Raw genomic sequence first — 57,671 nt, 5'->3', positions numbered from 1 at the left:
AGGCAGGATGCAGGATACTCTGTATTCAGTTTACAAACAGTGATGCCTTTGCTGCAGGCGCTGTTCTGGACGGAACCGGTCAGGAGATCGCAGTGAAGTTCTGGAAAGGCGGAAATGAATACAGCCATCATTGCAGAAAGCTTCTGGAAAAGATCCAGAAGTCCCAGGAAGCAACCGGAGGCAGACAGACAGGCAGAGTTGATCAGAAATACTGGATGCATCTGAAACATCTTTCTGAACACTATGGACACCAGGTCACAAGCCAGATCTTATGTTTTGCCGTAGAGCAGGACGTTTCTGTGATCGTACTTCCACGTTATAACCAGGAATATTCCAAAAACGTCATGAAAGGCTCAGGAAACTGGGGCCCGCTCCACTTAAGCACCAGGATCCGCCAGTACCTGGACTACAAAGCATGGAAAAACGGAATCATCGTTATCGAAGTCCACGCCACCGGAATCAGCACAAACTGTGCCAGATGCGGTGCAGAAATCATTCGGACTGACACCAGAACAGAACTATGCTGCTGCGCCAATGGACATCAGATGAACCGATATTTGAATGCTGTGAGAAATCTCGGGGAAAAGTGCCTGACACAGTTTGGACGCAGAGCATGAAGGGAAGAACAAAGGAAACAGAATATCAGTATGAAAAGCGAGCAGGTGGATTGACCTTATGGCATGTCAGAAAACAGATGTCATAAGGTCAGTGCATCGGCTTTGCCGTGCTGACAAAAAGAAAGCGAAAGCAAAACACGGTGTATATCAGTGATAAACACCGTCGGGTTGAATACCGCCTGTCGTGTGTGTACCTGAAGAAGGGATGGGCACGGCGAAGAATGTGCCGGCTTTTGAGTTGGGGAGTGTATTCGAAGTTATGAAAAATAAAAACTTGCATATGGAGGATGAATAGAAAAAAAGAGAGAAAGCATGTAAGGAAATATTGAAATGACGAAGAATACGCCTACAGTAAAAATTATAGTAGCAACACATAAAAAATATGAAATGCCTCAAGATGCAATGTATCTTCCACTGCATGTTGGCGCAGAGGGAAAAACAGATCAGAATGGAAATCCGCTGGATTTAGGATACCAAAAAGATAATACAGGAGAAAACATTTCAAACAAAAACGCTGCGTATTGTGAGCTTACAGGCTTATATTGGGCGTGGAAAAATCTTGACACGGATTATACAGGATTGGCACATTACAGACGCCATTTTGGAAAGAAAACCAAGGCACCATTTGAAGGTGTTCTTACGTATAATGAGTTGCGCCCAATGTTGGAAAAATATAAAATTTTTGTACCTAAAAAAAGAAAGTATTATATAGAAACCTTATATTCCCATTATGAACATACACATTATGCATCTCAATTAGATATCACCAGAGAGATAATCGCTGAAAAATATCCCGACTATCTGAAAAGTTATGATGAAGTTGTAAAACACACTTACGGATATATGTTCAATATGATGATCATGCAAAAAAGATATCTGAATGATTATTGTGAATGGTTATTTGATATTCTCTTCGAGTTAGAAAAACGCATCGATCCACAGGAATTATCAGCATTTCAGGGGCGATTTTATGGAAGAGTAAGCGAGATAATATTTAATGTGTGGCTTGATGGTGAGATTAAACTAGGAAAAATTAAGAAAAATGAGATTAAAGAGTTGCCTTACCAGCATATGGAAAAGATTAATTGGTGGAAAAAGAGTACAGCGTTTTTAAAAGCTAAGTTTGTTGGAAAAAGATATGAAGGGAGCTTTTAAATAAGAGGATTATGAATGAAAAAATATTAATTTCATATATTATTCCAGCATATAATGCGGCTGATACATTAGAAAGAGCTGTGGAAAGTATTACACATACTTGTAACATGGAGAAATGTGAAATATTGATTGTTGAAAATGGATCAACTGATTACACCAATAGTGTTGCATTAAAATTAATTCAAAAATATGGAGAAAATGTTAAACTAATTCATTCGGAAAAAGGAGTGTCAAGAGCTAGAAATGAAGGATTGAAAAACGCCAGAGGAGAATGGATTGTCTTTGTCGATGCAGATGATTATATAGTATCTAAAAGCAAAAAATATATTTACGAAGATATATTAAATGCTAAAGCGGATTTGTATGTATATAGTTACGAGATTGGTAATAGAGCAAATTATATAAACAATAAAGAAGAGAAAACATATTATTTTAATGACTCTGCAGAAAAAATGAAGTTGGAAATGATCGCAAATCCAACAAAATTCATGCAGGTTTGGGGAAAGATTTTTAGGAAAAGCATTATTTATGAAAATAGAATTGGCTTTAATACAAAAATGCAGCTTTCAGAGGATAGTGATTTTACATTACATTATTTAATGCATTGTTCCAGAATTAGCATAAGTGATACGATATTTTACCATTATTCTATAGACAATGAGTCTACGATGAGGAGTAACGCAGATAAAAAAGTACTTCAATATATTGAAGCTATGAATATAACGAGTAAGTATATTGAAAAACAACATGAAAATGTACAATTGGCATTTAATGATTATATTTTAATGCATTTAAATATAGCCTGTGTTAGAGGTATATTTTGCGTTAATAATAAAGAAAATTATGTAAAAAAAATAGAGCATATAAAAAAAATTATAAATACACCTGTATTCAAAGATGCGATAAAAAAGTTCCATATAAAGAATAATTTTTCAGCGAGAACATTGCCTGTTTTTTTTATGAAATATAAATTGGTTCATATTGCAAGTATCATATATATTGTGCGGGCATATCAAAATTATATTTACGAAAAAAGTAGAAATTAAAATAGTCAAACATTAAATTGTGAGGAAACCTATGTATAAAATATTAGTTTTTGGTATGACAGAAAATCCAGGTGGGGTAGAGAGTGTTATTATGAATTACTATCATTACATGGATAAGAATACCTTTCATTTTGATTTTTTATGTAATTCATATAATAAAATCGCTTTCGAAGAAGAAATTATTTCCAATGGTTCACAAACCTTTCATTTTCCTGCGAGAAGTAAAAATTATAAAAAATACAAAAAAGAATTAAAAAATTTTTTTGAAAATAATGCCTCTAAGTATGATGCAATATGGGTGAATGTGTGTAGTCTTGCCAATATTGATTATCTGAAAATGGCAAAAAAATATGGGATAAAAAGAAGAATTATACATAGCCATAATTCTCAAAATATGGATAGCAGGTTAAGAGGAATTTTACATAAATATAATAAAAAAAGAATTGCTTATTATGTAACGGATTTTTGGAGCTGCTCAAAAGAAGCTTCGGAATGGTTTTATGATTCTTCAATAATAAAAAAATCTATTATTATCAGTAATGCGATAGACGTAGAAAAATATTGTTTTGATGATGTGAAGCGAAAAAAATTGCGGCGAGATTTGAAGTGGGAAGAAAATTATATCATAGGAAATATAGGAAGGTTGCATTTCCAAAAAAATCAAATGTTTATTTTAGACATATTTGAAAAACTTATAAAAAAAGAACCAAAAGTAAGATTGATTTTAATAGGTGATGGAGAAGACAGGACAAAGCTTGAAAAAGAGATTGATAAAAAGAAACTAAATAAGTATGTACATATGGCCGGAATTCAGAAAGACATATGTGGATGGTTGAGTACATTCGATCTGTTTTTGTTTCCATCTAAATTTGAAGGCCTCAGCATGGCTGCGATGGAAGCTCAGGCAAATGGAGTACCTATGTTAGCATCTGACAGTGTAATTCCTAAAGAAGTTAAAATTAATCCATCATTTATATTTTGGAATTTGGAAAATTCAGCGGAGTCTTGGGCAGAAGAAATTTTAAATATCAAAGAAAATATAAACCGAGTGTCCCAAAAGGAGATAGTGGATAATTTTACAATGCGAGGATACGAAATTCATACTGAAGCAAAAAAATTAGAAAAATTATTGTTGAATGGTGTGGTGAACAAATAAGTTTAAAAATAAAAGAAACGGTAGTGGAATAATGGACTGATAAAGAGAAAATAAAAAAAACAATCAGACAATCAGACAATAAGGCTATTTCTATGAGACGTTTAATAGGGAAGAAAGATAGGAGCGCGTTTTATGGATATATATCGCACAATAACTATTTAACCTTTATATATTAAAGAAAGGACAGTGAGATAAGAGATTTGTGTTTTATCTCTGTAAAGTATGAGAAAGTTAGATAATACGGAAGTTAAAAAGTATATTTTGAATATATTATGTGAGTTTGCGGCATTCTGTGATCAGAATGGGCTGAGATATTATTTATCGGGAGGAACTTTGTTAGGAGCAGTACGCCATAAAGGGTTTATTCCATGGGATGATGATGTTGATTTATTAATGCCACGTCCAGATTTTGATAAATTACATGATTTATTAAGAAAAGGAAATATTCGACCATATTATAAATTAATCAGTCTACAGATGGGAAATAGTTTTTGGCCATTTGCCAAAATTATTGATACAAGAACCTATGTAAAAAATGAATATTCAAATGTTGATCAACATTTGTGGATTGATATTTTTCCGATGGATGGTCTTCCGGATGATAAGGAAGAAAGTGATATATTGTTGAGTAAAGCGGAACCATTAAAAAAATGGATTAATCGATGCAGTGCAACTATAGGAAAAGGAAAAGGTTTTGTACGAAGTATAGTTAAAATACCGATGATTCTTTTTTTGCGAATGTATACACCAGAAAGATTTGGGAGAAAATTAGATAAACTGGCTCATCAGTATGATTTTGACAAACAGGAGTATATTGGTGGAGTTGCTTGGAGTTTGGGTCCTAATGAAAGAATGAAAAAGAAAGAATACTTACCATATAATGATGTGGAATTTTGTGGGAAAAAATTTCATGCGCCAGCATGTTGGAAGTTTTATTTGACACAAATATATGGAGACTATATGCAACTTCCGCCAGAAAGTAAGCGGATAAATCATGAGTTTGATGCTTATATTGAGGGATGATTGAGGGAAAGGCGGATATAATAAATGAATTATTATGTTGTGGAAACCGATAAACATAAGTTGATACAAAAAACAGCTGGAGTTAAAGCCAGACAAGATGTAGAAACTATTTTTAAGTGGAATAATTTAAAAAAAATTGAGATTCCATGCCTGATAGAAGGACGTGAAAACAAAACAAGATTAGGAAAAATAAAAGCACATTATGATGTTTATATGTTATGGAAGAATGCATTAAAAAAAATAAAAAAAAATGATTGGATATATATTCAGTTTCCATTGTTAGAACATACAATGCTGTTTTCATTACTTATAAAAAATTTGGAAAAAAGAGGAATACATACTTCAATAATCATACATGACGTTGAGGCAATTCGTTTTACATTAAGAAATGATGTTCCATTATCTCGAAAAATTAGAATGAGATTTGAAGAAATTAGTTCATTTAAGAATTGCAGTAAAATCATTGTGCATAATGAAAAAATGAAGTCATTTATGCATGAAAAATGGAAAATACATAAAGATAAAATGGATATATTAGGAATATTTGATTATTTAGTTGAGAATTATAATGAAGAATTATTAGAAAAGAGAAACTTAAGCAGAAAAGGTCCAGTTATCATAGCGGGAGCATTGAGTAAACATAAGGCTGGATATATATATAATTTACCGGAAAATTGTAACTTTAATTTATATGGAATTAATTTTGAACGAGAAAAAGCTTCTTCAAATACAAATTATGTTGGGGCATTTAATCCAGAAGAATTAATTTATAATCTACAAGGTAGTTTTGGCTTGGTCTGGGATGGGGACAGCAGTGCTACTTGTACTGGAGTTTATGGAGATTATCTTAAAATTAATAATCCGCATAAGACATCAATGTATTTGGCAGCTGGAATTCCTGTAATTATATGGGAAGAAGCTGCATTAGCAAATTTTATTAAGAAAAATCATTGTGGAATAACAATAAAGTCAACAGATGAAATTAGAAACATAATAGACAATATGCTCGATGAAGAATATGAAACATTAAAAGCTAATGCGTGCAAAATTGGTGGGAAATTAAGAAGAGGATATTTCTTAAAAAGTGCAATGAAACAAAGTATATAATATTTGTGAAGTTATATTGAACTTCTAATATATGAGGAACAGGTGAAAATGTTTAATCTTATAGTACTTATTTTAGTAACAATTGTATTTTTAATGTTTGGGTATTTAATTACTCATGCAGATATTTTTTCTCCATTTTGCGTTTTTTGTGAAATGTTTTTAATTGCAGAATTTTTGTGCCTTTTTTTTGTAAGGATGTACAAGGTAGAAATTCATTTGAAGACTATTTTAGTAATTGCTTTAGGAACGATTTCATTTGGAATTGTTAGTGCTTTTTTTAACATGAAAAGAGTTGATGTTCGAAATTATGGAGAACAACATTCTAGAAATTATATTTCTATAAATTATTTGATTCAACTAGTATTTCTTATTTTGGAAGTTCTAGTAGTGTTTTATCATGCTAAATATATAAAAGATGTTGTAGCTGCGTTTGGGTATAGTACTTCATCAATTTTTGATATAGCCGGCAAGTACCATGTCATTGCACTGTTCAATTATAATAATTTTATTGAAAAGGCAGTCTCTGCATCTTTTATATATAGACATGGTATTGTTTGGATAACTGCATATGCATATGTATTGCTTTATATTTTAATTAATAATTTAGCCGTAAAGAAAAAAATAGAAATTATACAGATAATATATTTGGGAATTTATGCATTTGATCAGATGTTATCAGGTGGTAGAACTGCATTATTTAGGATGATAACTGCAATTTTGATAATAACGGTAATATGTTTTGGACTTAATAAACGTCGAAATTTTACAAAGTTATTATTTAAAATTGTAGGTATTATTTTTGGAATAATTTTATTACTTATCGGAATCAATATGCTTTTGAATCGTACGGGTGAGAATAGCACTTTAAATCTAATTCTGGAATCAATTTATGTATATATTGGAGCTCCAATACAAAATTTGGATACGTATTTACAAGGAACTCGTCATACACCTGAATTGTGGGGAAGTCAAGTGTTTCGTAATATCTATACGTACTTGGGAGGAAAATATGGAATAAGTCAATATTTATATCAATTAGATCTTCCATTTTTAAAACATAATGGATTAAATACTGGTAATGTATATACAACTTTTTATCAGTTTTATTATGATTTTGGTTATGATGGTATTGTACCGCTTATGGCAATAATTGCTTTATATTTTAGTTGTGCTTATAGAAAAATATATAACAATAAACCTTTTACAATAATAATATATGCATATTTATTTAATGATTTAATTATGTTGATTTTTTCAGACAGATTTTACGAAACGGTAGCATCAATAGGTTTTGTGAAGCACTTGTTAGTCACATTTATATTATATAAGGTGTTGATTGATAAAGGAGTTGCATTGGAGTATAGACATGGGATTAAACTTAAATTCAAAAGGCAAAAGAAAACAGTAATACCAATGGGAACAAATTAGAACAAAAAAAATGGACAAATAATCAAGAGATAATTGAATTTGATTAACACGAGCTAGAGACTAGGAGGTTCAAGGGATGAATATTGCAGTGATTTTTGCTGGAGGTGTTGGAAGCCGTATGCATAGTAAAGATCGACCGAAACAGTTTCTTGAAATGTATAATAAACCAATAATAATACATACATTGGAATATTTTGAAAACCATTCTATGATAGATGCGATTGTGGTTGTGTGTATAAAAGATTGGATTCCATATTTAAATAAACTTCTTTATAAATTTCGTATTGAAAAAGTAAAATCTGTAGTTCCTGGAGGGGAAACAGGTCAATTATCCATATACAATGGTCTTAAATCTGCAAAACAGATTGCAAAAGATGAAAAAAGCATTGTTTTAATTCATGATGGCGTTAGACCATTGATTAATGAGAAAGTAATTAGTGATAATATTCAATCGGTGATTAAATATGGTTCTGCAATCACAACAGCTAAAGTAAAAGAGACAATACTTGTTGTTAATGAGGGAACAGCAACAATTGATTATGTCCCAAGTCGGAACAATTCAAGAGTTGCCAAAGCTCCACAAAGTTTTTGGCTAGATGATATTTTGAAAGCTCATGAAAAAGCACTTTCAGAAGGTGAAAAGAATTGTATTGATTCTTGCACAATGATGCAAAGATATGGATATGATCTTTATCTGATTGATGGACCAGGAGAAAATATTAAAATTACAACACCAGAAGATTTTTATACTATGCGAGCTATTCTTGAAGCAAAAGAAAATGAGCAAATATATGGGCTTGAATAAGGATAATAAAAAGCTTATAAAGAAAAATAAATTAAAGGAGGAGATGCTGGATGAGAAAAGGACCGCTAGAGGATGATTTGCAATATATCGCAAAATATCCGTTACAGTATGAGCAGCTGAAGGAAACCACTGTTCTGGTAACTGGGGCAACTGGGCTTATCGGAGCTTCAATAGTAAGAGCGCTTATAGCAGTAGAAGGTATTCATATTATTGCATTAGTGAGAAATATTGAAAAAGCAAATAAATTATATAGTAGACATGAGTTGGACAATATTGAGCTTATTGTTGGTGATATCACATTTCCTATTAATGTTAATAAAAAAGTTGACTGGATCTTTCATTGTGCTGCTGTAACAACATCTAAATTAATGATTGAAAAACCAGTAGAGACATTATCTACAGCAATAGAGGGTACAAAAAATATTTTAGAACTTGCTCGTAAAAATAAATGTAAATCAATGGTATATATTTCATCAATGGAAATGTATGGAACATTTAATAATTCTGATACAGAGATAACAGAAGATAAGATTGGTTACATTAATCCATTGAAAGTACGTAGTAATTATCCTGAAAGTAAGCGGTTATGCGAAAATATGTGTGTTGCATATATGAGAGAATACGGAGTTAAAGTCAAGATTGCTAGGTTAGCACAAACGTTTGGCGCAGGAATTTTGCCAGGGGAGAATCGTGTATTTGCTCAATTTGCTAAAAGCGTAATTTCAGGAAGAGATATAGTATTGCATACGAGAGGATTATCGGAAGGAAATTATTGTTATACTCGAGATTGTGTTTTAGGATTATTTATAATTTTACTTTGCGGAGAAAATGGTGAAGCATATAATGTGGCAAATCCAAAATCACATACTACAATTGCAGAAATGGCGCATATGGTTGCGGATAAAATTTCAAATGGGAAAATTAAAGTAATATACGATATTCCTAAAGATAATGTATTTGGTTATGCAGAAGATACGAAAATGAAGTTAAATTCTGATAAATTACAAGCTTTAGGGTGGACACCAGAAATAGGCTTAGAGGATGCATATAAGAGAATGATTGAACAGATGAAGATTGAGGAAATATAGAGTAAGTACGAAAATCTTATAAGTAAGAGAGTAGAAAAAATAAATGAAAAAGAAATCAATAAAACTAAATTTTGTTATGAATATAATTCTGACAATGTCTTCTTTCATTTTTCCATTGATAACTTTTCCGTATGTATCAAGAGTTTTATTGCCAGTTGGAACAGGAAAAGTGTCGATGGCAACATCTGTTATTACATATTTTTCTATGTTTGCTCAATTAGGTATTCCTACATATGGAATTCGGGCGTGTGCAAAAGTTAGGGATAATCGTGAGAAACTTTCCAAGGTGGCACAGGAACTTTTGATCATTAATATAATCATGAGTATGATTTCTTATATGGTATTGATTATATTGTTGTTTTATGTACCTAAATTTAGATGTGAAAAAGAATTGTATGTAATGTTGAGTTTTAACATTATTTTGACATCTATCGGCATGGAATGGTTATATAAAGCCTTGGAACAGTATACTTATATCACAGTACGATCAGTTATTTTCAAATTTATCGCGCTGATTTTTATGTTCTTTCTCGTACATAAACAGACGGATTATGTTATTTATGGTGGAATAACAATTTTTGCAGCTTCTGCATCGAATATTTTAAATTTGATTAATGCACATAAATTTATAAATCTGAAGCCTGTTGGAAATTACAATTTTAGACGACACCTAAAACCAGTATTGATATTCTTTGCTATGTCATGTGCAACAACAATATATACAAATCTTGATACGGTAATGTTGGGATTTATGACAACAGATACAGATGTGGGATATTATAATGCAGCAGTAAAAATTAAAGTAATCCTTGTGAGTGTTGTAACATCATTAGGGACAGTATTGTTGCCTAGAGCATCTTATTATATACAAAGAGGAGAATTGAAAGAGTTTCATAGAATTACAAGAAAGGCATTGAATTTTGTCTTTTTAATGGCAACACCTTTGTTTGTATATTTTATTTATTTTGCAAAAGAAGGGATTTTCTTTTTGTCAGGTAATAATTATGTTGGCTCTATTATACCCATGCAGGTGATTATGCCAACTCTTTTATTAATTGGTATTACAAATATACTTGGAATTCAGATACTTGTACCAACAGGACGAGAGAAAATTGTATTATATTCTGAGATTGTTGGTGCTGTCGTGGATGTCATTATCAATGCACTATTGATCCCGGTTTATGCGTCAACGGGAGCTGCAATAGGTACATTGGTTGCTGAGTTTGCAGTTTTTGTTGTCCAGTTTTATGCGTTAAAAGATGAAATTTTGAATACTTTTCGACAGATACATTATATAAAAATATTAATTGCATTGTCTGTCGGTAGTATTGTATCTTTGTGGGTGAAAATATTAAATTTAGAATGTTTTTTTTCATTAGTAATATCATCACTTCTTTTTTTTGGTGCATATGGATTTGTATTACTGATTTTGAAAGAAGAACTGTTTCTTGAAATTTTTAATACAATAAAAAATAAAATAATATAATATCTGTTGCATTAAATGATGAAAGGGAGAGATTAAATAAAAAGAATGGAAAATGTAAACAAAAACAACATATATCGGCAAGAAGATAAGGATATATTAAGAATTATATTGGTAGCTTTGGTAGTTATAGGTCACGGGACATATTATAATATAACTACAAAATTTGGAGGCATTAATTACGGAACTATGATGTCAGATGCGTCTATATCTGATACAATGTTTCATAAAATTACAAGCATTTTAACAAATTTTATTTATACATTTCATATGCCAGCATTTATAGCGCTATCTGGAAGTCTTTTTTCATTGAAAAAGAATATTAATACCAGGGGAACTATTATAAAAAAGACAAAAAGGTTACTGGTTCCATTTATTGCTGTATGGATTTTCTGGAATTTACCTGTTAAATATTTTTCGGGTTATTACCATGGTGTTAGTATAAAGGGAATGCTATTGCAGTTGATTTTTCCTTCATGTGTATATTTATGGTATTTAGAATGTTTGTTTTTGGTGTTTGTCATTGCAAGTTTTGTTTGTAAATTAGAAACAAAAAAGCAAATAGTTATAGTTAGCTTTTGTTGGTGCATAGGAGTAATCTTATATAAAGGATTGGATCAATATCACGTTTTGGGAGATCCTTTATATTATCTTTTATGGTTTTATCTGGGATATAGATTGGAAAATATGATTGAGTGGTTGAAAAAACATAATATTTGGAAAGATTCATCGATATTATGTTTGTTTGGGCTGGTATGTTTATCTTTTATTGTCGATAAAATAGTAAAGATTCATTTTTTCCATTTTTTGAGTTCGTATATTGTATGTCCATTTTTTATGTTGATAGTTTTAAACTATATAGTAAGGCATATAAAAATAAATGGTAGAGCAATAAAGTCATTGAGTGACTATGGAATGGGAATATATTTGTATGCAGAACCATTAAATTATTTATTTTTATTTTGGTTTTATCGTTTTTGTGGAATTGAATTTTTTGGTTCAGAGTTCGGGGCAGCAATAATATATTTTTCAAGAATTGTTATAACACCAATAATAGCAATAGGTATTACATGGATATTAAAAAAATTTAATTTGAAATATTTATATTAATAAGGCAGATAGAAAGTTAAAGATGTAACTAAAGAAATTGATAACAGGGAGAAATTAAAATGATGTACAATTATTTAGTAGTAGGTTCCGGCTTATACGGAGCAATCTTCGCGCACGAAGCAAAAAAATCAGGAAAGACAGTTCTTGTAGTAGACAAGCGACCGAATATTGCTGGAAATGTTTACACAGAGAAAACAGAAGGTATTAACGTACATAAATATGGAGCACATATTTTCCATACTAACAACAAGAAAGTATGGAATTATATCACTCAGTTTGCAGAGTTCAACAGGTTTACAAACAGCCCGGTCGCTAATTATAAAGGGGAACTTTACAGTCTTCCTTTTAATATGTATACATTTAATAAAATGTGGGGTGTGGTAACACCGGAGGAAGCTGCAGCGAAGATTGAGGAGCAGAGAAAAGAAGCTGGAATTACAGAACCAAAGAATCTGGAAGAGCAGGCAATTTCACTGGTCGGACGTGACATTTATGAAAAGTTGATCAAGGGTTATACCGAGAAACAGTGGGGACGTGACTGTAAGGATCTTCCTTCGTTTATTATTAAACGTCTGCCGGTTCGTCTGACATTTGATAATAACTATTTTAATGCTTTGTATCAGGGTATCCCAGTTGGAGGTTACACGAAGATGGTAGCAAATCTTCTGGAAGGTATTGAGGTTCGTTTGAGTACAGATTATCTGGAAAACAAAGATAAATTAGATGCGATGGCTGAAAAAGTAGTTTACACAGGTCCGATCGATGCATATTTTGATTATAAGCTTGGTACACTGGAATATCGTTCCGTGCGTTTTGAAACAGAAACTCTGGATAAACCGAATTTCCAGGGAAATGCAGCTGTGAATTATACGGATCGGGAAACTCCATGGACGCGTATCATTGAGCATAAATGGTTTGAATTTGGTAAGGATGAGGAAGGTAACGATCTTCCTAAGACAGTGATCAGCCGAGAATTCAGTTCTGAGTGGAAGCCGGGGGATGAGCCGTATTATCCTGTTAACGATGAAAAGAATGGAGCTCTTTACGCAGAGTATAAAAAGCTGGCAGAAGCTGAGACAAATGTGATTTTTGGCGGACGTCTTGGTGAATATAAATATTATGACATGGATCAGGTTATTGCGGCTGTATTAGACCGCTGTGAAAAAGAATTGCATTAAGATCAGGAAATGAGGGGAAATTAAATGCAAACAACATTACTTATCATGGCTGCTGGTATCGGTTCCCGTTTTGGCGGTGGTATCAAACAGCTGGAGCCGGTTGATGAACAGGGCCATATCATCATGGATTATTCGATTCATGACGCAATCGAAGCAGGTTTTAACAAGGTGGTTTTTATTATCCGAAAGGATATTGAAAATGAATTTAAGGATGTGATCGGGAATCGGATCGAGGCGGTCTGCAAGGCGCATTCTGTTACTGTGGAGTATGTTTTCCAGGATATCAACGATATTCCGGGAGAACTTCCGGAAGGTCGTACGAAGCCTTGGGGTACCGGACAGGCGGTTCTGGCTGCAAAGGACGTTTTGACAACGCCTTTTGTTGTGATCAATGCAGATGATTATTATGGAAAAGAAGGATTCCGTGAGATTCATGATTATCTTGTAAAAGGAGGCCAGTCCTGCATGGCTGGTTTTGTGTTGAAGAATACGTTGTCTGATAATGGTGGTGTGACACGTGGTATCTGCAAAATGGATGAGTATAATAATCTGACGGAGATTGTGGAGACTTCCAATATTGTAAAGAATGCAGAAGGTGCCGAGGCGGACGGCGTAAAGCTGGATACAGAATCACTTGTTTCTATGAATATGTGGGGATTGGCACCGGAGTTCCTGAAAACGCTGGAAAGTGGTTTTCAATATTTTTTTGAAAAAGTGGTCCCGGAGAATCTTATAAAGGCGGAATTTTTGATTCCAACATTTATTGGAGAACTTCTGGCAGAAGGAAGGATATCCGTAAAGGTTCTTCGTACCAATGATACTTGGTATGGTATGACTTATAAAGAGGATGTTGCTGCAGTGAAGGATAGTTTCAGAGAGATGTTGGAAAAAGGAATTTACAGAGAAGAGCTTTTTGCTGATTTATAAGAGTTTTTTTGTATAAAAGCGAGACCGTCAGTAAATGGGGATAATGTTACTATTATTTTATATAGAAGGCATATAAGAATATAGAATCATTTGCAAATGGCCCCAATATATAAAGAAATAAAGGAACATTGTGATGAATATATCGGTGATGAATTCGAAGGATAATTGGAATATATTTAGCAAAAATCGTAATGCAATTTATGGTGTGGCGATAATTTCAATTATGATATTTCATTTTTTTGAAGATATAGCAAATTCAAATTTATCCGGAGGGGGATTGGGATTTTTAGGCAAGTTGTATAACACATTCATTGGTAGTGTTGGAGTTGAGTTCTTTGTTTTTCTGTCCGGCGTTGGATTATATTTTTCGATGTCAAAAGATTCCAATATTTTGCATTTTTTTCAGAAGAGAATAAAGAGAATTTTGCCAGCTTATCTTATGGTTGCTATTCCATATTGGATTGTGATTGATCTTATTATCATGCAAAAAGGTGTCAAGATGTTTGCATTTGATTTTGGCTTTGTTACATTTTTTACACAAGGGACAAGAACCTTTTGGTATGTGTTATTTATTGTTTTTGCATATTTAATTTATCCATTTGTTTATAAGATATTGCATGTAAAGTGGTCAGATTGGGGGCAACTGTTAATTCTTCTTATTATAGCTTTAGTTATTCAATTTTTACCGAGAATTGTAGCTCCTGTATTGAATTTAAATATAGAAATTCTATTGGGAAGATTTCTTGTTTTTTTCATAGGGTGTTGGTGTGGAAAAAAAGTTTACCAGAATGCTTGTATTAATAATATAGATAAAATGGGAATTTTATTTGGAGTAATGATAATGCTGTGCGGCTTTTTACCGGTAACCAAAATAGTTGTGTCAAAACTAGGATTTAGGATTTTGATGTGTTTTTGGGGGATTTTTTTGCTGTATTGTATTGCTGTAAGTATGCGAAAGATGCCTAAAAGAATTGTAAAGATATTGGAGCAGTTTGGAAAAATGTCTTATGAATTATATTTGACTCATGTTGCAATTAGAGCACTTATGAATGTTATAGGGATAAAGACATTTTATTTTCAAAATTATGTTTTTTGTATTTTGATAAGTTTGTTTTTGACATACACAATTGTAAAATTACAAAAAAAGCTGATTTAGGGTAATAGATAATAATCGGCTTCTGCCTTGGTCAGAAGAATAGCAAAATGCTCAGATCCCCCACAAAGGATCTGAGCATTTCCAATACGAACTATTTCTTCTGTAATTTCAGCACGTCCTCAAGAGAAAGTCCTGAAAATCTGGAGATGTCTTCAGGGGAGAATCTTGGATCCTGAAGCATACGCTGTGCTGTCAGCATAGCTTGTTCCTGATGGCCTTCGGCACGTGCATCATCGCACATTTCCTGAACAGCCTGACACATATTAACCCTCCCTTCTGTTTCTGTGAAACGTAAGTTGATACCGGTTATGGAGTCGATGACCCGGGCTGCTTTGAGCTCGAGTGACCGGAAGCCGGGACTCTGTGATGTAAGCTCCTGGAGCTTCCGTTTATCTTTGGAATATTTGATGAAGAGCATGACTTCTTTGAGATTGCTCTGGAGTTTGTCAAGCTCTTCATCCTTTATCTCGGCAGGTGAGAAGAGATTGATCCGGTAATCCGGGACCATGGAAAGAATTTCGGGGTCCTGGACAGAGAGCATTTCGTGGAGGCTCCTGGGAGCGTTCCAGGTGTCGGAACCGAAGTACACGACCGTGGTTATGACTGGGATGAGCCGGTCATCCTTGTAGAAGCCGGTGAGATATTCTCCGGATGTGGAAGGCCATTGTTTCGCTTCTCTGTGGGATCTGGCGGAATTTTCTACCTGCCCTGCGTATTCTAATGCATCATAGACCATGTTCTTGACCGGCATTGCGAAGTGAGGTTCCGACTGGTTCTCAATCCCCAGGAGAAGATAGATCCTTGAATCGTCGTGCATAACATTAAGAGATTTGAATTCGTCCCGGAATTTCTGGACAGGAACTTCTGAAATGCCGGATCCGTAGGGGACAGCGAGAGCTGTGGTATCCAGTGGATGAAGCGTGTCAGGGTCTATGACGTTTTTTCCTTTGTACAGCATATGGTTGAACACATCCGCAAAAACGCGGTTGTCAGCCATGTAATCTTTGGTGATGGTATCCTTTGTACCCATAGGTTTCACCACCTTCGATCTGTTTATGTGATCAGAGTAGTTTATTATCTGATCCAGTTACAGGGTATCATACATTTTGGTGTTTGAGAAGCGGATATCTGATATTTTATCATTTTTGCAGCTTGCGGAGATCTGTTTGATAACATTCTTACATAAGATTTACCGGGATTTTACAGTGGCTTCTTGCCAGCTACCCTTTTCCGGTGTTAAAATAACAGCATCAATGAAAGAACAGGGAGAATGAAATCAATGTACGATTATCTTATCGTAGGTGCCGGTCTTTACGGTGCGGTTTTTGCACAGGAGGCGAAGCGTGCCGGGAAGTCAGTGCTTGTGATCGACAAGCGCCCGCATATTGCGGGAAATGTATATACAGAGAAGGTGGAAGGGATCAATGTGCATAAATACGGTGCACATATTTTCCATACCAATAATAAGAAGGTCTGGGATTATATCACCCGGTTTGCCACCTTCAATCGTTTTACCAACAGTCCGGTTGCCAATTATCACGGGGAGCTGTACAGTCTTCCGTTTAATATGTATACCTTTAACCGGATGTGGGGCGTGGTGACTCCGGAGGAGGCTGCGGCAAAGATCGAGGAGCAGCGGCAGGTTGCAGGGATCACGGAACCTTCGAATCTGGAGGAACAGGCTATCAGCCTTGTAGGTACGGATATTTATGAGAAGCTGATCAAGGGCTATACGGAGAAGCAGTGGGGACGTCCATGTACGGAGCTTCCTGCTTTTATCATCAAGAGGCTTCCGGTGCGTCTGACCTTTGATAATAACTATTTCAATGCGTTGTACCAGGGAATCCCGGTGGGTGGTTATTTGAAGATGGTTGCCAATCTGCTGGACGGTATCGAGGTACGGCTGAATGAGGATTATCTGGAGAAAAAAGAGCAGTACGATGCAATGGCGGAGAAAGTGATCTACACAGGTGCCATCGACGCGTATTTTGACTATAAGCTGGGTACTCTGGAGTATCGTTCCGTGCGTTTTGAGAATGAAACACTGGATAAACCTAATTTCCAGGGAAATGCAGCAGTGAATTATACGGATGTGGAGACTCCATGGACCCGTATCATCGAGCATAAATGGTTTGAGTTCGGAAAGGATGAGGAGGGTAATGATCTTCCGAAAACGGTGATCAGCCGGGAATACAGTTCCGAGTGGAAGCCTGGAGATGAGCCGTATTATCCGGTCAATGATGAGAAGAACGGAGCGCTTTACAGACAGTATAGGGAGCTTGCAGAGAAGGAACCGAAGGTGATCTTTGGCGGCCGTCTTGGCGAATATAAATATTATGACATGGATGCGGTGATCGCTTCTGCGCTGGATATGTGTGAGCGGGAGCTTGCATAAAAAAGATACTGGATATAACTAATGATAAGATCCTCTTATATTTCGGAGCCAAGGCAAAAGAGAAATATAAGGGGATTTTATGCATAGAATGGCAGTGAGATTTTTTGAGGGAGGAAAGAGCAATGAAAAGGTGCAAAGGTGTGCTTCTGGCAGGAATGCTGGTGCTGAGTATGAGTGTTCCGGTGTATGCGGACAAGTCGGTTGTGGTGAAGGTGGAGGCTCCGGCGGATACCACAGATTATTATATGACGGTGGATTCCGGCGGAGTTGGTGTGGATATCTATCCGTCCACCGACGGAAAAGGTGAAAAGCTCAATGATAAGACGGTAAGGGATGGTACTGTCCTGCATATCGAAGGGGAGACAGAGAAGAATGGTGAGACCTGGGGATATACAGAGTATAATGGCAGATACGGTTATGTGCCGCTGGAGGAGCTGCGGCCCTCAAAGGATGCGGAGCTGGCGAAGGCCGGAATCGCAGGGGGCACGGAGAAAGAGACTTCTGCAGTGAATCAGGGAGACGCATCCGATACGCAGGATTCCGCAGCCGGCAAAGGACAGGGAACGTCTGCAGGGACGGCCAGCACAGGCAGTTCTCAGGCTCAGAATGACGAAGGACAGGGAACGTCTGCAGGGACGGACAATACAGGCAGCTCTCAGGCTCAGAATGGCGAAGGACAGGGAGCGTCTGCAGGGATGGCCAGCACAGATGAATCTCAGGCTCAGAGAGGTGAGGTTCAGGGGCCACCTGCGGCGTCGGCCAGCACAGGTAGTTCTCAGGCTCAGAGCGGCGAGGTCCAGGGACCGCCTGCAGCGGATGGAACAACAGAAGGTGGGGAATCTGTGGATGAAGCTGTCACTAAGCCGGTCAATGGCACAGCTGCGACATCCTTTAAAGAAGAAAATTCCTGGTATAAAAGTCCGTTTATCTGGATCGGGATCGCAACAGTACTTGCAGTAATCGGAATTCTGGGTTATCATTTGAAGAAACGTTAACAGATAAACCAGATCAATATAAGAAAAGTGGAGAATTTTGTGAAGAGATTACAGCTTGTCAGGAAGAAATTACTGCCGCTTCTTTTGTGTGTGGCAGTTGCGGGCAGCCAGGTTCCGGTCATGGCAGCCGATGTGGAAGGCTTCAATGAAGAATGGTCAGAAGATACACAGGCGCAGTCAGCGGAAGCAGAGGATACGACGGAGACCGCAGAAGGGAATACCACAGAGAACACCGGTATCCCGGATGAACAGACCGAGGATATTGCAGAGGCAGCCGACGGGGATACCGAGGATATAGCTTTGCAGAGCTCCGAGGAGGATACAGAGACTCCCGAAACATCAGAAGGATTGTCTTCTGATTCCCAAGAGGATGATTCCCAGGAGGATACCTTTGGCGACGGTGAGGAGAGCTTCGGGGATGCCTCAGACAGTGGTGAGTCCGGCATCGAATATATCAAGGGCCGTCCGCTTACGGAGGAAGAGGAGCAGGAACAGCTGGCACCCTTTGATAATCTGACCTCTTATTCCACCGCCGTGGAGATTGGAAATGATGTGGATGAGGTACCGATGGGAAGAGCTGCGGCCTATCCGTCCTATTATAATGCAGCGGATCAGGGATATGTCACTTCCGTAAAGAATCAGGAGCCCTACGGTATGTGCTGGGCATTTGGAATGGCCTCTCTTCTGGAAACTTCGTTTCTGACCCAGGGCCTTGGAACTTATGATCTGTCGGAAGAGCATCTGGCGTATTTTTTTGCAAACAGAAAGAATGATCCGCTTGGAAATACCTACGGGGATGTCAATAAGCATATGGGGACAGATGATAAAGGAAACGCAGATTATCATGAGGGAGGAAATGATCTTCTGGCTTCCATGTTTCTGAGCACCTGGTCCGGAATGACAACAGAAGGGGATGTGCCTCTGGCTACAGATTCCACGCATACACAGAAAACCGGTGTGACTCCGGCGGCATCCAAGGCGTACAATGCAGCTGCTTATCTGAAAAATGCCTATTTTTCCGATTATTCCGTAAATGCCATGAAGAAGCTTCTGGTTGCAAATAATTCGGTCACTGTGATGTATAATGCACAGAATGCCTATTACAATGCAAGTACAGCGGCCTATTCCTATCCTACCAGCACCAAGAACGTGAATCATGTAGTTACAGTGGTGGGTTGGGATGACAATTATTCTGCGAAGAATTTCCGGGCATCTTCCAAGGTAAAGGGAGACGGAGCCTGGATCGTCAAGAACAGCTGGGGTACAGGCTGGGGAAAATCCGGATATTTTTATATGTCCTATGAGGATAAGTCTGTCAGTGAGCTGGTTGCGGCTACGGCTGTCAATACACCGAAATATAGAAACAATTATTTTTATGACGGAACGTCGGGCCTTGGTTCTATCCGCATGTATGCAGGGGAACAGCTGTCTACGGTTTTTCGTGCCAGTGCAGGAAACGGAAAAGCGGAATCGCTTGGCGAGGTGACTCTTAGCTCCATGTCTGCCAATAATTCCTATACTGTGCAGGTATACACAAATCTGAAGGATGCCAGTGATCCTACCAGTGGAACACCGGCATATTCCACACCGGTTTTCTGCAGTCAGCCGATGGCTGGGGTTATGACCTTTCAGATCCCGGAGGTCCTGCTCAGCCAGAACAGTCTGTATTCTATTGTGGTGACAAATGCAGGAAGCACATATATAAAATACTGTGTGGAGGCAGAGGTCAGTTATGGCTGGTGCAGCTTTTCTCCGTCTATCGTATCCGGTCAGAGCTTTCTGCGATATAACGCGGAGGATACCTGGATGGATGCAGTTGAATTTAATCCATCGGTAACTCCGAGGATCAAGGCGCATACCAGGACTCTGAGCAGTGTGGCCAGGATGCAGCTTTCTTCCTCTGAGATAGATCTGTATTCCGGAGATCAGAAAACACTGAATGCCTCGGCTACCAGATCCGAGATGGCTGCTTCCGGCATTGTCTGGGAAAGCTCAGATACCAGTGTGGCTGCTGTAAATGGAAACGGCGTTGTTACTGCAAAAAATCCGGGAACAGCAACCATAACCTGCTACGGAAAAAATGCCAGGGGAATCCGGGCTACCTGTAAGGTTACGGTGAAGCTTCGTCAGACGACAGGTGTAAAACTGGTTTCCAAGGCATTTAACAGGATACGGATCTCCTGGAAATCAGTTCCCGGCTGCAATCGTTATGCTATCTATCGCTGGGATGAAAGCGGAAATTCAAAAAAAATGACAACCGTAACAGCAGATGTAGTGACCTGGCAGGATACTGCAGTGAAAACAGGAAGCACTTATACGTATCGGATCCGGGCTTCTTATGTACGTTCCGGAAAGAAAACTGTTTATGGAGCCGCATCTTCGCCGTTATCAGCAAAAGCGGAGTTGGGGAAGGCCCGTGCAGTGGCTACGGCTGTCAGCGGACCATGTAACAGGGTATCCTGGAAGAAGGTTTCCGGAGCCAGTGGCTATCATATCTACCGGAAGCTCCAAGGGAAAAGCTGGGTTCGGATCGGAACCGTGAACAACAAAGTATTGTCCTGGCAGGACACGAAGATTGAGGGAATCACCTCCTACGCTTATGCTGTGAGGCCATATAAGAATGTAGACGGGAAAAAAGTTTTCGGAGGATATCAGGCAAGCAGCTATATCCTGTCCTATCCGGAACTTCAGAAGATATCCAGTGTCAGGAAGACCTCCAGGGGGCTGAAGATCTGCTGGAAAGCGCAGAAGAAAGCAGATTGCTATCAGATCTACCGTAAGACCGGAAAGGGTTCATGGAAAAAGCTCAGTACAGTTTCCGGAGGCAGCAGCTCCTCCTTTGAGGATAAGACCGCAAAAAAGGGAACAACGTATTACTATGCGGTGCGTGCAGGGATAAAAACCTCCGGTGGAAAAGTACTCTGCGGAGGATATGCCGCAAAAGCAGCAAAGAGATAAAAGTGTTAAAATATAAAACGCCCGGATCTGGCTTGAAACATTCCAGATCCGGGCGTTTTATGTTTTGGTTGAATATGTGTATTATATATGATTATATCAGGCAGTTCAAAAGAAAGATCAGTCGTTGTTGATCACAACGCCTTTCTGAAGCATGATGTTGGCATAAAGTGCTTTCTCACTTGTGGAGATGATGCAGTATGCAGTTTTTGCTTCGTCATAGAATGCGAAACGCTCGATGTTTCCGACGGCTTTTTCGCCACGCTCGTCATGCTTGGAAACGATTTCCTTATATGTATCCCAGATCGGTGTCTCCACATTATCGCCAGGCATTACTTCCATCAGGTTTACCGGATGCTCTACATAAGTATCCAGCGGGAAGAGCTTCAGGATGGCATCCAGGATTTCCGGAACGCCATGTCCGTCACAACGGATGGTGATGGCATTTTTTCCCATGGATTCTACAGGGAAGTTTCCGTCAGCGATAACAAGACGGTCACTGTGTCCCATCTCACATAAAACCTTCAGTAATTCTGGTGATAAGATTTCTGGAATTCCTTTTAACATAGTTTATATCCTCCTAAGATCATTGTGTACTTACAGCATTTCGGAAATTATAGCATCAGGCTCAGATGATCAGAACAGGATACATGGATTTCCGAAACTGTTATGACGCCGGTAGTATCAGACAGACCTGCCCGGCCACAGGCTTTAGAACTCTTATTAATTAATCTAACGGTATTTGGTCTCCTTTTCAAGGGAATATTTTCCTGTAAATGATGAAAATTTTATGGTTGACAGAAAACGTATGGAGCGCTATGATGAACTCAAACGGAAACGTTTCGGTTTCTGGACCAAATGAGAAAATAATACAAAACAAACACAATGATTATGATTCCAAGGAGGAGAAGATTATGCCACTGGTTACATCGAAGGAAATGCTGTTAAAGGCACAGAAGGGCGGATATGCAGTAGGAGCATTCAACGCAGAGAATATGGAGATGGTGAAGGCGATCATCCAGGCAGCTGAGGAGCTGAAAGCACCGGTTATGATCCAGACAACACCTTCTACTGTTAAATATGGTACGGTTGAGACTTACGCTGCGATCGTAGCAGCAGAGGCAGCCAAGGCTTCCGTTCCGGTATGCCTTCATCTTGACCACGGCAGCAGCTTTGAACTTGCGATGCAGGCAATGCATGCAGGCTATACCTCTGTGATGATCGATGGTTCCAAGCTGGATTTTGAGGATAATATCAGAGAGACCAGGAGAGTTGCGGATGTGGCAGCAGCCCTGGATATCCCATGTGAGGCTGAGCTCGGTAAGGTCGGTGGTAAAGAGGATGATCTTGAGGCTGAGGCAGACACTAACACCGACCCGCAGGAGGCGAAGGAATTCGTGGAGCGTACAGGTGTTACTTCCCTGGCAGTTGCCATCGGAACCGCACATGGTTTCTATGTGGGAACACCGGTTCTTGACAAGGAACGCTTAAGCGAGATCCGCGAAGTCGTAGATATCCCCCTTGTTCTTCACGGGGCATCCGGACTCAGTGATGAGGATGTCAGCGACTGTGTAAAACGTGGTATCTGCAAGGTTAACTTTGCAACAGAGCTTCGTGCTGCATATTCCAGGGCAGTGAAGGAGACCTTTGCAGAGAATGAGAACACCATCGATCCGAAGGCCTACGGAAAGAAAGCGATCCAGGCAGTGAAGGAGCTGGTTGAGGCGCGTATGAAGGTTTGCGGCTGTGATGGAAAGGCAGAATGATCTTCTGTAAAAAAACAGAAACGGAGTGATCAGTATGGCAGCAACCATGAAAGATATTGCCAGGCGGACCGGACTTGGGCTCGCAACGATTTCTTCTTATTTTAACGGCGGAAACGTAAGAGAAAAAAACAGAATAAAGATCGAGGAGGCCATTCAGGAGCTGCATTATGAGGTCAATGAGGTGGCCAGAGGGCTTAAGACCAATGCTACCAAGACCATCGGCGTGGTGATCCCGGAGCTTAACAATACCTTTTGCGCGGAGATCATCACAGGAATGGAAGATGTCTTAAGGAGTCACGGATATGCGACTATTGTCTGTGACTGCCGTACCGATAAGAGACTGGAGCGGGATGCAGTGGAGTTTTTAAGCCGGAAGCGTGTGGACGGGATCATCAGCATGCCAGTGGATGCGGAAGGCAATCATCTGAAAAAATTTCAGAAAACCGGAAAGCCCATTGTACTCATTGACCGCAGGATCAGGGAGCTTTCCTGTGACAGTGTTCTTGTAGACAACGAGAAGGCGGCTGAGGACGCAATGAGAGTTTTTTTTCAGGCAGGACACCGTAAGATTGGGATCATTGGCGGACCGGAGGAAATTTCCACAGCTCAGGAACGTCTCCAGGGGTACCGCAATGCATACGAAAAAGAAAATATACCGGTACGGGAATCTCTGATCTATCACGGCGATTATACCATTCAGGGCGGTGTGCAGGGAATTGAGAAGCTTGTTGCGGACAATCCGGATATGACGGCCGTGTTTGTTACAAACTATGAGATGACCATGGGGGCGGTGATCGGGATGAATGAGCTGGGTCTTAAGATCCCGGAACAGCTGTCTATGATCGGTTTTGACAATCTGCAGTTTGCCAGAGCATGCAATCCCAAGCTTACCATTGTGGCACAGCCTACACAGGGGATTGCCGGAGAAGTGGCGGGAATCATGCTGAAACGGCTGGAAGGGGCTGCAAGTGAAGAAACAGAACCGATCACGGAGAAGCTTGGCGCAGAGATCATCATGGGAAAATCCGTCCGTGTGCTGGACGAGAAGGAGAATCTATAATGAAACCATATTTATTAGGTATTGATATCGGCACCAGTGCCTGTAAGGTTGCGGTTTTTGAAAAATCGGGAACGGTTGTGGCTGCGGCCAACGGCGATTATCCGGTTTACTATCCGAAGGAGGGCTGGGCAGAACAGAATCCGGAAGAATGGTGGAGTGCTGTCTGTCAGGCGGTAAAGAAGGCCATCCAAAAAGCGGGGATAGCACCTGAGGAGATCGCAGGCATCGGTATTGACGGCCAGAGCTGGTCAGCCATTGCCATGGATAAGGACGGAAATGTACTGACAAACACTCCGATCTGGATGGATACCAGAGCACAGTCTATCTGTGACAGATTGAATGAAGAGATCGGGGCAGAGCAGATTTTTGAAGTATCCGGTAATTCCCTTCAGCCGTCCTACACAACTGCAAAGATCCTCTGGTATAAAGAAAATCTCCCGGAGGTGTACCAAAGGATCCACAAGATCCTGCAGTCTAACAGCTACATTGCATATAAGCTGACGGGTGTGATGAGCCAGGATGTTTCCCAGGGCTATGGCCTGCATTGCTTTGACATGAGAAAGGCAGCCTGGGATGAGGATATGTGCAGAAAGCTTGGGATTCCCATGGAATTTCTTCCTGAGATCTGTGCCTGTGATCATGTTGTGGGAACAGTTACAGAGAAGGCGGCGGAGGAATCCGGCCTTGCTGTGGGAACACCGGTTGTTGCCGGTGGTCTGGATGCGGCATGCGGAACACTTGGGGCTGGAGTGATCCATCCGGGTGAGACACAGGAGCAAGGTGGACAGGCCGGCGGAATGAGCATCTGCATGGATGAGTACAAGGCAGATCCCAGACTGATCCTTGGCTATCACGTGGTTCCGGGACAGTGGCTCCTTCAGGGAGGAACCACCGGAGGTGGTGGTGTCATGCGCTGGTTTGAACGGGAGTTTGCAGATTATGAGCGCTCTGTAGCAGGGGAAAAAGGCTCTTCTTTGAACCAGCTCAATGAGATCGCGGAAAGGGTCGCACCAGGCAGTGACGGAGTGGTATTTCTTCCATATATGTCCGGTGAGCGTTCCCCGATCTGGAATCCCAATGCGAAGGGCGTATTCTACGGACTGGATTTTGCCAAGACCAAGGGACATATGGTACGTGCCTGTATGGAAGGCGTAGCACTTTCTCTGAAACACAACCTTGAGGTGGCAAAGGAAGCAGGAGCAGATGTGGAAGTTCTCCGCGCAATGGGAGGCTCTGCAAATTCTCTTCTCTGGACACAGATCAAATCCGATATCACAGGAAAACCCATCGTAGTGCCGTCCTCTGATACGGCAACAACACTTGGTGCAGCGATTCTGGCAGGTGTTGGTGTTGGAATGTATCAGGATTATGATGAGGCCATCCGTCTTACGGTAAAGGAAACAAGAAGACATGAACCGAACCCGGAAAACCGGGACGTTTATGAGAAAACCTATAAAACCTATTTAAATCTCTATAAATCTCTTGAACCTATGATGAGAAATGAGGAGGAAAAGTGATCATGAAAGCAGCAGTAGTAGTAGCAAATGAGGATGTTCAATATCAGGAAGTGGAAGAACCTCAGGTAACACCGGGCCATGTGAAGATCAAGGTAAGATATTCCGGGATCTGCGGATCTGATATCCCGCGTGTATTAAATCACGGCGTACATTTTTATCCCATCGTGCTTGGACATGAATTTTCCGGCGATGTGGTGGAAGTGGGAGAAGGCGTTACCAAGGTGAAGGTCGGCGACCGTGTATCCGGTGCACCACTTCTTCCCTGTATGAAATGTGACGACTGTCAGAAGGGTAATTTCTCTCTCTGCAAGCATTACAGCTTTATCGGTTCCAGAGAGCAGGGAGCAAACGCAGATTATGTAGTGGTTCCTGAGCAGAATGCAGTACCATTCGCAGACAATGTTCCATATGAGCAGGGAGCCATGTTTGAGCCTGCAACCGTAGCTATCCACGGTGTATTCCAGAACGATTACCACGGCGGTGAGTATGTGGCAATCCTTGGCGGCGGTACGGTTGGTATGTTCACCATGCAGTGGACCAAGATCTTCGGCTCCAAGAAGGTAGTGGTCTTTGATATCAGCGATGAGAGACTTGCTCTTGCAAAGCGTCTCGGCGCAGATGAGATCATCAACACAAAGGAAGAGGGATATATGGAAAAAGCCATGGCCATTACAGGTGGAAAGGGCTACGGCTTCGTATTTGAGACAGCCGGACAGGTTCCTACCATGCATATGGCATTTGAGCTTGCAGCAAACAAGGCACATGTATGCTTCATCGGTACTCCTCATGAAAACCTTACCTTTACACCGAAGGAGTGGGAGAACATGAACCGTAAGGAGTTCAAGCTTACCGGTTCCTGGATGTCCTACAGTGCCCCGTATCCGGGACGTGAGTGGGAGCTGACGGCGCATTATTTTGCAACTGGCCAGCTGAAGTTTGACCCGGGCTTCATCTATAAGAAAATCCCGATGAGCCAGGCACAGGAGGCATTCCAGCTGTTCAAGACACCGGGCCTTGTAAAAGGAAAGATCCTTCTTTCTAATGAGGAAGACTGATATGATTCTGACAGTGAACTTAAACGCTGCCATTGACAAGCGTTATGTAGTGGATGATTTTAAAGTGGGCGAAGTGAACCGTGTGCGTGAATGTACCTACGTTCCCGGCGGAAAGGGACTGAATGTTTCCAAGCCGGCGTCCATTTACGGTGCTGAAGTGGTTGCCACCGGCTTTGTAGGCGGCCACGCAGGCAATTATATAGAAGCTGCCCTGAAACCCTTTGGCATTAAGAGTGCTTTTTACCATGTAGATGCGGAGAGTCGCTCCTGTATCAACATCTGGGATGAGGTGAATCATGTACAGACCGAATTCCTGGAGCCGGGATTTACACTGACAGAGGCAGATTTTGAGGGCTTTGAGAAAAAATTTCGCCAGCTTGTAAAAGACGCTTCTGTTGTGGCGATGTCCGGCAGCGTGCCGAAGGGACTTGACGGAAGTGCCTACCAGCGCCTTGTGAAGATTGTGAAAGACGCCGGAAAACCGGTGATCCTGGATACCAGCGGCAAGCTTCTGGAAGAGGGAATCAAGGCAGCACCGACACTGATCAAGCCTAACATTGATGAGATCCGTATGCTGACAGGCAAGCATTGTGACGATATCAACGATATCATTGAAGCAGCGAAAGCCATCCATGCCGGTGGTGTGGAGATCGTGGCGGTTTCGCTTGGAGCAGATGGTTCCCTGGCAGTCGGAGAGGAAGGGATTTTCCGTGCGGTGGTTCCGAAGATCGATGCGGTAAATACCGTAGGCTGCGGAGATTCCATGATCGCAGGCTTTGCCCTTGGATTAAGTGAGGGACTTTCCCTGGAAGAGACTCTGCAAAGAGCCAGTGCGATCTCAGCGGCGGCAGCCATGCGCGAGGAAACGGGCTTCTTTGTGATGGAGGATATGGAGGCTCTTCTTCCGAAGATCGAGATCAGGCGTTTATAAGATAAGCTTATAATAAAAAAATTTTTATAAAAAAGGAGATGTAAAGATGGCAGAAGTTATCAATCCGGCAATTGTGCCGAAAGTGACACTTCCTTCCGGCGAGCAGGTCCCGTGTGTCGGAATGGGAACATTCGGTTCCGACCGTGTATCCGCAGAGGATGTATCTGCAGCTGTTGCAGGCGCGATCCGCAGTGGCTACCGTATGTTTGACTGTGCCGCATGCTACGGAAACGAGCATGAGATCGGCCAGGTATTTAAGGACGCTTTTGACGAAGGTGTTGTAGAGCGTAAGGATCTTTTTATCATGACAAAGGTATGGAACGACATGCACAGAAGAGTAGAGGAAGCCTGCGACAAGAGCATTAAGGATCTTCAGTGCGATTATGTGGATATGTATTTCATCCACTGGCCATTCCCGAACTATCATGCACCGGGATGTGATGTGGATTCCAGAAATCCGGATTCCAAACCCTTCAGTGTGGAGGAGTTTATGGATACATACCGCCAGTGTGAGGCGTTGGTAGAAAAAGGAAAGATCCGTTACATTGGTATTTCCAATATGACCATTCCGAAGCTTGAGGCAGTTCTTCCGCTTATGAAGATCAAACCTGCAACCTGTGAGCTTGAGCTTCATGTATGCTTCCAGCAGCAGGAGCTTTATGATTATCTGGTAGAGCATAACATCCAGCCGGTAGGCTATATGCCAATCGGTTCTCCACGCAGACCGGAGAGAGATATCTGCCCGGAGGATGTTGCGGATCTGGAGGTTCCGGAGATGCAGGCAATCGCAAAAGCACATGGGGTTCACCCGGCTCTGATCGCTCTGAAGTGGGCACATCAGAGAGGCGAGATCTCCATTCCGTTCTCTGTCCACAACTATGCAAGCAACCTGAAATGTGTCACAGAGGATCCACTTACAGATGAGGAAATGGCAACCATCGCAACTCTGGAAAAAGGCAACCGTCTTGTAAAAGGCCAGGTATTCCTGTGGCATGGTGCAAATGACTGGCATGACCTCTGGGATGAGGATGGCGTTATCGTAAAATAATAAAAATATGCAGGAAAATCCCGTATCCCATATGTTGGATGCGGGATTTCTTTATATTTAATTTGGACTAAGAAACTCCGTTGTAAATTTTAACCAAACATGTTAACATATAAAAAGAATTAACAGTTATTGTTCACAGAAAGGACAGTAATCTTACCAATGAAAATGACAGAGACGGGGGGAAGGATCTGTCAGGGGGATGTGCAATAAAAACAACAGAAACTGATCAGAGGGGGACAACAGAAATTATGTATCGTATTTTACTGGTAGATGATGAGATACTTGTTCGAGATGCGATCCGGGAGAATATTGACTGGAAAGCAATGGACTGTGAGCTGGTAGGAGACTGTGATAACGGGAAAGCAGCAGCGGAATTTGTACAGAACCATCCGGTGGATATCGTGCTTACAGATATCCTTATGCCATATATGGATGGTATGGAACTGAGCCGTTTTCTCCATGATAATTATCCGGACATCGTGATCGTGATCTTCAGCGGATTCGGAGAATTCGAGTATGCCAAGAAGGCGATCCAGTATGGTGTCAGTGAATATATGCTGAAGCCGGTGACCGCCATGGAACTCAGAAATGTTATCGGAAAAATGAAGGAGAAGGTGGACCAGCAAAGAAAAGAAAAAGAGAAGCTGGAACGTCTGACACAGACTTCCGAGAATTATCAGAAAAACGCCATTGTGATCCGTTCCAGAGCGCTGCAGGGCTTTGTGGATAATATCAAGACACGGAAGGAAAGTCTGGAAGAGCTTGCAGCACTGGGAATCGATCTTGAGGCAGCATGTTATCGTGTGGCTGTTTTTGATCTGGATCTGTATTCGGACGGCAGTCAGCTTACTGCGGAGAAACGCCAGGAGAGTGCACTGATGTCTTTTGTCCTTTTTAATATCAGTGATGAGATCATCAGCAAAGAAAAAGCAGGAGTGGCATATCAGGCCGGAAATAACAAGGTCGGTGCTCTTTTCATGGGAAACCGTACCAGAGAGTTTGAACACAAGATCATGGAGATCTGCAGGACGATCCAGGATAAGCTGAAGGAACTGATGTCGCTGGATATTTCTATCGGTGTGGGAAGCTGGGCCAGAACTCAGCAGGAGCTTCGTGCATCCCATGAACTTGCAGAGAAAGCTATTGAATATCGTTATCTTCTTGGAGGAAGCCTTCTTATTGATATGGAAGAACAGCCGGAGGAAAAAAATCTTTCCATTAAAGCTTATGTAGAGAAGCTGCCAGCTGCTCTGAAAGCGGGTAAAAAGGAAAACGCAGAGCATATTCTGGAACAGATCTCTTCTGAGATCAAGGAAGCGCGGGTGGATAAGAGTCGTGCCTGCGTGTATCTTCAGCAGATCATCCGTGCAGCAGATGAGACCTGTGAGGATATGGTTCCGGACAACAGGCTTTTTTCCAAAAGAGAAGCACTTCTGCAGCAGGTTACGGAGCAGAATTCTTTTGACAGTGCTGTTGAACTGGTCAGGAATCATATCGGAGAGATTTTCCAGACACTTTCCGATGCAAACAGCTCCAGCGGACAGCGTCAGGCCAGACTTGCCCTGGATTATATCCAGAAGAATTATATGGATCCGGATTTAAGCCTGAACAGTATCTGTTCCTATCTGAATATCAGTACAAGCTATTTCAGTACGATCTTTAAGGATCTTACGGGAGAGACTTTTACAGAGGTTCTGATCCGTACCCGCATGGAGAAGGCGAAGGAACTTCTGGAGAATACAACTATGAAGAATTATGAAATTGCCGAGAAAGTCGGATTTGCAGATCCCCATTATTTTGGGATCTCCTTCAAAAAAATGACCGGCTGCACACCAACAGAATATGCAAGGGAGAAACGTAAATGAGAGATATCCGGTTTGCGGCAAAGATCATAGGAAAATTTAAGAGTATCCAGAGTGCGATCTTTGCGGTAGTGACGGTGCTGCTTTTAAGTGCGGTGCTGGTCATAACAGGTGTTTCCATGAGATATACCCGCAATTCTATTTTTGAAAATTCTGCTGTCTACACCCAGAATATCGTGCAGCAGATGAATCAGAATATTGATTCCTATATTGATTACATGGAAAATATAGCCTATATGATCTCCAGTAACGAGGATGTACAGCAATATCTTTTTGGTGAAAATGTGGACAATGGAACAAGAGAGCGTCTGATCAATCAGTTCAAGACTATTCTGGATGGACGAAGTGATATCCGAAATCTTGGGATCATTGGAAGTAATGGACGGAAGCTGATCAACGACGGCAAACAGTCTGTGAATCCGGATCTGAAGCTTTCCACCCAGGAGTGGTATCTGGAAGCTTTACAGAAGCCGGAAGGCCCGCTTCTTACATCTTCTCATGTACAGCACATCATCAGCGGAGAGCGTCCGTGGGTGATCACTTTAAGCAGGGGAATCCGTAATTTTTCCAACAGTGGTGAGAAAGAGGGAGTCTTTTTTATTGATCTGAATTACAGTGCCATCAGTGAACTTTGTGATCAGAATACGATCGGGAAAAAGGGATACGCATTCATTCTGGATGAAAGCGGAAATATTGTATACCATCCCCAACAGCAGCAGCTTTACAATGAATTGCAGACTGAGAATATCGACCTGATCGTGAAATCAAAAGAAGATACGGTGCGTACCGAAAAGGGAAACAGAGGAAAGCTGTATTCCATTTCCAGATCAAATAAAACCGGATGGACCGTTGTGGGCTGTATGAGCGTCAGCGAGCTTCTGCGCAAAAGCAATCAGGCACAGAGTATTTATGTGCTTATTTCCGCACTTCTGATGATCGTGGCACTGCTTTTTTCCAGATTTCTGGCAAAGAGTCTTACATATCCTCTTCAGCGTCTCAGAGATTCCATGTCCAGAGTACAGGAAGGGCATTTTGACGGAGCAGATGTGGAGATCGATTCAGAGAATGAGATCGGAAGCCTGACGAAATCTTTCAATGTGATGACACATAGGATACAGGATCTTATGGAGCAGAACGTGAAGGAACAGGAAGCAAAGAGAAAAAGTGAGCTTAAGGCCCTTCAGTCCCAGATCAATCCTCATTTTCTCTACAATACCCTGGATTCGATCATCTGGATGGCAGAGGGCAGAAAGTACGAAGAAGTTGTTCTGATGACAGCATCCCTGGCGCGTCTTCTTCGTCAGAGCATCAGTAATGAAGATGAAGTGGTTCCTCTTGCAAGGGAAGTGGAGTATGCCAAGGGTTATCTTACGATCCAGAAGATGCGTTACAAGGACAAGCTGGAATTCGAGATCGATGTAGAACCTTCTATATTAAATATCCCTCTGATCAAGCTGGTTCTCCAGCCGATCATTGAAAATGCCATCTATCATGGACTGAAATATAAAGAGAGTAAGGGACTTTTGCAGGTAAAAGGCTTTATGAAGGACGGAAATGCAGTTCTTCAGGTGATCGACAACGGTGTAGGTATGGATGAGGAAACATTGTCACATATTTATGATAAGCATAAGGTGAATTATCATTCCAATGGTGTGGGTGTTTACAATGTACAGAAACGTCTGAAGCTTTATTATGGAGAAAATTACGGGATCACCTATGAAAGTGAAAAAGGTGTCGGAACCACTGCCACGATCACCATTCCGGGAATACAGGAGGAATCAATATGAAAAAACATAGAAAACTCCTGACTTTAGGAGTGGTCATCTGCCTTGTGGCGGGGCTTGTAGCCGGAATAGTCTATTATAAACAGGTAAAAGAAGAGAGAAAACTATCGCTGATCTATATTCCGAAGGTTGTGGACGGTACCAATGATTTCTGGACATCACTGATCCAGGGGGCGGAGATGGCTGCAAAGGAATATAATGCAGATATCCGCGTATGGGCACCTGAGGAAGAGAATGATGTGGCTGGGCAGAACAAGCTGATCGAAAGGGCAATAGAAGAAAAACCGGACGCGATCCTGATCTCGCCGTCCAGCTTCACTGAATCCGACCAGCTTTTGAAGAAGGCAAAGGAACAGGGAATACATATCGCATTTATTGATTCCTACACACAGGAAGAGGTCCAGGATCTTACCGTTGCGACCGATAATCTGGAAGCGGGACAGATCCTTGGCAGGTTTGCGAAGGATCTTGTGGGAACGGATGATCAGATTGCGATCGTTTCACATGTAAAGGGTGTATCTACAGCAGTTGAAAGAGAAAAAGGTTTCCGGACAGGACTTGGCAGTCTGAAGGATAATATCGTAGATGTGGTATACTGTGATTCTCAGTATGACAAGTCCTATGAGCTTACAAAAGAGCTGATGAAAAAATATCCGGATCTCAAGATGATCGCGGGAATGAATGAATATTCCTCTGTAGGTGCTGCAAGAGCAGTAAAGGCAGCAAAAGCAGAGAACCGGATCAGGGTGGTGGGAGTAGACAGCTCACAGGAGGCCGTCCAGCTGATGGAACACGGAATCTTCCAGGGAATCGTTGTACAGAAGGCATTTAAAATGGGATATGTGGGTGTTCGGGAAACTGTTAAGATGCTGCGTGGAGGAGACTATAAGAAGAATATTAATTCCGGGTGCCAGCTGGTGACACCTGACAATATGTATACCAGTGAGATCGAAAAACTGCTTTTCCCGTTTAATACGTTAAAAACATATGGTGATCTTACATCGTAAATAGTCATAAATGCACAAAGAAAAGGGTTAAATATTTACCATACAGTAAATATTTAACCTTTTTTTGAAAGATATTCTATTACAATTATTGATTTTTGACGGTATTATAATAACCAAGAAAACACAAGATACGTGCAAAACGTGAGGAGGGTAAAAATTGGAAAACTTAAAACAAAATCCAATCGTTAAGAAGCTCGGATTGAACAGAATACTTCTTGTCTGTGTTCTGATTCTTATGTTCCTGGTTTTTAAAGTAGTTCTTGGAAACAAGTTTCCGGCTGTTGATAGTATCAGATCTACTTTGAACTATGTGTACTTCCTGGGCTTTTTGTCACTTGGCGTTACATTCGTAATCGCTACAGGAGGAATTGATTTCTCCATCGGACCTGTAATGTTCTGCTGTGCACTGGTATCCGGTTACTGCATGACATCCTACAAGGTTCCGTGTGCAGTTGCCATGATCCTTTGCATTCTGATCGGTCTCTGCTTTGGTATTTTCAATGGCTGGATGGTTTCTTACATGTCAGTGCCACCATTCATTATTTCCATGGCATCCATGAACATTGCAAAAGGTATTGCTTCTGTATTCACAAAAACACAGTCTGTAAGCTGGCCGGCAGCCAGCGATGCAAACGGCTGGTTCCGTAATATCGTTTCCGTAAACGGCTTCCCTGTAGGAATCATTATCTTCCTGGGAATGGCAGTTATCTGCGGTATCGTTCTTTACAACACAAAACCGGGACGTTACATCCTCTGCCTTGGTTCCAACAAAGAGGCTGTCCGCCTTTCCGGTGTTAACACAAAGAAATGGGAAATGCTTGCTTATGTGATCTGCGGATTCCTGGTAGGTATTGGAGCACTCTTCTTTGTAGCTACATACACAACTGTTCAGCCTGGTTATGGCGATCAGTACAACAATGAGGCTATTGCAGGCTGCGTTATGGGTGGTACATCCATGGTTGGTGGACTTGCTTCCATCGGCGGTACTGTAATCGGCGTATTTATCATCTCTCTTCTTCAGCAGGGCATCATGGCATTTGGCCTTGGTAAAGGACAGCAGATGATCATCACAGGTATCATCGTTATCGTTGCAGTTTATATCGACGTTTCTGCAAGACGCAGAAAGAACTGATCTTAGAGGGAGGATGCGACAATGGGTGAAGTTATTTTAACTATGAAGGACATTGATAAGTCCTTTCCTGGAGTTCATGCTCTGGATCACGTTAATTTCGAAGTAAAACGCGGCGAAGTACATGCACTTATGGGAGAAAACGGTGCCGGTAAATCAACACTGATGAAGGTTCTTACCGGTATTTATCAGAAGGATTCAGGTTCCATCGTTTACAAAGGACAGGAAACAGAATTCCACAATACACGTGAGGCACAGGATGCCGGCGTTGTAATCGTACATCAGGAGCTGAACATGGTAGGTGATCTTACCGTTGCTCAGAACATCTTCATCGGACGTGAACCGAAAAAAGGTTTCCGCATTGATGACAAAAAGATGATCGAGGATTCAAAGAAGCTTTTCCAGGATCTGAACATTGAGATCAATCCGAAGGAAAAGATGAAAAACCTGACAGTCGGAAAACAGCAGATGTGTGAGATCGCAAAAGCAATCTCTCATAAAGCTGAGGTCATCATCTTCGATGAGCCTTCCGCAGCACTTACCGAGAAAGAGATCGCGGATCTGTTCGAGATCATCCGTGACCTTCGTAAGAAAAATCTTGGTATCGTGTATATCTCACACCGTATGGATGAGATCAAAACCATCACCGACCGTGTAACAGTCATGCGAGATGGTGGTTACGTAGGAACCCTCATCACAAAAGACAGTACAAAAGAAGATATCATCAACATGATGGTTGGTCGTGTTATTTATGAGGATCCGAAGCAGGAGAGTGCGGTTCCGGCAGATGCACCGGTAGTTCTTAAGGTTGAACATCTGAACGCAGGAAAGATGGTTCAAGATGTAAGCTTTGAACTGAAGAAAGGTGAGATCCTTGGTTTCTCAGGACTAATGGGGGCAGGACGTACCGAGACAGCCAGAGCACTGTTCGGAGCAGACCCGAAACAGAGTGGTAAGATCTCTGTTATGGGTAAAGATGGACAGCTTCACGAAGTTACCATCAACAGCCCGCAGGATGCTGTTAAATACGGTATTGGTTATCTGTCAGAGGACAGAAGAAGATACGGCTGTGTTGTACAGAAATCTGTAACAGAGAATACAACACTGGCAACAATGGAAGAGTTTACCAATGGTATCTTTATCAACAAAGCAAAAGAGAAAAAAGTTGCTGAGAAATATGTAAACGAACTTGCAACTAAGACACCTACTACAGACCAGCTGGTAGTTAACCTTTCCGGTGGTAACCAGCAGAAGGTAGTTATCGCAAAATGGCTGACACGAGACAGTGACATCCTTATTTTCGATGAGCCTACCAGAGGTATCGATGTTGGTGCTAAGAACGAAATCTACAAATTAATGAACAGACTGGCAGCAGAAGGAAAATCCATTATCATGATTTCTTCTGAGATGACGGAAGTTCTCCGAATGAGTGACCGTATCATCATCATGTGTGAGGGTAAAGTTACCGGATGTATTGATATCTCCGAGGCAACCCAGGAAAACATCATGGACAAGGCCACACGGAATATCAATTAAGGAGGAAAGTCATGACTAAGAAGAAAAAAAGTATTTTAAGTGATCAGAGATTTATTGTTTTGCTCGTTATCATTGTCCTGTGTGCAATATTCTCAGGCTTGAGTAAAGAATTCAGACAGTACACCACGATCCTGAGTATGCTGGATTTCTCATATTACGATCTTCTTATGGCGATCGGAGTTACATTCCCGCTTATCACTGGTGGTGTTGACCTGTCAATCGGAACTGGTATGGTAGCTTACGCACTGATCGCAGGAACACTGATCAGAAACAACAACTGCCCGGTAGCACTTGCTATGATCATCTGTATCGTACTTGGTATCGCAGTTGGTGCATTAAACGGTGTACTTATTGGTGTTATGAACCTGCCGCCATTCCTTGCAACGCTTTGTACATGTATGATTACCCGTGGTGCCGGATCTCTTTGCAGTGCGACACCTTGGCCGGGACTTACACAGGACGGTGGATGGTTCCACACAATCTTTAAAGTAACCGTTGGTACAGGAAGAAGTGCTTCACGTTATCCGCTCGGTTTCCTGTGGATGATCATTCTGGTTCTTCTTATGGAGTACATCCTGAACCACACCAAATTCGGTCGTTACACAATTGCAATCGGTTCCAACAAAGAGGCAGCAGCCCTTTCTGGAATCAATACAAAGTTCTATCACGTAATGGTATACGTTGTCTGCGGTCTGTTTACAGGTCTTGCAGCAATCGCATACGCAGCAGTAACACCTACTGTACAGCCTGGTACTGGTGCCGGACTTGAGATGGATGCTATCGGTGGTGTATTCGTTGGTGGTGTAGCAGCTACCGGTGGATATGGTTCCGTGATCGGTACATTCGTTGGTATCTTCGTCATCATGCTTCTGAAAACAGGTCTTCCATATATCGGCCTGCAGGCAAACTGGCAGCAGATCATCACTGGTATCGTTCTGATCGTAGCCGTTCTGATCGATATCTTGAAAGAGAAAAAAGCAGCACATTGATATTAAGAAGTGTGTATAATAAGTAAGGGTGCTGTTTACAGAGAAATGTGAACAGCACCCGATAATCAAAGATGTGAAACGCCAAGGGGTAGCAACGGCGTATGAACATAAAAAACTATATAATATATTTTAAGGAGGAAATATTATATGAAAGCAAAAAAGGTTATGGCATTAATGCTCTGTGCAGCAATGGTAACAAGCATGAGCGCAACAGCAGCTTTTGCAGCTGAGGAGAAAGAAGATGCAGCAACAGAGGAATCCGCAGATTCCACAGCAGCTGAGGATCCTACCGCACAGTTCGACGGACTGAAAGCAAACGAAGCTTATGAGTTCCCGATGATGGTTAAATCTTTCCAGTCTACATACTGGGATGCAGCTCAGGAAGGTATGAAGAAAGCATCTGAGGAGCTGGGCGTTACTTATAAAGCACAGGGACCGAACAGTGAGTCCGATATCGCTGACCAGGTTAACATGATCAACACAGCTATCGGCTCCAATCCTGTTGGATTAGGACTTGCAGCTTGCGATACATCTTCTGTTCAGGATGCTCTTAAGACATGTGCAGAAAAAGGTATCCCGGTTGTAACTTTCGATACAGGTATCGCTGATGCTCCGGAAGGATCTGTAGTATGCGAGGTTTGTACAGACAACGCACAGGCTGGTGCAGTAGCAGCTGAGAATATGTACAACTCCATTAAAGACGTTGTTAAAGATGCTGACGGACAGGTTATCATCGGTGAGGTTAACCAGGATGCAACAGCTCAGAACATTCAGCAGCGTGGTACTGGATTCATCAACAAGATGATCGAGCTTCTTCAGGCTGATGGCAAGACTGTAGCAGTAAGCGGTAACGAGTTCTATGTTAACGCAGCAGAGGGTGCTGATGCTGATGCTAAAGACGCAGACGTTGTTATCCAGGTAGCTGTTCCGGCACAGACAACTGTAGAGCTTTGCTCCACAGAGGCTCAGGCAATCCTTTCCCAGGAGAACTGTATCGCAGTATTCGGTTCCAACCAGGTTTCTGCAGAGGGTGTTCTTGCAGCAAATGCTAACCTTAACGTTCTTGGTTCTGACCCGGCAAACGGTGATGTAGTTGGTGTTGGTTTCGATGCTGGTTCTATCATCAAAGCAGCTGTTAAAGATGGCACATTCATTGGTGCTGTTACACAGTCTCCTCTTATGATGGGATACTATGCAATCTACGCTCTGACAGCAGCAGCAAACGGCCAGGAGCTTCAGGATGTTCCTACAGAGGGTTACTGGTATGATGCAACAAATATGGAAGACGAGGATATCGCTCCTAACCTTTATGATTAATCAAATCATATAATTGATAAGATCGTGAAGTTATAATGAACGCGGATTGCGTTCACGGACGTATGAAATAAGAGATCCGCTGGCTGATTCAGTCAGCGGATTTTTTAAACAAATAATGTAGTAGTTCATAAATAATCGCTGTATTATTGGCAAATAAAGACACTTTTTTTGACAAAAGAGGTTCTTATCACCGGAAGGATCCTGATGTATGATAAATACAACATCAGATATGAAAGTGATCAGAAGCTTACATATTGAGGAGGATTTAAAAATGGCAACATATTATTTAGCAGTAGATATCGGAGCATCCAGTGGACGTCACATTCTGGGACATATGGAAAACGGAAAAATGATCCTGGAAGAAATCTATCGTTTTGAGAACGGCATGGTTAAGAAGGATGGAGAGCTCTGCTGGGAGTTTGACCGCCTTTTCAACGAGATCGTAAATGGTCTTAAGAAATGTAAAGAGATCGGCAAGATCCCGGTAAGCATGGGTGTTGATACCTGGGGTGTTGACTTCGTGCTTCTAGACAAGGATGACAAGGTTCTTGGCAACACGGTAGGCTACCGTGATCATCGTACAGAGGGAATGGACGAGGAAGTTTATAAGACAATTTCCCTGAAGGATCTGTATGCAAGAACCGGTATCCAGAAAGCGATCTACAATACAGTATATCAGCTGATGGCAGTGAAGAAGAAACATCCTGAGTATCTGGAGCAGGCTGAGACACTTCTTCATGTACCGGACTACTTCCATTTTCTTCTTACAGGCGAAAAAACTTGCGAGTACACAGAGGCAACCACAGGACAGCTTGTATGCCCGACAACCAAGGACTGGGATTATGAGCTGATCGATATGCTGGGATATCCAAGAAAGATATTCCAGAAGCTGATCATGCCTAGCACAAGCATCGGACATTTAACAGACGCAGTGAAGGAAGCAGTTGGCTTTGATCTTGAGGTTGTAGCACCGGCTACACATGATACAGGGTCTGCAGTTCTGGCTGTACCTGCAAATGATGACGATTTCATTTATATCAGTTCCGGAACATGGTCTCTGATGGGAATCGAGAGAAAAGAAGCAGACTGCTCTGAGAAGAGCTGTGAGATGAACTTCACAAACGAGGGTGGATATGCAGGACGTTTCCGTTATCTGAAGAACATCATGGGTCTCTGGATGATCCAGTCTGTACGTCATGAGTTTGATGATGCGTACAGCTTTGCACAGATCTGCGAGATGGCTGAGGAGGCAAAAGACTTCCCGTCAAGAGTAAACGCAAACGATGAGTGCTTCCTTTCTCCTGAGAACATGACAAAAGAGGTTCAGGACTACTGCCGCAGAACAGGACAGCAGGTTCCGGAAACTCTTGGCGAGATTGCAACCGTTATCTATACAAGCCTTGCAGATTGCTACGCTAAGATCGCAAAAGAAATCGAGGAGATGACAGGAAGAACCTACAGCCGTATCCATATCGTAGGCGGTGGTTCCAATGCAGGATACTTAAATGAGCTGACTGCAAAAGCTACAAAGAAAGAAATCCATGCAGGCCCTGGTGAAGCTACTGCAATCGGTAATATCACAGCACAGATGCTGAAGGCCGAGGAGTTTAAAACGATCGAGGAGGCTCGTACAACCATCCATGAGTCCTTCGGTATTAAAGTATACAAAGCATAAATAATTGGAGGTCTTATTATGTTAGTTAACACAAAGGCAAAAGTTGGTGTATTTTCAATTGCTTTAGGCGCATATCTTCCGCAGTTTCCGTCACTGGTGCCGGAATTTGAGGCACAGTACGACGCATTCAAGAAAACGATCCCGGATACAGTAGAGATCGTTGACGGCGGAATAGTGACAACAAAAGAGCAGGCAATGGTGGCAGGAGATAAGTTCCGTGCAGCAGATGTTGACCTTGTATTTCTTCAGATGCTGACATACGCAACATCCTACAACATGCTTCCGGCGATCCGTGATCTGGATGTTCCGGTTGTTCTTGTAAACGTTCAGAAGATCAAAGCGCTAGATTATGAGCACACTGACATTGCCTCCTGGCTGGGTGAAGGCTATGCATGCGGTGCTGTAGGCGAGGCAGTTGCTGACCTTGAGAGAGCAGGCAAGAGACATGCGGTTATCACAGGCGTTGTAGAAGGCGGAGATCCTGCAGTTCAGGCTGAGATCGAAGACTGGTGCAAGGCTGCTCAGGTAAGAAGAAGATTCCGTGAGACTAACATTGCGCAGATCGGAAGACCATATCCGGGTATGATGGATCTGTATATTGATGAGACAAACCTCTATAACAGAATGTTCCTCTACACAAAACAGTTCGACTGGGAGAAGATGTGGGCGATCGCTGATGATATTACAGATGAGGAGGCAATCCGTGCAAAAGCACAGGATATCCTTGATACATTCGATATTGAGGGCGGCGGCACCATTGAGAAAGTATGGGATATGGCCAAATATGTTGTTGCTTTTGAGAAATGGGTAAAGGACGAACATCTTGGAATGATCGCTTCCCATTACGACGGATTTGCACAGGGTAAAGCAGGTGTCCTTGACAGTATGCTGATCCCGGCATTCTCTATGCTGATCAAACAGGGTACTGCATGTGCGGTAGAGGGTGACATGAAGGTTGCCATGGCAATGAGTATCTTAAAGACAATTTCCGGTACAGGTCAGCTTTCTGAGATGTACTCCATCGACTTCAATGATGACATCTGCATCATCGGACATTCCGGAAGCGGTGACGCGGACATCTCTGACAAGAAGCCAACCATGAAGATCGTAAAAGTATTCCATGGCAAAACAGGCGGCGGATATCTGACACAGTTCTATCCGTACACAGGTCCGGTGACCTACCTTGCGATCACTCAGGATAAAGACGGAAACTTCAAATTCGTTGTAGCTGAGGGCGTAAACGAGGAGGGACCGATCCTTTCCTTCGGTGATACAAACATGAGAACACGCTTCACATGCGGAGCAAGAGAGTTCGTTAACCGCTGGAGCGAGGCTGGCCCGACACATCATATGGCAGCTGCTACAGGAAGACACATCGATACGATCCTGAAGGTTGCAAAAATCTTTAACGTACCGGTAGATATCGTGACAAGATAAATTCTTTCTTATGTATTCAACCTAAAACATATTCAAAAAAGGAGACTGCGCGGAGCGGTCTCCTTTTTCAGTGGGAAAAATAAGATAAAAAAGATCTGCCGGAAATGCAGCAGGCAGATTCGGCAGATCAAAGCTTTGGATTTTTATTTATTTTTTATGCATAAGTGTGTGCTCCTTGAGAAGCTCATCGTGCAGCTGGACGGAAGACCAGTGCTGAGTTACCGGTGTGAGCATGGCCTTCAGTGCAACAGGCGGGAGCTGGTTTTCACGGAAAAAAGCAAGAAAACCATCCATCTGTGCACTGGAAAAATCCTTCAGCACGATCATCTCATCGTTGAAATTGCTTCCCAGATTAAACTGGGATGAGGGATGAAATCCCGGAATCTCAAAAAGATATCCCAGCGGATGAAGAAATTCCGGAGCAGTGACGATCCGTGTCTTAACCTTCTGACGGTTCAGATAGCGGCGGATCTGGCGAAACCGTTCCGGGTCGCTAAAATTATATAAAAGAGCTTCTGGCTGTGTATTCATATAGTGTCATACCTCATTTCTGAATAAAGATTTTTTTGGAACGTAAGTTACTTTTCACGATGTGCAGGGAACCGGATCTCAACATCCGTCCCCTCTCCAGGCTTGCTGGAATAAGTGAGTCCGTAATTATTTCCATAGAGAATTTGGAGTCTCCGGTGGGTATTATAAACTGCGATATTGGTGCCGCCGGACTGGCTTTTTCCCTTTCCGGAAAGGATAGTTGACAGGATTTCCGGCGAAATCCCAACACCGTCATCGGAAATCAGAAGAACAATATCCTCATTTTCCATCCATCCGGTAATAACAATAGTTCCGGATTTTGATTCTTTTTCCAGGATCCCGTGAAGAATGGAATTTTCCACAACAGGCTGAAGAGTCAGCTTCGGGATCTGGTATTCTGAAAGCTCATCCGGGATATCCGTGATCAGCTCAATGCTGTCGTGGTAGCGCATATTCTGAAGCTGCACGTAGATGGTTACATGCTCCAGCTCCCTTGCAATGGTAGAGATTCCTTTTTTGCGGCTCAGAGTCAGCTTATAAAAACGGGAAAGACTTTGCACTGCGTGACTGATCTCATTGGTCTGTCCCTGCAGTGCCATCCAGTTGATCATATCCATGGTATTATAAAGAAAATGTGGATTGATCTGTGCCTGGAGGGAATTGAATTCTGCGATCCGGAGATCTTCTGCAGCCTTAGCCTGCTTCTCCATCAGTTCCTCCATTTTTCGAGTCATATAGTTGTAGGTATCGATAAGATTACCGATCTCATCATGTGCCTGTGGACTTTCCATAGGAGTAGGCGGGCCGTGGCGGACGGTCTGCATCTGCCGGATCACAGAAGAAAGTCTTCCGGTAATGGAATGAGCCAGTACATTGGCAAAAATAAGTGCCAGAACCAGAAAAACTGCATAGATCAGTACGATCTGGATCATCAGTCGGTTGCTCGCATGGATCAGCGGCGGGGAAGGAAGGACCGTCACCATAAACCAGTCCGTATTGGAAATACTGTAAAAACCGGCATAAACCTTTGTGTCCAGAATGTTCCGCTCAATGAAGTTATTGGAAGACATAAAGGAAGCCTTGATGGTGTCGTAATCCAGTTGGTAGATTCCGGATAATGACAGATCTGAGGTAGCAACAATGGCATCACGTTCGTTTACAATATATGAAACACTTCCTTCTAGAGATAGATTGTCGGAAAGAATGGAAGTAAGCTTGTCATCGGAATAATACACTGCCAGATAAGCCTTATAGGCAGTGGAGTGATAATAAAGGCTTAAAGGGCAGATATATGCCATATCACCATAATTCTTTTTTTCCCTGGGACCAAGATAGAAGGAAGGACAGAACATTTCCTGGGTGTTCCGGTTTCCCTGAAAGATACCGTACCAGTAGGTACCTTTCGCCTGACTTAAGGGAGCAAGGATATTCTCAGTGCTGGGATAAGTATCCAGTGTCTTCAGATCATCAGGAAAATCCACATAGATCTGTACATCGGTAACAATGGAATCTGTGGTCAGACGATGAACGGCATTTTTAAAATCAGTGGCATGGTTAGATGTTGCAAGCTGTTCTGCTGAATCGCTGACCGGCATATAAAAAAGTTCCTGAAAAAAATTCTGTCCTGTAATATTACGGGTAGTAGCGAGAATCGTATCCATAGTCCGTTCGATCAGAGGTGCAGTTTTTGCGGAGGCGTCCTGTTCCTGCCGGATGGTATTGGAAACCACCATGCTATAAAGTCGTCCATAAAAAAGAAAGGCGGTAAGACAGGCAGGAACTACCACAATGCTGATCAGGGCAATGGTGAATTTTGTCTGCAGGTTTAAATTCAGGTAGCCGTTTTTGAAACGGCGCCAGAGGGCCCTCATGACATTTTCTCCCGGTATTCAGACGGGGAAAAGCCGGAGTATTTTTTGAAGCTTTTTCCGAAGTAATTGCCATCCGTATAGCCTACCTTGGAAGAAATCTCGGAAATCTTGTATCTGGGATCGGAAAGCAGCTGCTTGGCCTTTTCCATTCGGTATTCTGTCAGATATTGATTGAGAGTCTGTCCGGTCTCACTTTTGAAAAAAGTGCATACATAAGATGCGGAAAGGTATACATGGCCGCTGATATCTTTTACGGAAAGTGTATCGTTCATATAGTTCCGGCTGATATAATCCTTGATCATAAAGATCGTGGAATTTTCCGGCTGGGAATTTTTCGCATCTTCAAAATACTGGGCGGTTTTTTCTTTCAGAGCTTTGTGAAGCTCTTCGTAGGTGAAGGCGTTGTTTAACGTATCTACGATCAGATCCTGCTTTTCATGAAGTTCGGTTTCCAGCTGATTTTTTTTACGGGAAGCCGAAAGTGTATTAAATAGCTGGTAATAAAGATCACGGATCTGGTTAGGCATAAATGTGTGATTGCAGCTATAATACCGGAAAAGCTCATCAAGAAACTGAAAACAGGGTTCTTCTTCTACGGCCAGGAGATATTTGGAAAAAGTATTTTCCGGTGAATGCAGGGAATCCGGAACCGGTCCCTTCGGTGAAAGAAGGCGGATGGCATTTTCCGTCAGAAATGTTTTTTCCGGAAAGAAAAAACAGTTCTGCAGAAGGATCACGGCAGAAGCGTAGGACTGATAAACCCTGAAAATATCCGTTACGGTATTTCCGGCTGCGATCAGATGCTTTCCGCAGGTGTCATATTGTCTGGAAATATAGCTTCCCACTGCGGAAAGGGTAGTCGGGGAAAGGGCATTCCTTCCATATATATGGTGGACCAGATACTGAACTCTTTTTTCCACAAAAAGACATTTCAGATGGTAATGCTCCAGAAAACAGGAAATGTCGTTCTGGAGATCTTCCAGGAAAATACCGGAAGCCTCCACAGATTCATTAAGCTTTACGATCACAGAGGTAAAATTCATGCCGTTCTCAAGAAGCTCCGGCTGCCCCAGCTCCAGACAGAGATCTGCAATTTTGTTGTTATCGGAAGGTGGAAGAGTCAGTTGCTGTGCCAGCCGGGTAGCGATTTCCTGAGAATGGATCGCTTCGCCACGATGGGAGCGGAGCTTTTGTTTGTAAAGAGTCTGCGCTTCCAGAACTGCCGCCTGTACTTCCTCGGGATGCAGAGGCTTTTCGATGTAATTGATGGCTTTTAGTTTGATGGCAGCTTTCAGATACTCTTTGTCAGAATATCCGCTCATAAAGATAGGGATACTGTCCGGCAGGAATTTCTCCAGACGCTCCAGCATGGCAATGCCTGTCATCCGCGGCATCCGTACATCGCAGAGAATGATCTCCGGTTTATACAGTCTGGCCATTTCCAGTCCGTTCACACCATCATCTGCCTGAAGAATCTCGGTGATCCCCAGAGAATCCCAGTCGATAGATGAGATCAGTCCGGTACGCGTAAGTTCTTCGTCATCGACGATCAGTAATTTCATATACAATTCTCCAATCGAGCATAGCTTTATAGCTTCGTAAATCGGACGTTTACAGTTCTGTTTATATTCCCAGAAAACTGTAACGTCAGCGTTATCATTATAGCATAAAGTATATAGAAATACGAGAATGGGACAATGGTTTATGAGTAATATTTTACAGGGAAAAGAAGAATATTTTACCCTTATCCAAAAATATTCCCATTATCAACCTGTGGGCCGGATGATAGAATATAATCAGATTAAAGGAAAGGGAGGAGAAAGAGCCGTGTCAGAATATGTTCTTGAATTAAAAGGTATTACGAAGATATTCCCCGGTGTCAAAGCTCTGAATAATGTACAGTTCCAGCTCAAGCCTGGTGAGGTTCACGCACTGATGGGTGAGAACGGTGCTGGTAAATCTACGTTTATCAAGGTTATTACCGGAGTACATAAAGCAGAAGAAGGTGAGATGTTCCTGAACGGACAGAAGGTTGACTTCAAGGGTCCGAAGGATGCCCAGGAGGCAGGTATTGCAGCCGTATATCAGCATCCGACATCATATCCGCACCTTACAGTTGCAGAAAATATTTTTATGGGTCACGAGATCATCAAACATCATATGATCCAGTGGAAAGAGATGAATCAGGAGGCGAACAAGTACTTAGGTGAGCTGGATGCAGATTTTGATGCAACCGCTGAGATGGGAACTCTTTCTGTTGCACAGCAGCAGATGGTTGAGATCGCCAAAGCGCTTTCCACAAATGCAAAGATCATCATTCTGGATGAGCCTACAGCAGCACTTACCAGAAACGAGTCGGAGAAGCTTTACACACTGGTTGATAAGCTGAAAGAGAATGGCGTTTCCATTATCTTTATTTCCCACCGTTTCGAGGATATGTATCGTCTGGCTTCCAGAGTTACCGTATTCCGTGATTCTCAGTATATCGGAACCTATGATGTAAACGGGATCACAAACGCAGATCTGATCAAGGCAATGGTTGGACGTGAGATCAATGATCTGTTCCCGAAGCCGGAGGTTAAGCTGGGAGATGAGATGCTTCGTATTGAACATCTTTCCAGAACAGGATTTTTCAAGGATGTTTCCTTCAATGTACGTGCAGGCGAGATCGTAGGTCTTACCGGTCTGGTCGGTGCAGGACGTACAGAGGTTATGGAAGCTGTCAGCGGAATTACCCATCCGGACGAAGGAAAGGTTTTCCTTGAGGGAAAAGAGGTTTATATCAAGACTCCTTCCGAAGCAATGGAAAAAGGTATCATCCTTCTTCCTGAGGACAGACAGAAGCAGGGCCTTGTCATGAGCTGGGGCCTTGGAAGAAACGTAACCCTTCCGATCATCAGCAAATATGCAAAATCCGGATTCAATGACGAGAAAGCAGAAAGAGAGCTTTCCAAGAAGCTTCTTGAAGAAGTAGATACCAAGGCTGTTGATATTTTCCAGCCTGCAAGCTCACTGTCCGGTGGTAACCAGCAGAAGGTTGTTGTTGCCAAGGCACTTGCTCAGGAAATGAAGGTCGTTATCATGGATGAGCCGACAAAGGGTGTCGATGTTGGTGCAAAAGCCGAGATCTATGCGATCATGGGAGATCTTGCGAAGAAGGGCTATGCCATCATCCTGATCTCTTCCGAGATGCCTGAGATCCTTGGAATGTCTGACCGTATCATCGTTATGTGCAACGGTCGTAAGACAGGTGAACTGAACAGGGGAGAGGCAACACAGGAAGGAATCCTTGAGCTGTCCATGGAAAAGAGCACTGGAAAGGGGACTAAATAATGGAAAAGAAATCTGTTATCAAGAAGATTACAGGCTCCCGAGAGGCTCTGCTGGCAATTATCGTGGTCGTGCTGTTTGCCGTTGTCACAGTGATCAGCCCGTCATTCCTTACGCCGAAGTCACTCATGGAGATGCTGAAAAATAATGCAGTAACAATGGTAATGTCACTTGGTATGCTGTGTGTCATGCTGGTAGGCGGAATCGATATTTCCATCATGTCAACTCTGGCACTTTCCGGTATGTCCATCGGTATGCTCCTGAAATACGGACATATCACAAGTACATTACTTGCTTTCATCATTGCAATGGCGATCGGTATTGCCTGCGGACTGGTTGTAGGTCTTGTGATTTCAAGAGCAAACGTTCCGCCTATCATTGCAACCATGGGCTTTATGTACATCTACAGAGCAATGGGTTATCTTGTTTCCCACGGTGGTGAGTGGGCAAGTGCCGCAGCTCTTGGTGAGTTTAAGAATTTTGCAACAACCAGCTTCCTTGGGATCAACAAGGTTATCTGGGTGATCATCGTATGCTATGTGGTATTCTTCTTCTTTATGAAATGGACAAGAACAGGACGAAGGATCTACGCAGTAGGAAGTAATGCAAGCGCAGCACAGGTTTCCGGTATCAATGCAAAGAATATCAACCTTCTTGTATATGTGATCATGGGATTCCTCGCAGGTCTTGGCGGAGCACTTCAGGTATCTGTTTATGCTTCTGCAATGCCTGATATGCAGTACGGCGGTGAGATGGATGTTATCGCAGCCTGCGTTATCGGTGGTGTAAGCATGAGCGGTGGACGTGGAACCGTAGTAGGTGCATTCCTCGGTTCCATTATCCTTGCAACGATCGCAAAAGCTCTTCCGCTTGTAGGTATCAGTTCACTGTGGCAGAACATGATCAAGGGTGTTATCATACTGGTAGTAGTTGTGATCAACGTTGTTCTGCAGAGAATCGCAGATAAAAACGCATTAAAGGGAAGGGAGATGTAAATCATGGCTGGAAAATCTGGAAGAAGTATTAACAATGTGCCGGAAAATCCGATGAAACACATCATATTCAGTTGGGAAGGCATCCTGGTCATTCTCTTTATCCTGGTAAATATTTTCTGCGCATCATTTTCTGAGTTTTATAATATGAAGAGTGTTCTTCGTCAGATGCCGGTTTACCTTGCAGAGGTATTCATGATGTTTCCAATGGCGTACATCCTGGTATTAGGCGAGATCGATATTTCCGTAGGTGCGATCGTGTGTCTCTCCGCTACCTTAAGCTGTATGGTCTGCAACACAAACGCTCCGTTCATTGTAGTAGTACTTACAGCACTGGTTGTTGGTGCCCTCTGTGGTGCGGTTAACGGATTTATCCTTACCCGTTTCAAGGAGCTGCCTCCAATGATCGTAACACTGGCAACACAGATCATCTTCCGTGGTATCGCTGAGGTAACACTTGGAGCCGGCGGAAGTATTGCGATCACAAACACAGATGGCTTCCGTGCTATCGGTGGAAAGGTTGGAAATATTCCATATATTCTTTTCCTGGTGCTGATCCTTGGTGTACTTTTTGCGATCTTTCTTGGAAAGAGCACATTCGGACGCCGTACATATGCGATCGGAACAAACCGTGTGGCAGCTTATTACGCAGGTGTTCACGTAGAGAAGATCCGTTTCATCATCTACACAGTTATGGGACTTATGTCCGGACTTTGCGCAGTATTCCTGGTATCCTCTTCTTACGGTGCAAATACAACAACCGGTAACGGATTTGAGATGGATGCCATTGCAATGGCAGTATTCGGAGGTATCTCCTCCACAGGTGGTAAAGGTAACCTGGCCGGCGGTATCATTTCTGCATTCATCATCGTATGCTTACGAGTTGGCCTTGGACAGAAGAACGTAAATGCTCAGGTGATCCTTCTCATCATCGGTGTACTTCTGGTAGCAGCAGTAGCTCTTCCGAATATCATCGGCGATGTGAAAAAAGCAGTCGCAATGAAGAAAAACTAAATATCACTTTTGAAACCCATATGATTGTTAGCTGCCTCCATTGGTGTAGCGGAGGCAGTAGCATATAAAAAAATTATATTCTTATAGGGAGGAACAACAATGAAAAAAAAGGTAATTAGCGCAATCCTTTGTGGAGCAATGGTTCTTGGTACAGTTTGCCCGGTTCTTGCAGCAGATGACAAATCCGAAGATACTAAGACAGAAGCAGCAGCTGGCGATTCTGCAAAAGGCAAAAAGATCGCTCTGGTTGGTAAAGCAGCCGGTAATGCATTCTTCGAGATCGCAGCGAAATCTTTCCAGGAGACAGTAGAGGCTGAAGGCGGCGAGGTTCAGGTCGTTTATCCTGAGACAGCTACAGCTGATGCGCAGATCAAGGTTCTTGACAACCTGATTTCTCAGGACTTCGATGCAATCTGTATCTCCGCTAACGATGTTAACGCTCTTCAGGCTAAGCTTGAGGAAGCTATGGATGAGGGAATCAAGGTATCTTCCTTCGACTCCGCACCGAACAAAGACAGCCGTGAGATTTTCGTAAACCAGGCTGGTACAAAAGAAGTTGCTCAGGCACTTATGGATGCAGTTCTTGATATTTCCGGTGGTGAGGGACAGTTCGCTATCCTTTCCGCTACATCTCAGTCCGCTAACCAGAACGCATGGATCGACGCGATGAAGACCATCATGGAAGGCGATGACAAATACAGCAAGCTTGAGCTTGTAGACGTTGTATACGGTGATGATGAGCCGCAGAAATCCACAGACCAGACAGCAGCTCTTCTTCAGAACTACAAGGATCTGAAGGTTATCTGCGCACCTACAACAGTTGGTATCGCAGCAGCTGCTAAATATCTTCAGGATAACGGATCTTCCTGCAAGCTGACAGGTCTTGGACTTCCATCCGAGATGCAGGAGTACACAGGTGATGATGATTCTCATTCCTGCCCATACTTCTATCTGTGGGATATGCAGGGCCTTGGAAAACTCAGTGCTTACACAACAATCGCTCTGATCAACGAAGACATCACAGGTGCTAAAGATGACAAATTCACAGCTGGTGACCTTGGTGACTACACAGTAACAGAGGCAGATGACGGCGGTACAGAGGTTGTTCTTGGTGCACCTCTGAAATTCGATACAAGCAACATCGAGGAGATGGCTAAGCTGTACTAATCAATCCTCAGATTGACTGTATAATCATATGATAAATCCTTTTGGGACAAGGCGGAGTCTTCGGACTCCGCCTTGTTTCGTATATTTGAATTTGGTGTATAGAAGGTTTCCGAAAAAATTTCAGTCTTTTGATTCTGGTTGTACTCTTATGGCTGCGGTGTTAAAATGAGGACAGCAGAATAGAAAACCATGAACAGATGAAGGAGCAAAACACATGCAGCAGGCATTACTGGATCAGCTGAGAAAGATCACAGAGGAAGAGAGAAAAATCCTGGATGGAGAAGCAGAGGTGGATAGAGATCTCTACACATCCGGTCGGGACTTTACTGTGGACAGCCGTAAAATGCTGAAAGAAGGCAGGCTGATCGCTGTGCGTACACACACCCGTTTTGTGTATTTTCCGGCTCACAGGCATAATTTTGTGGAAGTGCTGTATGTGTGTGAGGGATCTCTGACTAATATCATTGACGGAAAAAAAGTCATAGTTAACAAAGGCGAGCTGCTTTTTCTCAATCAGTTTACGAAGCATGAGATTCTGAAAGCGGGGCAGAATGATATTGCGATCAATTTTATGGTGCTGCCGGAGTTTTTTGATGTGGCCTATTCCATGGCGGGCAATGACAATATGCTGGCAGATTTTCTGGTGAATGTCCTGCGACAGGATGAAGAGCGTGGGGAATATCTTCATTTTAAGGTTGCGGAAGTGCTGCAGATCCAGAATCTTCTGGAAAATATCATCTATTCTCTTGTAAACGGTGAGGAGAACAGAGAGCGGATCAATCAGACCACAATGGGCCTGATATTCATGTATCTGATAGAATCGGTGCAGTATGTGGAGATGCGTCTGCCCAATCAGTACGAAAATATGATCTCTATGACAACACTGGATTATATTGAACAGAAATACCGGACTGCTACGCTGACGGAGCTTTGTGGTCGTCTGCATCTTCCCATGCATGTCCTCAGTAAGATGATCAAGAAAAGCACAGGGTTTAATTTCAAGGAACTTCTTCAGAGAAAACGTCTGAACAAGGCTGTAGAGCTGATGTGTGAAACAGATCTGCCTGTCAGTGACATCATTGCGGCTGTAGGCTATGAAAATAACAGTTATTTTCATCGGGTATTCAAGGAACATTATCACATGACACCACGGGCGTTCCGGGTGAAAAACAGTGAGAAAGAACAGGTGAGGCTGTAACAGCCTCACCTGTTTTTTTAAATATCATGGAATTGTCCGATCTTGTTTTTGATCCGCTGCATTTCGTTATCCATATCGATCACAGTGCGGGCGCAGTTCAGCAGTTCATTGCTGACATCCTCATAACCGTCCATTTCTTCGATATTCTGCTTGTAACGCAGCTGATGCTCCAGAGTTGCCCAGAAATCCATACCGTTGGTACGGATCTGGATCTCTGCACGCATGGGAGTTTTTCCCTTGGAGAAGAATACGGGGATTTCCACTATCATGTGATAACTGCGGTAGCCGTTTGGCTTTGGATTTTTGATATAGTCTTTTACCTGGATGACGGTAATGTCATCCTGCCTGGTGATCAGGTCTGCAATGGTGTAGATATCATCGATAAAGGCACAGACAACACGGATGCCTGCCACGTCATTCAGCTGATTCTGAATATTCTCCGCAGTAAACTCATAGCCGAGCTTTTTGAGTTTTTTGTAAATACTTTCCGGCTTTTTGATCCTTGTTTTGATGAAGGAGATCGGGTTACGTTTATATTCCAATGAAAATTCATCGTTGAGGACTTCCAGCTTGGTGCGTACCTCACGGACCGTACATCGATACATCATCATCAGATCATTAAATTTTGCGGAATTTTTGATAAAAACCTGTGGATCGGGGGTATCCAGCCAGGTGTTTGTATTTCTTTCAGCCATAGTGTTTTTCTGGTGAAACTCCTTTCTTATGTGATATTTATAACAATTACTTTTATACAATTATAGAACAAAATGATATTTTTTTCAACTTTTGTATTGACATATCAGAAAAGCTGTGCTATTTTATAGAAAAAATTTAATTGAGTAAACCACTAAACCACTAAACCGTTGAAGCGGAGATAAAGATATTCATGCGCGCACAGAGAGTCCGGGAGGGTGAGAGCCGGGTCGAGAGGCAGTTTATCAAATGGACCGCAGAGGGCACAGGGAAAGATATTTTCGGATATCAAGTATTCTGTGACGTGAGGGCATACGTCAGTTGCCGGGAATATGAAGGTATTCCGCCAAGTGCACGGGTCAGACCGTGAATCAGGGTGGCACCGCGGGTGATTTTGAATTTAGAGCTCGTCCCTGACAGAACCAGATTCTGTCGGAGACGGGCTTTTCTTGATTTCATGAGCAAGCAGCGAATGCAGATCACGAATGTCCCGTCCTCCGGTAAGGAATGAAAAACTCAGGAGGGCCTGTATATGTATCCAACATTAGAAAAAATCAAAGAACTCGCACAGTCAGGCGAATACCGGCGAATCCCTGTATGCAGAGAGCTGTATTCCGACCGCTATACACCCGTAGAAGTCATGAGGACCTTACGCACAGCCAGCAGACATTGCTATCTTCTGGAAAGTGCCAGCCAGACAGAGGTATGGGGACGCTATTCCTTCCTGGGATATGAGCCATCCATGGAGATCACCTGTACAGACGGAAAGCTTCAGATCCGCAGAATCCATGAGGACGGAACTGAAGAAAAAACCGTACAGCAGGTGAAGCATCCGGGAGATGCTATTCGGGAGATCCTGAAAGAATACAAAAGCCCGGTGCTGGAAAATATGCCGACCTTTACCGGAGGTCTGGTAGGATATTTTTCCTACGATTATATTAAGTACAGCGAGCCGAAGCTGAAGCTTACCGACGAGACAGTACAGGATTTCCGGGACATGGATCTGATGCTTTTTGACCAGGTGATCGCCTTTGACCATTACAGACAGAAGGTGCTTCTGATCACCGGTGTGATGACGGATGATCCGGAAAATTCCTATCAGAAGGCGGAAGCAAAATTAAAAGAGATGGCAGATCTGATCCGAAACGGAAAACAGAAGGAATTTCCGTCTTTGAAACTGAAATCTTCCATTGAGCCGCAGTTCCCGAAAGCAAAATACTGTGAGATGGTTGAGAAAGCGAAGCATTACATACACGAAGGAGATATTTTCCAGGTGGTGCTCTCCAATCCGATGCGAGCGAAAGCAGAGGGAAGTCTGTTTGATACATACCGTGTTCTCAGGGCTACCAATCCTTCGCCGTATATGTTTTATTTTTCCAGTGATGATATTGAGATTGCAGGAGTCTCCCCGGAAACACTTGCCAGGCTTGCAGGAACAGAATTAAGTACCTTCCCGCTTGCAGGAACAAGACCAAGAGGCAAGACAAAAGAAGAAGACCTGGCGCTGGAAAAAGGACTCCTGGCTGATGAGAAGGAACGTGCCGAGCATAACATGCTGGTGGATCTTGGGCGAAATGATATCGGAAAGATCAGTAAGATCGGTACCGTGAACGTAGAAAAATATATGTGCATCGAGCGTTTTTCTCATGTGATGCATATTGGTTCCACAGTTACCGGCCAGATCCGGGATGACAGGGATGCGGTGGATGCAGTGGATGCCATCCTTCCGGCAGGAACACTTTCCGGAGCACCGAAATTCCGTGCCTGCCAGATCATCCAGGAACTGGAACAGAGCAAGCGAGGCATTTACGGCGGTGCTATCGGATATCTGGATTTTGCCGGAAACCTGGATACCTGTATTGCCATTCGCCTGGTTTATAAGAAAAACGGTGAGATCTGTATCCGGTCAGGAGCAGGGATCGTAGCAGACAGTATTCCGGAAAGTGAATTTCAGGAGTGCTGCAACAAGGCAAGAGCCGTTGTACAGGCAATCGAAACTGCACAGGAGGGACTGGAATGATAGTACTGATCGATAATTATGATAGCTTTTCCTACAATGTTTATCAGCTGATCGGTTCTGTGGAGCCGGATATCAAAGTGGTAAGAAATGATGAAGTGACCATCAAAGAGCTGGAGGCCATGAAGCCGGAGGCATTGATCCTTTCCCCTGGTCCGGGAAAACCGGAGGATGCGGGAATCTGTATTGAATCCATAAAATATTTCAAAGACAAGCTGCCGATCCTGGGTATCTGCCTTGGACATCAGTCCATCTGTGAAGCCTTCGGAGGGACAGTATCCTACGCAAAAGAGCTGATGCACGGAAAGCAGAAAGAGATACATAAAGTTGGAAAGAGCCGGATGTTTGAAGGACTTCCGGAAACTTTTCCGGCAGCCAGATATCACTCACTGGCAGCTATCCGGGATACCTTACCGGAGGAACTGGTTGTTACCGCTGAGTCTGAGGACGGAGAGGTGATGGCACTGGAGCATAAAGAATATCCGATATTCGGATTACAGTTCCATCCGGAATCTGTTATGACACCGGATGGAAAAACAATGATCGAGAACTTTATGAAGGTTATCAGAGACAGATAAGACAGAGAACAGCAATCCATAAAAGATAGAATCGTTACAGAACAGGAGGAAACAACAATGATCAAAGAAGCAATCATCAAGCTTTCAAAAAAAGAAGATCTTACATATGACGAAGCAGAAGCCGTAATGAATGAGATCATGGACGGAGCGGCAACACCGGTACAGATGGCATCCTACCTTACTGCACTTTCCCTGAAAGGAGAGACTATTGATGAGATCACTGCATCAGCAGCCGGAATGCGTGCACACTGCATCAAGCTTCTCCACGATATGAATGTTCTGGAGATCGTAGGAACCGGTGGTGACGGAGCAAACTCCTTTAACATTTCCACGACATCTTCTCTTGTGATCGCAGCAGGTGGCGTTCCGGTAGCAAAACACGGAAACCGTGCAGCATCTTCCAAGAGCGGTGCAGCAGATGTTCTGGAAGCACTTGGCGTAAAGATCACCATCCCGCCGGAAAAAAGTGCAGAGATCCTGAAAAAGATCAACATTTGTTTCCTGTTCGCCCAGAATTATCATATTGCCATGAAATATGTGGCACCGATCCGTAAAGAGCTGGGAATCCGCACGGTATTTAATATCCTCGGACCATTAAGCAACCCGGCAGGTGCAAACATGGAGCTGATGGGAGTCTTTGACCAGTCTCTGGTAGAGCCGCTGGCACAGGTTATGATGAAGCTTGGCGTGAACCGCGGAATGGTAGTTTTCGGGCAGGATAAGCTGGATGAGATCTCCATGAGCGCACCGACTTCTGTGTGCGAGATCAAGGATGGATGGTTCCAGTCCTATGAGATCACACCGGAGCAGTTCGGCTATACACGCTGCAGCAAAGAAGATCTGGCAGGCGGCACACCGGCAGAGAACGCAGAGATCACAAAAGCCATTGTAAACGGAACCGAAAAAGGCCCGAAGCGTCAGGCGGTCTGCATGAACGCAGGTGCAGCACTTTATATCGCAGGAAAGGCGAAGAGCCTGGAAGCCGGCGTAAGAAAGGCTGAAGATCTGATCGACAGTGGTGCAGCTGCTGCCAAGCTTGAGGAATTCATCAAATTAAGTAACGAGATTTGAAAATAATAGCGGCAGAAGAGAAATCGGCAATCCCTATCGGAAGAGATATGAACGGAAACATTAATCTGTCAGACTTCTTGAAATTGCCGAATGAGAGTTGAACTGAAATATCAAGGAGACAAACAAAGAATGAGCGAAAAAAACATTCTGGAGGAAATCGCAGAAAAAACAAGAGAACGTATCCGGAAGGAAAAACGTCAGTTTTCCCTGGATCAGCTGAAAACCCTGGCAGAAAAAGCACCACAGCAGCCGTCCTTTCTGGAAGCGTTGAAAAAGCCGGGTATGTCTTACATCTGTGAAGTAAAAAAAGCTTCCCCCTCCAAGGGGCTGATCGCACCGGAATTTCCGTATCTGGAAATTGCGAAAGAATACGAGGCAGCAGGTGCATCTGCGATCTCCTGCCTCACAGAGCCATTTTATTTCATGGGAAGTGACACTTATCTCCGTGAGATCACAGAAATAGTGGATATTCCGGTCCTTCGGAAGGACTTCACGGTGGATAAGTACATGATCTATCAGGCAAAAGCATTCGGTGCATCGGCTGTACTTCTGATCTGTGCTATCTTAAATGACCAGGAACTCCTGGAATACCGAGAGCTTGCAGAAACTCTGGGAATGGATGCACTGGTGGAAGCTCATGACGAGAATGAAGTGGCAAGAGCATTAAAGACAGGTGCAAAGATCGTCGGTGTAAACAACCGTGACCTGAAAACTTTTAAGGTTGATATGAATAACAGCATCCGTCTTCGAAACCTGGCACCGGACAATGTGGTATTTGTGTCTGAGAGCGGAATCAAAAACGCAGGTGATATCGTTATCCTGGAAAGAAACCGGGTAGGTGCAGTCCTGATCGGTGAGACCCTGATGCGAAGCCCGGATAAGAAAGCTGCATTGGAAAATCTGAACGGTGGAGCGCTTGTATAAAGGCCAAACGAAAGAATAGAGTAAATAAGTAACAGAGCTGACCAGTAGCAAATAGCAACAAAACAGGAAGGTGCAGGGTTAGACAGAAAGGGCAGGATTGACTGAATATGAGAGAACAACAGTTGAAACATGGGAGCAGAACCAGAATCAAGATCTGCGGCCTGACCCGTCCGGAAGATATCCAGGCAGTTAACGAAGCAAAACCGGACTTTGCAGGATTCATTGTAGAATTCCCAAAAAGCAGAAGAAACGTTACCGTGGAGCAATTGAAGGCTCTCCAGGAAGAACTGGATGAGAGCATTTTGCCGGTAGGCGTATTCGTCAATGCACCGGTGGAGCTTCCCGCACAGCTTTTAAACGAAGGAACCATCGCACTGGCACAGCTTCACGGCCAGGAGGACGAGAATTATATCAGACAGCTTAAGACCATGACAGACCAGCTTCTGATAAAGGCTTTTTCCATAAAAACAGAAGCAGATATAAAGAAAGCGATCCGTTCGGAAGCAGACTATATTCTGCTGGATCAGGGCGCAGGAGGAACAGGAGAA

The 57,671-nt window shown here is 42.6% G+C and carries 48 protein-coding genes (2 of these 48 only partly in view); 42 read left to right on the top strand and 6 right to left on the bottom strand.

All coding sequences use genetic code 11. From position 1 onward, the window contains the following. The 14 genes from BLP57_RS01055 to BLP57_RS00990 all read left to right on the top strand — a co-directional run. A protein-coding gene (locus BLP57_RS01055) for a zinc ribbon domain-containing protein (RefSeq protein ID WP_175442933.1) crosses the window boundary here: on the top strand, nt 1-617 show its 3' portion. 619 nt of this gene lie to the left of the window's left edge; 617 of the gene's 1,236 nt are visible here — the last part of the coding sequence; the start codon falls outside the window, past its left edge; the stop codon is at nt 615-617. A 330-nt stretch (nt 618-947) separates the two neighbouring features. Further along, nucleotides 948-1,772, top strand: a complete 825-nt coding sequence (locus BLP57_RS01050; RefSeq protein WP_059086096.1) for a DUF4422 domain-containing protein — start codon at nt 948-950, stop codon at nt 1,770-1,772. Between the two features lie 11 nt (nt 1,773-1,783). Beyond that, nucleotides 1,784-2,818 (top strand): glycosyltransferase family 2 protein, encoded by a 1,035-nt coding sequence (locus tag BLP57_RS01045; RefSeq protein ID WP_092068645.1) that lies wholly within the window; start codon nt 1,784-1,786, stop codon nt 2,816-2,818. Between the two features lie 31 nt (nt 2,819-2,849). After that, on the top strand, nt 2,850-3,974 hold the full coding sequence (locus tag BLP57_RS01040) for a glycosyltransferase family 1 protein (RefSeq protein WP_092068641.1): 1,125 nt from the start codon (nt 2,850-2,852) through the stop codon (nt 3,972-3,974). 222 nt (nt 3,975-4,196) lie between these two features. Next, nucleotides 4,197-4,997, top strand: coding sequence for a LicD family protein (locus BLP57_RS01035; RefSeq protein ID WP_092068638.1), 801 nt, complete (start codon nt 4,197-4,199; stop codon nt 4,995-4,997). A 24-nt stretch (nt 4,998-5,021) separates the two neighbouring features. Next, the gene (locus BLP57_RS01030; protein ID WP_092068636.1) at nt 5,022-6,104 is read left to right on the top strand and encodes a hypothetical protein; all 1,083 of its coding nucleotides are present in this window, start codon (nt 5,022-5,024) and stop codon (nt 6,102-6,104) included. Between the two features lie 48 nt (nt 6,105-6,152). Next, on the top strand, nt 6,153-7,532 hold the full coding sequence (locus BLP57_RS01025) for an O-antigen polymerase (protein WP_092068633.1): 1,380 nt from the start codon (nt 6,153-6,155) through the stop codon (nt 7,530-7,532). Between the two features lie 76 nt (nt 7,533-7,608). Then, on the top strand, nt 7,609-8,337 hold the full coding sequence (locus BLP57_RS01020) for an IspD/TarI family cytidylyltransferase (RefSeq protein ID WP_092068630.1): 729 nt from the start codon (nt 7,609-7,611) through the stop codon (nt 8,335-8,337). A gap of 50 nt (nt 8,338-8,387) precedes the next feature. Next, nucleotides 8,388-9,425 (top strand): NAD-dependent epimerase/dehydratase family protein, encoded by a 1,038-nt coding sequence (locus BLP57_RS01015; RefSeq protein WP_092068627.1) that lies wholly within the window; start codon nt 8,388-8,390, stop codon nt 9,423-9,425. A gap of 43 nt (nt 9,426-9,468) precedes the next feature. Then, the gene (locus BLP57_RS01010; RefSeq protein WP_092068624.1) at nt 9,469-10,911 is read left to right on the top strand and encodes a flippase; all 1,443 of its coding nucleotides are present in this window, start codon (nt 9,469-9,471) and stop codon (nt 10,909-10,911) included. 45 nt (nt 10,912-10,956) lie between these two features. Next, nucleotides 10,957-12,018 (top strand): acyltransferase family protein, encoded by a 1,062-nt coding sequence (locus BLP57_RS01005; RefSeq protein WP_092068621.1) that lies wholly within the window; start codon nt 10,957-10,959, stop codon nt 12,016-12,018. Between the two features lie 62 nt (nt 12,019-12,080). Further along, nucleotides 12,081-13,196: a UDP-galactopyranose mutase gene (glf, locus tag BLP57_RS01000; RefSeq protein ID WP_334292735.1), complete on the top strand. Its 1,116-nt coding sequence runs from the start codon at nt 12,081-12,083 to the stop codon at nt 13,194-13,196. A gap of 24 nt (nt 13,197-13,220) precedes the next feature. Beyond that, nucleotides 13,221-14,123 (top strand): sugar phosphate nucleotidyltransferase, encoded by a 903-nt coding sequence (locus BLP57_RS00995; protein ID WP_092068615.1) that lies wholly within the window; start codon nt 13,221-13,223, stop codon nt 14,121-14,123. Nucleotides 14,124-14,271: 148 nt separating this feature from the next. Beyond that, a complete protein-coding gene (locus BLP57_RS00990) occupies nt 14,272-15,279 on the top strand; it encodes an acyltransferase family protein (protein ID WP_175442932.1) in 1,008 nt (335 codons plus the stop codon). A 91-nt stretch (nt 15,280-15,370) separates the two neighbouring features. On the opposite strand, the gene BLP57_RS00985 is transcribed toward BLP57_RS00990, so the two are convergent. Beyond that, the gene (locus BLP57_RS00985) at nt 15,371-16,309 is read right to left on the bottom strand and encodes an Rpn family recombination-promoting nuclease/putative transposase (RefSeq protein WP_092068609.1); all 939 of its coding nucleotides are present in this window, start codon (nt 16,307-16,309) and stop codon (nt 15,371-15,373) included. A 249-nt stretch (nt 16,310-16,558) separates the two neighbouring features. Between BLP57_RS00985 and glf (BLP57_RS00980) the strand changes: the two genes are divergently transcribed. The 3 genes from glf (BLP57_RS00980) (at nt 16,559) to BLP57_RS00970 (ending at nt 21,627) form a co-directional block, all read left to right on the top strand. Continuing rightward, nucleotides 16,559-17,674 carry a UDP-galactopyranose mutase gene (glf, locus tag BLP57_RS00980; RefSeq protein WP_092068606.1) on the top strand — a complete coding sequence of 372 codons (1,116 nt, stop codon included), beginning with the start codon at nt 16,559-16,561 and terminating at the stop codon, nt 17,672-17,674. Nucleotides 17,675-17,796: 122 nt separating this feature from the next. Beyond that, complete coding sequence (locus tag BLP57_RS00975) at nt 17,797-18,669, top strand: hypothetical protein (RefSeq protein ID WP_092068603.1); 873 nt, start codon at nt 17,797-17,799, stop codon at nt 18,667-18,669. Between the two features lie 39 nt (nt 18,670-18,708). Next, the gene (locus BLP57_RS00970) at nt 18,709-21,627 is read left to right on the top strand and encodes a C1 family peptidase (RefSeq protein WP_092068601.1); all 2,919 of its coding nucleotides are present in this window, start codon (nt 18,709-18,711) and stop codon (nt 21,625-21,627) included. Nucleotides 21,628-21,744: 117 nt separating this feature from the next. Here the strand turns inward: BLP57_RS00970 and BLP57_RS00965 are convergent, their stop codons facing one another. After that, complete coding sequence (locus BLP57_RS00965) at nt 21,745-22,191, bottom strand: RbsD/FucU family protein (RefSeq protein ID WP_015527311.1); 447 nt, start codon at nt 22,189-22,191, stop codon at nt 21,745-21,747. Nucleotides 22,192-22,538: 347 nt separating this feature from the next. Here BLP57_RS00965 and BLP57_RS00960 point away from each other — a divergent pair, with 347 nt between their 5' ends. The 15 genes from BLP57_RS00960 to BLP57_RS00890 all read left to right on the top strand — a co-directional run bounded on the left by BLP57_RS00960 (nt 22,539) and on the right by BLP57_RS00890 (nt 41,737). After that, nucleotides 22,539-23,390, top strand: coding sequence for a class II fructose-bisphosphate aldolase (locus BLP57_RS00960; RefSeq protein WP_015527310.1), 852 nt, complete (start codon nt 22,539-22,541; stop codon nt 23,388-23,390). A 34-nt stretch (nt 23,391-23,424) separates the two neighbouring features. Further along, the gene (locus tag BLP57_RS00955) at nt 23,425-24,450 is read left to right on the top strand and encodes a LacI family DNA-binding transcriptional regulator (RefSeq protein ID WP_092068598.1); all 1,026 of its coding nucleotides are present in this window, start codon (nt 23,425-23,427) and stop codon (nt 24,448-24,450) included. Then, nucleotides 24,450-25,967 (top strand): xylulokinase, encoded by a 1,518-nt coding sequence (gene xylB / locus BLP57_RS00950; RefSeq protein WP_092068595.1) that lies wholly within the window; start codon nt 24,450-24,452, stop codon nt 25,965-25,967. The genes BLP57_RS00955 and xylB overlap by 1 nt, the downstream gene beginning before the upstream one ends. Before the next feature lie 2 nt (nt 25,968-25,969). Then, complete coding sequence (locus BLP57_RS00945; RefSeq protein WP_015527307.1) at nt 25,970-27,022, top strand: galactitol-1-phosphate 5-dehydrogenase; 1,053 nt, start codon at nt 25,970-25,972, stop codon at nt 27,020-27,022. Nucleotide 27,023: 1 nt separating this feature from the next. After that, complete coding sequence (gene pfkB / locus BLP57_RS00940) at nt 27,024-27,953, top strand: 1-phosphofructokinase (protein WP_092068592.1); 930 nt, start codon at nt 27,024-27,026, stop codon at nt 27,951-27,953. 46 nt (nt 27,954-27,999) lie between these two features. Then, a complete protein-coding gene (locus BLP57_RS00935; RefSeq protein ID WP_021652139.1) occupies nt 28,000-29,001 on the top strand; it encodes an aldo/keto reductase in 1,002 nt (333 codons plus the stop codon). Nucleotides 29,002-29,249: 248 nt separating this feature from the next. Beyond that, entirely contained in the window at nt 29,250-30,866 is a 1,617-nt protein-coding gene (locus BLP57_RS00930; RefSeq protein ID WP_092068588.1) for a response regulator, read from the top strand. Next, nucleotides 30,863-32,650: a cache domain-containing sensor histidine kinase gene (locus tag BLP57_RS00925; protein ID WP_015527303.1), complete on the top strand. Its 1,788-nt coding sequence runs from the start codon at nt 30,863-30,865 to the stop codon at nt 32,648-32,650. The genes BLP57_RS00930 and BLP57_RS00925 overlap by 4 nt, the downstream gene beginning before the upstream one ends. Then, nucleotides 32,647-33,654 (top strand): substrate-binding domain-containing protein, encoded by a 1,008-nt coding sequence (locus BLP57_RS00920; protein ID WP_092068585.1) that lies wholly within the window; start codon nt 32,647-32,649, stop codon nt 33,652-33,654. The genes BLP57_RS00925 and BLP57_RS00920 overlap by 4 nt, the downstream gene beginning before the upstream one ends. Before the next feature lie 157 nt (nt 33,655-33,811). After that, nucleotides 33,812-34,786: an ABC transporter permease gene (locus BLP57_RS00915; RefSeq protein ID WP_092068583.1), complete on the top strand. Its 975-nt coding sequence runs from the start codon at nt 33,812-33,814 to the stop codon at nt 34,784-34,786. 21 nt (nt 34,787-34,807) lie between these two features. Continuing rightward, entirely contained in the window at nt 34,808-36,319 is a 1,512-nt protein-coding gene (locus tag BLP57_RS00910) for a sugar ABC transporter ATP-binding protein (protein WP_092068580.1), read from the top strand. Between the two features lie 11 nt (nt 36,320-36,330). Continuing rightward, on the top strand, nt 36,331-37,308 hold the full coding sequence (locus BLP57_RS00905) for an ABC transporter permease (RefSeq protein WP_092068577.1): 978 nt from the start codon (nt 36,331-36,333) through the stop codon (nt 37,306-37,308). A 147-nt stretch (nt 37,309-37,455) separates the two neighbouring features. After that, the gene (locus tag BLP57_RS00900) at nt 37,456-38,625 is read left to right on the top strand and encodes a substrate-binding domain-containing protein (protein WP_092068574.1); all 1,170 of its coding nucleotides are present in this window, start codon (nt 37,456-37,458) and stop codon (nt 38,623-38,625) included. Nucleotides 38,626-38,896: 271 nt separating this feature from the next. Beyond that, nucleotides 38,897-40,300 carry a rhamnulokinase gene (rhaB, locus tag BLP57_RS00895; RefSeq protein ID WP_015527297.1) on the top strand — a complete coding sequence of 468 codons (1,404 nt, stop codon included), beginning with the start codon at nt 38,897-38,899 and terminating at the stop codon, nt 40,298-40,300. 18 nt (nt 40,301-40,318) lie between these two features. Beyond that, nucleotides 40,319-41,737: an arabinose isomerase gene (locus BLP57_RS00890; RefSeq protein WP_092068571.1), complete on the top strand. Its 1,419-nt coding sequence runs from the start codon at nt 40,319-40,321 to the stop codon at nt 41,735-41,737. Nucleotides 41,738-41,884: 147 nt separating this feature from the next. On the opposite strand, the gene BLP57_RS00885 is transcribed toward BLP57_RS00890, so the two are convergent. The 3 genes from BLP57_RS00885 to BLP57_RS00875 are packed head-to-tail and all read right to left on the bottom strand — an operon-like array spanning nt 41,885 to nt 45,701. Then, nucleotides 41,885-42,268, bottom strand: a complete 384-nt coding sequence (locus tag BLP57_RS00885; protein WP_092068568.1) for a DUF3783 domain-containing protein — start codon at nt 42,266-42,268, stop codon at nt 41,885-41,887. A gap of 47 nt (nt 42,269-42,315) precedes the next feature. Further along, complete coding sequence (locus BLP57_RS00880) at nt 42,316-44,139, bottom strand: sensor histidine kinase (RefSeq protein WP_092068565.1); 1,824 nt, start codon at nt 44,137-44,139, stop codon at nt 42,316-42,318. Further along, nucleotides 44,136-45,701 (bottom strand): response regulator transcription factor, encoded by a 1,566-nt coding sequence (locus BLP57_RS00875; RefSeq protein WP_092068563.1) that lies wholly within the window; start codon nt 45,699-45,701, stop codon nt 44,136-44,138. Before BLP57_RS00875 ends, BLP57_RS00880 begins: the two co-directional genes overlap by 4 nt. Nucleotides 45,702-45,966: 265 nt before the next feature. Between BLP57_RS00875 and BLP57_RS00870 the strand changes: the two genes are divergently transcribed. The 5 genes from BLP57_RS00870 to BLP57_RS00850 all read left to right on the top strand — a co-directional run bounded on the left by BLP57_RS00870 (nt 45,967) and on the right by BLP57_RS00850 (nt 51,840). Further along, nucleotides 45,967-47,472 carry a sugar ABC transporter ATP-binding protein gene (locus BLP57_RS00870; protein WP_059086913.1) on the top strand — a complete coding sequence of 502 codons (1,506 nt, stop codon included), beginning with the start codon at nt 45,967-45,969 and terminating at the stop codon, nt 47,470-47,472. Further along, nucleotides 47,472-48,464, top strand: a complete 993-nt coding sequence (locus tag BLP57_RS00865; protein ID WP_059086065.1) for an ABC transporter permease — start codon at nt 47,472-47,474, stop codon at nt 48,462-48,464. The genes BLP57_RS00870 and BLP57_RS00865 overlap by 1 nt, the downstream gene beginning before the upstream one ends. Nucleotides 48,465-48,467: 3 nt before the next feature. Further along, a complete protein-coding gene (locus BLP57_RS00860; RefSeq protein ID WP_092068559.1) occupies nt 48,468-49,475 on the top strand; it encodes an ABC transporter permease in 1,008 nt (335 codons plus the stop codon). 99 nt (nt 49,476-49,574) lie between these two features. Then, nucleotides 49,575-50,642, top strand: coding sequence for a substrate-binding domain-containing protein (locus BLP57_RS00855; protein WP_022427045.1), 1,068 nt, complete (start codon nt 49,575-49,577; stop codon nt 50,640-50,642). A 214-nt stretch (nt 50,643-50,856) separates the two neighbouring features. Next, complete coding sequence (locus BLP57_RS00850) at nt 50,857-51,840, top strand: AraC family transcriptional regulator (protein ID WP_092068556.1); 984 nt, start codon at nt 50,857-50,859, stop codon at nt 51,838-51,840. A 17-nt stretch (nt 51,841-51,857) separates the two neighbouring features. Here BLP57_RS00850 and BLP57_RS00845 read toward each other — a convergent pair whose 3' ends face one another. Then, a complete protein-coding gene (locus BLP57_RS00845; RefSeq protein ID WP_015527292.1) occupies nt 51,858-52,535 on the bottom strand; it encodes a GTP pyrophosphokinase in 678 nt (225 codons plus the stop codon). A gap of 530 nt (nt 52,536-53,065) precedes the next feature. Between BLP57_RS00845 and trpE the strand changes: the two genes are divergently transcribed. The 5 genes from trpE to BLP57_RS00815 all read left to right on the top strand — a co-directional run. Beyond that, nucleotides 53,066-54,553 carry an anthranilate synthase component I gene (trpE, locus tag BLP57_RS00835; RefSeq protein ID WP_092068553.1) on the top strand — a complete coding sequence of 496 codons (1,488 nt, stop codon included), beginning with the start codon at nt 53,066-53,068 and terminating at the stop codon, nt 54,551-54,553. Next, a complete protein-coding gene (locus tag BLP57_RS00830; protein ID WP_092068549.1) occupies nt 54,550-55,128 on the top strand; it encodes an anthranilate synthase component II in 579 nt (192 codons plus the stop codon). Before trpE ends, BLP57_RS00830 begins: the two co-directional genes overlap by 4 nt. A gap of 57 nt (nt 55,129-55,185) precedes the next feature. Continuing rightward, nucleotides 55,186-56,199, top strand: a complete 1,014-nt coding sequence (gene trpD / locus BLP57_RS00825; RefSeq protein ID WP_092068546.1) for an anthranilate phosphoribosyltransferase — start codon at nt 55,186-55,188, stop codon at nt 56,197-56,199. Between the two features lie 129 nt (nt 56,200-56,328). Further along, on the top strand, nt 56,329-57,123 hold the full coding sequence (trpC, locus tag BLP57_RS00820; RefSeq protein WP_092068543.1) for an indole-3-glycerol phosphate synthase TrpC: 795 nt from the start codon (nt 56,329-56,331) through the stop codon (nt 57,121-57,123). A gap of 107 nt (nt 57,124-57,230) precedes the next feature. Then, on the top strand, nt 57,231-57,671 hold the 5' portion of the coding sequence (locus tag BLP57_RS00815; protein WP_092068540.1) for a phosphoribosylanthranilate isomerase. The gene runs 207 nt beyond the window's last position; only the first 441 of its 648 coding nucleotides appear in the window; the start codon lies at nt 57,231-57,233; its stop codon lies off the right edge, out of view.

Source organism: Blautia sp. SF-50 (assembly GCF_900101315.1).
Lineage (GTDB): Bacteria > Bacillota > Clostridia > Lachnospirales > Lachnospiraceae > Blautia_A > Blautia_A fusiformis.
Note: the sequence above shows the minus strand (reverse complement) of the source record. Positions and strands in the feature narration are given on the sequence as shown.

Coding starts and splice junctions, on each gene's coding strand:
- BLP57_RS01040 (WP_092068641.1), top strand. CDS start 2,850: ATGTATAAAATATTAGTTTTTGGTATGACAGAAAATCCAGGTGGGGTA.
- BLP57_RS00930 (WP_092068588.1), top strand. CDS start 29,250: ATGTATCGTATTTTACTGGTAGATGATGAGATACTTGTTCGAGATGCG.
- BLP57_RS00935 (WP_021652139.1), top strand. CDS start 28,000: ATGGCAGAAGTTATCAATCCGGCAATTGTGCCGAAAGTGACACTTCCT.
- BLP57_RS00990 (WP_175442932.1), top strand. CDS start 14,272: ATGAATTCGAAGGATAATTGGAATATATTTAGCAAAAATCGTAATGCA.
- BLP57_RS00860 (WP_092068559.1), top strand. CDS start 48,468: ATGGCTGGAAAATCTGGAAGAAGTATTAACAATGTGCCGGAAAATCCG.
- BLP57_RS00925 (WP_015527303.1), top strand. CDS start 30,863: ATGAGAGATATCCGGTTTGCGGCAAAGATCATAGGAAAATTTAAGAGT.
- BLP57_RS01025 (WP_092068633.1), top strand. CDS start 6,153: ATGTTTAATCTTATAGTACTTATTTTAGTAACAATTGTATTTTTAATG.
- BLP57_RS00875 (WP_092068563.1), bottom strand. CDS start 45,701: ATGAAATTACTGATCGTCGATGACGAAGAACTTACGCGTACCGGACTG.
- trpD (WP_092068546.1), top strand. CDS start 55,186: ATGATCAAAGAAGCAATCATCAAGCTTTCAAAAAAAGAAGATCTTACA.
- BLP57_RS01015 (WP_092068627.1), top strand. CDS start 8,388: ATGAGAAAAGGACCGCTAGAGGATGATTTGCAATATATCGCAAAATAT.
- BLP57_RS00960 (WP_015527310.1), top strand. CDS start 22,539: ATGCCACTGGTTACATCGAAGGAAATGCTGTTAAAGGCACAGAAGGGC.
- BLP57_RS00985 (WP_092068609.1), bottom strand. CDS start 16,309: ATGGGTACAAAGGATACCATCACCAAAGATTACATGGCTGACAACCGC.
- BLP57_RS01020 (WP_092068630.1), top strand. CDS start 7,609: ATGAATATTGCAGTGATTTTTGCTGGAGGTGTTGGAAGCCGTATGCAT.
- BLP57_RS01045 (WP_092068645.1), top strand. CDS start 1,784: ATGAATGAAAAAATATTAATTTCATATATTATTCCAGCATATAATGCG.
- BLP57_RS01035 (WP_092068638.1), top strand. CDS start 4,197: ATGAGAAAGTTAGATAATACGGAAGTTAAAAAGTATATTTTGAATATA.
- BLP57_RS00945 (WP_015527307.1), top strand. CDS start 25,970: ATGAAAGCAGCAGTAGTAGTAGCAAATGAGGATGTTCAATATCAGGAA.
- BLP57_RS01030 (WP_092068636.1), top strand. CDS start 5,022: ATGAATTATTATGTTGTGGAAACCGATAAACATAAGTTGATACAAAAA.
- BLP57_RS00880 (WP_092068565.1), bottom strand. CDS start 44,139: ATGAGGGCCCTCTGGCGCCGTTTCAAAAACGGCTACCTGAATTTAAAC.
- xylB (WP_092068595.1), top strand. CDS start 24,450: ATGAAACCATATTTATTAGGTATTGATATCGGCACCAGTGCCTGTAAG.
- glf (WP_334292735.1), top strand. CDS start 12,081: ATGTACAATTATTTAGTAGTAGGTTCCGGCTTATACGGAGCAATCTTC.
- BLP57_RS00995 (WP_092068615.1), top strand. CDS start 13,221: ATGCAAACAACATTACTTATCATGGCTGCTGGTATCGGTTCCCGTTTT.
- BLP57_RS01010 (WP_092068624.1), top strand. CDS start 9,469: ATGAAAAAGAAATCAATAAAACTAAATTTTGTTATGAATATAATTCTG.
- BLP57_RS00850 (WP_092068556.1), top strand. CDS start 50,857: ATGCAGCAGGCATTACTGGATCAGCTGAGAAAGATCACAGAGGAAGAG.
- BLP57_RS00910 (WP_092068580.1), top strand. CDS start 34,808: ATGGGTGAAGTTATTTTAACTATGAAGGACATTGATAAGTCCTTTCCT.
- BLP57_RS00975 (WP_092068603.1), top strand. CDS start 17,797: ATGAAAAGGTGCAAAGGTGTGCTTCTGGCAGGAATGCTGGTGCTGAGT.
- BLP57_RS00855 (WP_022427045.1), top strand. CDS start 49,575: ATGAAAAAAAAGGTAATTAGCGCAATCCTTTGTGGAGCAATGGTTCTT.
- BLP57_RS00890 (WP_092068571.1), top strand. CDS start 40,319: ATGTTAGTTAACACAAAGGCAAAAGTTGGTGTATTTTCAATTGCTTTA.
- trpC (WP_092068543.1), top strand. CDS start 56,329: ATGAGCGAAAAAAACATTCTGGAGGAAATCGCAGAAAAAACAAGAGAA.
- BLP57_RS00965 (WP_015527311.1), bottom strand. CDS start 22,191: ATGTTAAAAGGAATTCCAGAAATCTTATCACCAGAATTACTGAAGGTT.
- rhaB (WP_015527297.1), top strand. CDS start 38,897: ATGGCAACATATTATTTAGCAGTAGATATCGGAGCATCCAGTGGACGT.
- BLP57_RS00900 (WP_092068574.1), top strand. CDS start 37,456: ATGAAAGCAAAAAAGGTTATGGCATTAATGCTCTGTGCAGCAATGGTA.
- BLP57_RS00905 (WP_092068577.1), top strand. CDS start 36,331: ATGACTAAGAAGAAAAAAAGTATTTTAAGTGATCAGAGATTTATTGTT.
- pfkB (WP_092068592.1), top strand. CDS start 27,024: ATGATTCTGACAGTGAACTTAAACGCTGCCATTGACAAGCGTTATGTA.
- trpE (WP_092068553.1), top strand. CDS start 53,066: ATGTATCCAACATTAGAAAAAATCAAAGAACTCGCACAGTCAGGCGAA.
- BLP57_RS00920 (WP_092068585.1), top strand. CDS start 32,647: ATGAAAAAACATAGAAAACTCCTGACTTTAGGAGTGGTCATCTGCCTT.
- BLP57_RS00830 (WP_092068549.1), top strand. CDS start 54,550: ATGATAGTACTGATCGATAATTATGATAGCTTTTCCTACAATGTTTAT.
- BLP57_RS00955 (WP_092068598.1), top strand. CDS start 23,425: ATGGCAGCAACCATGAAAGATATTGCCAGGCGGACCGGACTTGGGCTC.
- BLP57_RS01005 (WP_092068621.1), top strand. CDS start 10,957: ATGGAAAATGTAAACAAAAACAACATATATCGGCAAGAAGATAAGGAT.
- BLP57_RS00845 (WP_015527292.1), bottom strand. CDS start 52,535: ATGGCTGAAAGAAATACAAACACCTGGCTGGATACCCCCGATCCACAG.
- glf (WP_092068606.1), top strand. CDS start 16,559: ATGTACGATTATCTTATCGTAGGTGCCGGTCTTTACGGTGCGGTTTTT.
- BLP57_RS00885 (WP_092068568.1), bottom strand. CDS start 42,268: ATGAATACACAGCCAGAAGCTCTTTTATATAATTTTAGCGACCCGGAA.
- BLP57_RS00865 (WP_059086065.1), top strand. CDS start 47,472: ATGGAAAAGAAATCTGTTATCAAGAAGATTACAGGCTCCCGAGAGGCT.
- BLP57_RS01050 (WP_059086096.1), top strand. CDS start 948: ATGACGAAGAATACGCCTACAGTAAAAATTATAGTAGCAACACATAAA.